This is a genomic window from Pseudomonas triticifolii (assembly GCF_014358015.1).
Taxonomy (GTDB): domain Bacteria; phylum Pseudomonadota; class Gammaproteobacteria; order Pseudomonadales; family Pseudomonadaceae; genus Aquipseudomonas; species Aquipseudomonas triticifolii.
The window spans coordinates 171,565-228,366 of sequence record NZ_JACONV010000004.1 but is presented as its reverse complement, the minus strand read 5'-3'; the positions used below and the strand labels follow the sequence as shown (position 1 = coordinate 228,366).

The 56,802-nt window shown below is 58.4% G+C and carries 55 protein-coding genes (2 of these 55 cut by a window edge); 32 read left to right on the top strand and 23 right to left on the bottom strand.

Annotated features, from left to right (window positions below; translation table 11 throughout):
* Positions 1-438, top strand: partial view of a glutathione peroxidase gene (locus H8S56_RS09955; RefSeq protein ID WP_187518527.1) — the 3' portion only. 114 nt of this gene lie to the left of the window's left edge; 438 of the gene's 552 nt are visible here — the last part of the coding sequence; its start codon lies beyond the left edge, outside the window; its stop codon occupies positions 436-438.
* A gap of 126 nt (positions 439-564) precedes the next feature.
* Here the strand turns inward: H8S56_RS09955 and H8S56_RS09950 are convergent, their stop codons facing one another.
* The 4 genes from H8S56_RS09950 to H8S56_RS09935 all read right to left on the bottom strand — a co-directional run bounded on the left by H8S56_RS09950 (position 565) and on the right by H8S56_RS09935 (position 3,761).
* Entirely contained in the window at positions 565-1,839 is a 1,275-nt protein-coding gene (locus tag H8S56_RS09950; protein ID WP_032622931.1) for an OmpP1/FadL family transporter, read from the bottom strand.
* A gap of 160 nt (positions 1,840-1,999) precedes the next feature.
* On the bottom strand, positions 2,000-2,479 hold the full coding sequence (locus H8S56_RS09945) for a hypothetical protein (protein ID WP_024688972.1): 480 nt from the start codon (positions 2,477-2,479) through the stop codon (positions 2,000-2,002).
* A gap of 269 nt (positions 2,480-2,748) precedes the next feature.
* Positions 2,749-2,973, bottom strand: a complete 225-nt coding sequence (locus H8S56_RS09940) for a hypothetical protein (RefSeq protein WP_024688973.1) — start codon at positions 2,971-2,973, stop codon at positions 2,749-2,751.
* A gap of 482 nt (positions 2,974-3,455) precedes the next feature.
* Positions 3,456-3,761 (bottom strand): hypothetical protein, encoded by a 306-nt coding sequence (locus tag H8S56_RS09935; protein WP_024688974.1) that lies wholly within the window; start codon positions 3,759-3,761, stop codon positions 3,456-3,458.
* A gap of 818 nt (positions 3,762-4,579) precedes the next feature.
* On the opposite strand from H8S56_RS09935, the gene rmuC reads away from it, so the two are divergent.
* Both rmuC and H8S56_RS24630 read left to right on the top strand, forming a co-directional pair.
* On the top strand, positions 4,580-5,923 hold the full coding sequence (rmuC, locus tag H8S56_RS09930) for a DNA recombination protein RmuC (protein WP_187518562.1): 1,344 nt from the start codon (positions 4,580-4,582) through the stop codon (positions 5,921-5,923).
* Between the two features lie 174 nt (positions 5,924-6,097).
* Positions 6,098-6,220 carry a PA1414 family protein gene (locus H8S56_RS24630; RefSeq protein WP_122697649.1) on the top strand — a complete coding sequence of 41 codons (123 nt, stop codon included), beginning with the start codon at positions 6,098-6,100 and terminating at the stop codon, positions 6,218-6,220.
* 86 nt (positions 6,221-6,306) lie between these two features.
* On the opposite strand, the gene H8S56_RS09925 is transcribed toward H8S56_RS24630, so the two are convergent.
* Positions 6,307-6,621, bottom strand: coding sequence for a hypothetical protein (locus tag H8S56_RS09925; protein ID WP_187518526.1), 315 nt, complete (start codon positions 6,619-6,621; stop codon positions 6,307-6,309).
* 208 nt (positions 6,622-6,829) lie between these two features.
* Between H8S56_RS09925 and H8S56_RS09920 the strand changes: the two genes are divergently transcribed.
* A complete protein-coding gene (locus H8S56_RS09920) occupies positions 6,830-7,435 on the top strand; it encodes a tRNA-uridine aminocarboxypropyltransferase (RefSeq protein WP_024688978.1) in 606 nt (201 codons plus the stop codon).
* Between the two features lie 96 nt (positions 7,436-7,531).
* Complete coding sequence (locus tag H8S56_RS09915) at positions 7,532-8,491, top strand: DMT family transporter (RefSeq protein ID WP_187518525.1); 960 nt, start codon at positions 7,532-7,534, stop codon at positions 8,489-8,491.
* Positions 8,492-8,497: 6 nt separating this feature from the next.
* On the opposite strand, the gene H8S56_RS09910 is transcribed toward H8S56_RS09915, so the two are convergent.
* Both H8S56_RS09910 and H8S56_RS09905 read right to left on the bottom strand, forming a co-directional pair.
* The gene (locus H8S56_RS09910; RefSeq protein WP_187518524.1) at positions 8,498-9,112 is read right to left on the bottom strand and encodes an NAD(P)H-dependent oxidoreductase; all 615 of its coding nucleotides are present in this window, start codon (positions 9,110-9,112) and stop codon (positions 8,498-8,500) included.
* The gene (locus H8S56_RS09905) at positions 9,105-10,499 is read right to left on the bottom strand and encodes a class II fumarate hydratase (RefSeq protein ID WP_024688981.1); all 1,395 of its coding nucleotides are present in this window, start codon (positions 10,497-10,499) and stop codon (positions 9,105-9,107) included. The genes H8S56_RS09910 and H8S56_RS09905 overlap by 8 nt, the downstream gene beginning before the upstream one ends.
* Positions 10,500-10,667: 168 nt before the next feature.
* On the opposite strand from H8S56_RS09905, the gene H8S56_RS09900 reads away from it, so the two are divergent.
* From H8S56_RS09900 to H8S56_RS09870, 7 genes are all read left to right on the top strand, one after another.
* On the top strand, positions 10,668-11,195 hold the full coding sequence (locus H8S56_RS09900) for a DUF2059 domain-containing protein (protein WP_024688982.1): 528 nt from the start codon (positions 10,668-10,670) through the stop codon (positions 11,193-11,195).
* Positions 11,196-11,207: 12 nt separating this feature from the next.
* A complete protein-coding gene (locus H8S56_RS09895; protein ID WP_024688983.1) occupies positions 11,208-11,501 on the top strand; it encodes a BolA family protein in 294 nt (97 codons plus the stop codon).
* A gap of 186 nt (positions 11,502-11,687) precedes the next feature.
* Positions 11,688-12,641: an oxygen-dependent tRNA uridine(34) hydroxylase TrhO gene (gene trhO / locus H8S56_RS09890; protein WP_024688984.1), complete on the top strand. Its 954-nt coding sequence runs from the start codon at positions 11,688-11,690 to the stop codon at positions 12,639-12,641.
* A gap of 3 nt (positions 12,642-12,644) precedes the next feature.
* Positions 12,645-13,277, top strand: a complete 633-nt coding sequence (locus tag H8S56_RS09885) for a DsbA family protein (RefSeq protein ID WP_187518523.1) — start codon at positions 12,645-12,647, stop codon at positions 13,275-13,277.
* A 16-nt stretch (positions 13,278-13,293) separates the two neighbouring features.
* The gene (locus H8S56_RS09880; RefSeq protein WP_187518561.1) at positions 13,294-15,096 is read left to right on the top strand and encodes an ABC transporter ATP-binding protein; all 1,803 of its coding nucleotides are present in this window, start codon (positions 13,294-13,296) and stop codon (positions 15,094-15,096) included.
* Positions 15,097-15,220: 124 nt separating this feature from the next.
* Positions 15,221-17,683: an EAL domain-containing protein gene (locus H8S56_RS09875; RefSeq protein ID WP_187518522.1), complete on the top strand. Its 2,463-nt coding sequence runs from the start codon at positions 15,221-15,223 to the stop codon at positions 17,681-17,683.
* A 29-nt stretch (positions 17,684-17,712) separates the two neighbouring features.
* Entirely contained in the window at positions 17,713-18,498 is a 786-nt protein-coding gene (locus H8S56_RS09870) for a TenA family transcriptional regulator (RefSeq protein WP_024688988.1), read from the top strand.
* Positions 18,499-18,525: 27 nt separating this feature from the next.
* Here the strand turns inward: H8S56_RS09870 and H8S56_RS09865 are convergent, their stop codons facing one another.
* The 5 genes from H8S56_RS09865 to H8S56_RS09845 all read right to left on the bottom strand — a co-directional run bounded on the left by H8S56_RS09865 (position 18,526) and on the right by H8S56_RS09845 (position 23,344).
* Complete coding sequence (locus H8S56_RS09865) at positions 18,526-19,452, bottom strand: GGDEF domain-containing protein (RefSeq protein WP_024688989.1); 927 nt, start codon at positions 19,450-19,452, stop codon at positions 18,526-18,528.
* Positions 19,453-19,766: 314 nt separating this feature from the next.
* Positions 19,767-20,507 carry a YciK family oxidoreductase gene (locus H8S56_RS09860; RefSeq protein ID WP_187518521.1) on the bottom strand — a complete coding sequence of 247 codons (741 nt, stop codon included), beginning with the start codon at positions 20,505-20,507 and terminating at the stop codon, positions 19,767-19,769.
* 27 nt (positions 20,508-20,534) lie between these two features.
* The gene (mupP, locus tag H8S56_RS09855) at positions 20,535-21,206 is read right to left on the bottom strand and encodes an N-acetylmuramic acid 6-phosphate phosphatase MupP (RefSeq protein ID WP_024688991.1); all 672 of its coding nucleotides are present in this window, start codon (positions 21,204-21,206) and stop codon (positions 20,535-20,537) included.
* Between the two features lie 3 nt (positions 21,207-21,209).
* Entirely contained in the window at positions 21,210-21,908 is a 699-nt protein-coding gene (ubiG, locus tag H8S56_RS09850) for a bifunctional 2-polyprenyl-6-hydroxyphenol methylase/3-demethylubiquinol 3-O-methyltransferase UbiG (protein ID WP_024688992.1), read from the bottom strand.
* A gap of 83 nt (positions 21,909-21,991) precedes the next feature.
* Complete coding sequence (locus H8S56_RS09845; protein WP_024688993.1) at positions 21,992-23,344, bottom strand: TRZ/ATZ family hydrolase; 1,353 nt, start codon at positions 23,342-23,344, stop codon at positions 21,992-21,994.
* A gap of 118 nt (positions 23,345-23,462) precedes the next feature.
* Here H8S56_RS09845 and mtnA point away from each other — a divergent pair, with 118 nt between their 5' ends.
* From mtnA to H8S56_RS09775, 14 genes are all read left to right on the top strand, one after another.
* Positions 23,463-24,539 carry an S-methyl-5-thioribose-1-phosphate isomerase gene (mtnA, locus tag H8S56_RS09840; protein WP_024696397.1) on the top strand — a complete coding sequence of 359 codons (1,077 nt, stop codon included), beginning with the start codon at positions 23,463-23,465 and terminating at the stop codon, positions 24,537-24,539.
* Between the two features lie 303 nt (positions 24,540-24,842).
* Positions 24,843-27,626 (top strand): DNA gyrase subunit A, encoded by a 2,784-nt coding sequence (gene gyrA, locus H8S56_RS09835; protein WP_187518520.1) that lies wholly within the window; start codon positions 24,843-24,845, stop codon positions 27,624-27,626.
* A gap of 199 nt (positions 27,627-27,825) precedes the next feature.
* A complete protein-coding gene (serC, locus tag H8S56_RS09830; RefSeq protein WP_024688996.1) occupies positions 27,826-28,911 on the top strand; it encodes a 3-phosphoserine/phosphohydroxythreonine transaminase in 1,086 nt (361 codons plus the stop codon).
* Positions 28,911-30,005 carry a prephenate dehydratase gene (gene pheA, locus H8S56_RS09825; RefSeq protein ID WP_024688997.1) on the top strand — a complete coding sequence of 365 codons (1,095 nt, stop codon included), beginning with the start codon at positions 28,911-28,913 and terminating at the stop codon, positions 30,003-30,005. The genes serC and pheA overlap by 1 nt, the downstream gene beginning before the upstream one ends.
* A gap of 102 nt (positions 30,006-30,107) precedes the next feature.
* Positions 30,108-31,676: a prephenate dehydrogenase/arogenate dehydrogenase family protein gene (locus H8S56_RS09820; protein ID WP_408003792.1), complete on the top strand. Its 1,569-nt coding sequence runs from the start codon at positions 30,108-30,110 to the stop codon at positions 31,674-31,676.
* Positions 31,673-32,362 carry a (d)CMP kinase gene (gene cmk / locus H8S56_RS09815; RefSeq protein WP_024688999.1) on the top strand — a complete coding sequence of 230 codons (690 nt, stop codon included), beginning with the start codon at positions 31,673-31,675 and terminating at the stop codon, positions 32,360-32,362. Before H8S56_RS09820 ends, cmk begins: the two co-directional genes overlap by 4 nt.
* A 122-nt stretch (positions 32,363-32,484) precedes the next feature.
* On the top strand, positions 32,485-34,170 hold the full coding sequence (gene rpsA, locus H8S56_RS09810) for a 30S ribosomal protein S1 (protein WP_024689000.1): 1,686 nt from the start codon (positions 32,485-32,487) through the stop codon (positions 34,168-34,170).
* Positions 34,171-34,465: 295 nt separating this feature from the next.
* Positions 34,466-34,762 carry an integration host factor subunit beta gene (gene ihfB / locus H8S56_RS09805; RefSeq protein WP_003369729.1) on the top strand — a complete coding sequence of 99 codons (297 nt, stop codon included), beginning with the start codon at positions 34,466-34,468 and terminating at the stop codon, positions 34,760-34,762.
* A 24-nt stretch (positions 34,763-34,786) separates the two neighbouring features.
* Positions 34,787-35,038: a lipopolysaccharide assembly protein LapA domain-containing protein gene (locus H8S56_RS09800; protein WP_187518518.1), complete on the top strand. Its 252-nt coding sequence runs from the start codon at positions 34,787-34,789 to the stop codon at positions 35,036-35,038.
* Between the two features lie 403 nt (positions 35,039-35,441).
* Entirely contained in the window at positions 35,442-36,884 is a 1,443-nt protein-coding gene (locus tag H8S56_RS09795) for an MBL fold metallo-hydrolase (RefSeq protein WP_187518517.1), read from the top strand.
* 196 nt (positions 36,885-37,080) lie between these two features.
* The gene (locus H8S56_RS09790; protein WP_187518516.1) at positions 37,081-38,058 is read left to right on the top strand and encodes a UDP-glucose 4-epimerase family protein; all 978 of its coding nucleotides are present in this window, start codon (positions 37,081-37,083) and stop codon (positions 38,056-38,058) included.
* Positions 38,051-39,067 carry an MraY family glycosyltransferase gene (locus tag H8S56_RS09785; RefSeq protein WP_187518515.1) on the top strand — a complete coding sequence of 339 codons (1,017 nt, stop codon included), beginning with the start codon at positions 38,051-38,053 and terminating at the stop codon, positions 39,065-39,067. The genes H8S56_RS09790 and H8S56_RS09785 overlap by 8 nt, the downstream gene beginning before the upstream one ends.
* 98 nt (positions 39,068-39,165) lie before the next feature.
* Complete coding sequence (locus H8S56_RS09780; RefSeq protein ID WP_187518514.1) at positions 39,166-41,160, top strand: polysaccharide biosynthesis protein; 1,995 nt, start codon at positions 39,166-39,168, stop codon at positions 41,158-41,160.
* Positions 41,161-41,323: 163 nt separating this feature from the next.
* Positions 41,324-41,653 (top strand): ComEA family DNA-binding protein, encoded by a 330-nt coding sequence (locus tag H8S56_RS09775; protein WP_187518513.1) that lies wholly within the window; start codon positions 41,324-41,326, stop codon positions 41,651-41,653.
* 92 nt (positions 41,654-41,745) lie between these two features.
* On the opposite strand, the gene H8S56_RS09770 is transcribed toward H8S56_RS09775, so the two are convergent.
* On the bottom strand, positions 41,746-42,330 hold the full coding sequence (locus H8S56_RS09770; RefSeq protein WP_024689007.1) for a TetR/AcrR family transcriptional regulator: 585 nt from the start codon (positions 42,328-42,330) through the stop codon (positions 41,746-41,748).
* Between the two features lie 336 nt (positions 42,331-42,666).
* Between H8S56_RS09770 and H8S56_RS09765 the strand changes: the two genes are divergently transcribed.
* Entirely contained in the window at positions 42,667-43,959 is a 1,293-nt protein-coding gene (locus H8S56_RS09765) for a serine/threonine transporter (RefSeq protein WP_187518512.1), read from the top strand.
* Between the two features lie 55 nt (positions 43,960-44,014).
* Here H8S56_RS09765 and H8S56_RS09760 read toward each other — a convergent pair whose 3' ends face one another.
* From H8S56_RS09760 to H8S56_RS09745, 4 genes are all read right to left on the bottom strand, one after another.
* On the bottom strand, positions 44,015-44,554 hold the full coding sequence (locus H8S56_RS09760) for a PaaI family thioesterase (RefSeq protein WP_024696387.1): 540 nt from the start codon (positions 44,552-44,554) through the stop codon (positions 44,015-44,017).
* 237 nt (positions 44,555-44,791) lie between these two features.
* Complete coding sequence (locus H8S56_RS09755; RefSeq protein WP_024689010.1) at positions 44,792-44,998, bottom strand: hypothetical protein; 207 nt, start codon at positions 44,996-44,998, stop codon at positions 44,792-44,794.
* A 122-nt stretch (positions 44,999-45,120) separates the two neighbouring features.
* Positions 45,121-45,603: a GreA/GreB family elongation factor gene (locus H8S56_RS09750; RefSeq protein ID WP_024689011.1), complete on the bottom strand. Its 483-nt coding sequence runs from the start codon at positions 45,601-45,603 to the stop codon at positions 45,121-45,123.
* A 3-nt stretch (positions 45,604-45,606) separates the two neighbouring features.
* On the bottom strand, positions 45,607-45,993 hold the full coding sequence (locus tag H8S56_RS09745) for a hypothetical protein (RefSeq protein ID WP_187518511.1): 387 nt from the start codon (positions 45,991-45,993) through the stop codon (positions 45,607-45,609).
* Positions 45,994-46,166: 173 nt separating this feature from the next.
* Between H8S56_RS09745 and earP the strand changes: the two genes are divergently transcribed.
* Complete coding sequence (earP, locus tag H8S56_RS09740) at positions 46,167-47,300, top strand: elongation factor P maturation arginine rhamnosyltransferase EarP (protein ID WP_187518510.1); 1,134 nt, start codon at positions 46,167-46,169, stop codon at positions 47,298-47,300.
* 99 nt (positions 47,301-47,399) lie between these two features.
* Positions 47,400-47,969, top strand: a complete 570-nt coding sequence (locus H8S56_RS09735; RefSeq protein WP_005616505.1) for an elongation factor P — start codon at positions 47,400-47,402, stop codon at positions 47,967-47,969.
* A 78-nt stretch (positions 47,970-48,047) separates the two neighbouring features.
* Here H8S56_RS09735 and H8S56_RS09730 read toward each other — a convergent pair whose 3' ends face one another.
* From H8S56_RS09730 to H8S56_RS09715, 4 genes are all read right to left on the bottom strand, one after another.
* Entirely contained in the window at positions 48,048-49,067 is a 1,020-nt protein-coding gene (locus H8S56_RS09730) for an alpha/beta hydrolase (protein WP_187518509.1), read from the bottom strand.
* 24 nt (positions 49,068-49,091) lie between these two features.
* Positions 49,092-49,520: an organic hydroperoxide resistance protein gene (locus H8S56_RS09725; protein ID WP_187518560.1), complete on the bottom strand. Its 429-nt coding sequence runs from the start codon at positions 49,518-49,520 to the stop codon at positions 49,092-49,094.
* A gap of 215 nt (positions 49,521-49,735) precedes the next feature.
* Complete coding sequence (locus H8S56_RS09720; protein ID WP_187518508.1) at positions 49,736-51,829, bottom strand: TonB-dependent receptor; 2,094 nt, start codon at positions 51,827-51,829, stop codon at positions 49,736-49,738.
* 143 nt (positions 51,830-51,972) lie between these two features.
* On the bottom strand, positions 51,973-52,446 hold the full coding sequence (locus H8S56_RS09715; RefSeq protein ID WP_024689017.1) for a MarR family winged helix-turn-helix transcriptional regulator: 474 nt from the start codon (positions 52,444-52,446) through the stop codon (positions 51,973-51,975).
* A gap of 203 nt (positions 52,447-52,649) precedes the next feature.
* Between H8S56_RS09715 and H8S56_RS09710 the strand changes: the two genes are divergently transcribed.
* Positions 52,650-53,396, top strand: a complete 747-nt coding sequence (locus H8S56_RS09710) for a sulfite exporter TauE/SafE family protein (RefSeq protein ID WP_187518507.1) — start codon at positions 52,650-52,652, stop codon at positions 53,394-53,396.
* On the opposite strand, the gene H8S56_RS09705 is transcribed toward H8S56_RS09710, so the two are convergent.
* Entirely contained in the window at positions 53,386-54,240 is an 855-nt protein-coding gene (locus tag H8S56_RS09705; protein WP_024689019.1) for a LysR substrate-binding domain-containing protein, read from the bottom strand. The genes H8S56_RS09710 and H8S56_RS09705 overlap by 11 nt on opposite strands.
* Positions 54,241-54,335: 95 nt before the next feature.
* Here H8S56_RS09705 and H8S56_RS09700 point away from each other — a divergent pair, with 95 nt between their 5' ends.
* Together H8S56_RS09700 and H8S56_RS09695 are read left to right on the top strand one after the other, a co-directional pair.
* On the top strand, positions 54,336-54,569 hold the full coding sequence (locus H8S56_RS09700) for a DUF1127 domain-containing protein (RefSeq protein WP_024689020.1): 234 nt from the start codon (positions 54,336-54,338) through the stop codon (positions 54,567-54,569).
* A 56-nt stretch (positions 54,570-54,625) separates the two neighbouring features.
* A complete protein-coding gene (locus tag H8S56_RS09695; RefSeq protein WP_187518506.1) occupies positions 54,626-55,831 on the top strand; it encodes a winged helix-turn-helix domain-containing protein in 1,206 nt (401 codons plus the stop codon).
* Between the two features lie 10 nt (positions 55,832-55,841).
* On the opposite strand, the gene H8S56_RS09690 is transcribed toward H8S56_RS09695, so the two are convergent.
* A protein-coding gene (locus H8S56_RS09690) for a class II 3-deoxy-7-phosphoheptulonate synthase (protein ID WP_024689022.1) crosses the window boundary here: on the bottom strand, positions 55,842-56,802 show its 3' portion. Its footprint extends 386 nt past the window's final position; only the last 961 of its 1,347 coding nucleotides appear in the window; its start codon lies off the right edge, out of view; it ends in the stop codon at positions 55,842-55,844.

Below are 56,802 nucleotides of genomic sequence, written 5' to 3'. Positions count from 1 at the left end.
GAAAACATCGACCTGTGCCAGCGTTATGCGGGCAAGCCGATGGTGGTGGTCAATACCGCGAGCTTTTGCGGCTTCGCCCCACAATTCAAAGGTCTTGAAGAGCTGAGCCAGCGTTATAAGGGGCAGGGACTGGAAGTGTTGGGCGTGCCGTCCAATGACTTCAAGCAGGAGGCCAAGGACGGAGAAGAAACCGCCAAGGTCTGCTACGTCAATTACGGCGTAACCTTCACCATGACCGAGCCACAGGCCGTGCGAGGCGAGGACGCTACCCACCTGTTCAAGGTGCTCGCCGAGCAGAGCAGCGCCCCGCGCTGGAACTTCTATAAGTACGTGGTGGATCGTCAGGGCAACGTGGTCGCCAACTTCTCCAGCATGACCAAGCCGGATGATCCTGATTTGATAGCAGCAATCGAGAAAGCAATTGCGTCCAAGCCCTGAGGCTTTGCGTGGTAATGCCTCTCAGGGCGCTCCGTGTATGCTTTGCCAGCGTTTACGCAAGACAACAAAAAGCCCGCCATCCTTGAGGATGTGCGGGCTTTTTCTCAGCCGGTTGTCAGTCGTCCATCAGAAGCGATAGGTGACCGAAGTACCGAGGCCATGCGCAGTGTTACGGAAGTCAGCGCTGTACGAGCCTTTGGTAGCGCTGCTGTTGCGGATCTTGGCTTCATCTTCACGCAGATACGAGTAGGCCACGTCGATGGTCAGGTCGTCGGTCGGGCTCCAGCCAGCGCCGAAGCTGACAATCTTGCGGTCGCCGGTCGGGATGCGTGGAGAGCGGTTGACGTTGTTGGTTGGCGACTGATCCACGGAGAAGCCCGTGCGCAGTGTCCATTCCTTGTTGACCTTGTACGAAGCACCGATGGCGTGCGCCCAGGTGTCGTGCCAGTCCTGCTCTTCGGAGATGCGACCGATCGGACCAGCCGAGCCGCCCAATTGTGCGGGAACGCCATCGTTATTGACGGTGATGTCGGTCAGACGGCTCCAGCGAGTCCAGGTGCTGCCAGCGTAGACCGTCCAGTTCTCGTCGATCTGTTGGGTGATGGAGAAGTCCACCGACTCAGGCGTGGAGATGTCCAGCGAGGCGTCGTACTTCTGGCCGCCGAACGGACCAAAGCCCGAGCCTTCGATCTTGGTCTTGCCCTTGAGCTTGTAGTCGACCTTGGAGTGATAGGTCAGGCCCAGGCGTGTGGTATCGGTTGCCTGAACCAGGATGCCGGCATTGAAGCCCAGAGCGGTGTCGTCGCCTTCGATCTTGACCTTGCCGTCGTTACGGCCCGGTGTCGCGGCGTTAAGAGTAGAAGAGGTCAGCTCACCGTCGATGCGGTTGATGGTCGGGCCGAAACCGATGGACACCTTGTCATTGAAGGCGTAGCTGACGGTCGGCTGGAAGGTCACGACCTGCACGTGACTCTTGTCGCCCCAGTAGCGACCGGCGAAGCCGCTTTCATAGTCGGTCACCAGACCGAACGGTGCATAAACGCCCAGGCCGAATGCCCAGTGATCATCAATTGGCTTGACGTAGTAGCCCATGGGTACGCCCACCAAGGGCACCATGTCGCCGTCGTTGCTGCCGCCGAAGGTGCCGCGACCGTTGTCGATATCGGTCTTGGCGATCACCGCTGCTGCGCCGAAGCTGATTTCTTCGCGTTTCAGGCGGGACATGCCGGCAGGGTTGCCAAAAACAGTGCTTGCGTCATCGGCAGAAGAAGAGCGGCCGGCAAAACCGGTGCCCATGCCGCTGATGCTTTGTTCATTGAGTGCGAAGCCGGCAGCGAATAGCTGAGAAGAGGCGAGGCCGATAGCCAGACCCAGTGTTGTCCTGTTCATTACTTTTGTCATTGTTTTCATTATTAGAGCTCCTTCGTGATCACCGGTCGGAAATTACCAACATTTTCGACGGCGCGCTATAGGCGGAGAAGCCCGATTTAGAGCTATTCTTGTAGGACAATCCTTAAATTATGCGGCGAAATGCCACGAACTCCGGATTCGAAGGTTTTACTCATGCCGGTAAATAAAGGGGCGCGACGCTGGCGTTCCAGCAAGCGACAAAATCCCGCAATCGACCATGGGGCTGAAAAACTTTTTTCCAGATTCTGGCCATGGCGATGGGGTCGTCTTCTCTGGGTAGCGAGGTGTTTTGCGCTTCGATCATCATCCAGGCAATGGCGGTGGAATAGCGCAGGTTGACAGTCAGTTCCAGATGCGGACCGCTGAGAAAGGCATGTTGACTGGCCAGGCCACGAACGCGACTGGCCAGATCTGGGTCCCGTGCCAGGTAGTCGTCCCATAGTTGCCGATGCCTGGGCTCGGGGATGCGGTACAGGCCGTGTCCGCGGCGGCTGTCGAGTTCTGCACCCAGGGCGGACTGGCTGGCTGCAATGCCTAGCAGCAATGATTCGGCGCGGTGGCTGCGACGATCAAGATAAATAAGAGTAGGGCGGATGACGTGACGGCATAATTCTATGGCTGCGATACCCATAATACTGTCGGCGCTCATGAAAGGTGACCGACGGTCCCTGATCAGTAGAGCGTGCAGACAGGGGCTACCGGGAGCGGCCTTGGGTCGCCTGAGTTGAAGTGTAGTGTCAGATTTACGGTGTAAAGGTCTGTTTTTAAATTGTTTGCGGCTCTGCCGACCAGTGGATAGATCGGTTAGTGATTAACTCACCCGCCTGGTCCAGAAATCCCAGACAATAAAAAACCTCGCCTGTGGGGGCGAGGTCCGGGTCGTGCAGCGAGGCGTTCGTCTCAGGCGGTAAGGGCCTGGCGGGTCCGCTCGATCACAGCCTGCAGCGGTTCGGCGCTGGCGTACTGATCGGGGTACAGGCGTTCGCTGTGACGGGCGATGCCATGCTCGTTGACGATGGTGAAGCTGAAGCAGCCTTTGCGGGCGGCCATGATCAGGCAATTCAGTGGTGCGAACGCGTTGGTCAGCGTATGAATGGCGTGTTGGGTCTGGTTATGGTGAGTCATGTTAGGTGTTTCCTGAATCAACACGGAACAATACCGTGCAAAAATAAAGATTCCAGTAAACGCGGGCCGGCATTGGGTCGTAAGGCCTGGCTGGGCGAAGAACCTGACTGGAACAAGACAGTCAGTTGAAGCGCGCTTGATCGTATGGCGCTCTGGCTGGCTGGTAGGTACTTAGGAGGGCAGGCAACACAACAGGAGCAAAGGTTCGACGCTCCGGGTGAAGATCCTGATCAATTGCAGGCTGGTTGAAGCAGAACATGATAGCCGTAACTGCACTGCCGCCAAGGTGGCTCACATGTGCGAAAGGGTCATGCCTGGAAACCATCGAGGTGGTCGATCCCTTGTAGCCAGCATTCTCTTTCTTTGGAAAGAGCTAACACTGGGGGACTTGTCGACCGGAATTGATTTTCAGCTTGGTACTAACGGCGGCTATACTATTCGAGGTTTGGATGGATTGCAAGCGGGTCAAGGAAATAATCCCCTTACCAGTGCCCGACGATACGATAGAGCAGCACCGTGGCAGAAGCGACCATCGAACAGCCGAGCAGGTAGGCCGCGATGGTCAGGCGTAACGGTTTGCGCTTTTCTATTGCTCGCATGATGTCGCCGACGTCGTTGATACGACCTTTGCTCAGGTCGCTGCAGATGATCAACGCGACAGCGATCGCCGATAACAGCACGGTATAGGCGAAAACGCCACCGTCTGGAGGCGGCAAAACGATGCTCGCGCCAACGGCAATGGCACAGACAGCCATCAGCAGCACGAAGAACTTCACTACTTCTCTCATCGTGTCCCTTAGCGTTCCGAGAAAGTGTTCCGAGAAAAAGTGCGTGGCAGCAAAGACCGTGATGATAATTCGCGGCCTGTGCTTCAGGCAGGGCTTGGACAGCGCCACACGCATTATGTCCCGGGCAGGACGTTATGCCACGCAACGAGCGCAATGAGCGGGTATGAAAGGGCGTTGTTGCACGGTGAGAAGCACGCTGAAAGCTGCATGTTCATTGAGAATGCAGTGCAGTTGATGCTTATCTGCAACGTTTTTTCAGACCCTTTGAAATCGGTGGTTTTTGAGTTGTGCACATTAGCGCCGTAAGCTGCTACATCACTGTCACATGCTTCGCTAAGGGCTTGATTTATGATGGTGAATTATTAAGTCAATGAAAAACATCGTTTTTTTTAACTGGTGAAAAAATCGTCAGTTTGAGCGCAAGCCCCATTCTGTCTACGTTTGCGCGGGTTAAAGGGGGGTTGTCCACTGAGTTATCCACAGCTTCTGTGGATTGTCCGATTGAAACAGGCTGTGAATTGAACGTGTGCCCGCCATCGAAAGCGAGTAGAATCTCGTCCCCCGATTCGCCCCCGCGCTGTCTATAAAGCCCGTTCGCGGCGCTGCCGTTGATGCACTCTCTATTTTTGTGAAGGCTTTACGCATAATGCGGCTGGCATTCATTCGGCCTGCATGGAGTCGTTATGGCATTTGACTTGAACAGCCTGTTGATAGGGCTCGGTGCTGCAGGGTTGCCGCTGCTGGCCTGGGTCTGGCATCTGCACGGTCAACTGACGCGCCGTGATGCCGAGACAGCGCTTCTGGATGAGCGTCTGAGCATGGCGCAAATGGCCCAGGACGGTCTCAATGCCCAACTGGACGCCGCCCGCGACGAGATCAGTGACCTTGGTCAGGCCAATGCTGCCAAGCAGGCGGATCTGGCGGCCTTGCGCCGAGAGGTCGAGTTGTTGCGTCAGGAATGTGATAACGCTCGCGACGCCGCTCAGGGCTGGGTTCAGGAGCGCGCGGCGAAAGAGAGCGAGTTGCGCCGTCTCGACGCGCAATGCGCGGCCCTTGGTGCGGAGTTGCGCGAGCAACAGGACAGTCACCAGCAGCGTTTGAACGATCTTCAGGGCTCGCGAGATGAGTTGCGCGCCCAGTTCGCGGAGCTGGCCGGCAAGATTTTCGATGAGCGTGAACAGCGCTTTGCCGAGACCAGTCAACAGCAGTTGGGGCAATTACTCACGCCCTTGAAGGACCGGATCCAGTCGTTCGAGAAGCGCGTCGAAGAAAGCTACCAGAACGAGGCCCGCGAGCGTTTCTCCCTGGCCAAGGAGCTGGAGCGCCTGCAGCAGCTCAATCTGCGTCTGAGCGACGAGGCCACCAACCTGACGCGGGCGCTCAAGGGCCAGAAGACTCAAGGCAACTGGGGCGAGTTGATTCTGGAGCGGGTGCTGGAGCACGCAGGGCTGGAAAAGGGCCGTGAATACCAGACCCAGGTCAGCCTCAAGGGACCCGACGGGGAGCGCTTTCAGCCAGACGTGCTGATTATGCTGCCGGGCGATAAACAGGTCGTGGTCGACGCCAAGGTCAGTCTCACGGCTTATCAGCAGTATGTCTCGGCGGATGATGACGTGATCGGTCAGGCGGCGCTGAAACAGCATGTCCTGTCGCTGCGGAACCACGTCAAAGGGCTTTCGGGCAAGGATTACAAGCGGCTTGAAGGGCTGCACAGCCTGGATTTCGTGCTGCTTTTCGTGCCTATCGAGGCCGCTTTTTCCGCGGCGCTTCAGGCCGAACCGAACCTCTTTCAGGAAGCCTTCGACCGAAACATCGTGATCGTCAGCCCTACGACGCTTCTGGCGACCTTGCGCGTGATCGACAGTCTATGGAAGCAGGAGCGCCAGAGTCAGAACGCGCGGGAAATCGCCGAGCGCGCCGGCTGGCTGTACGACAAGTTCGTACTGTTCATCCAGGATCTGGACGAAGTAGGCAGCCGCCTTCAGCAACTGGATAAAGCCTATTCGGCGGCGCGCAACAAGCTGACTGACGGGCGTGGCAATCTGGTCAGTCGCAGTGAACAGCTCAAGCTGCTGGGCGCCCGTGCCAGCAAGAGCCTGCCGCCGGATCTGCTGGAGCGCGCGATGACCGATGAGGAAGGATTGGTGCGGTTGCCGGAATGAGTGGGCAAGTGGCCGTCCGTCGCAAAGACTAGATGGAAATCTCCGCAGATGTCACATTGCCCATATCGGGAAAATTGTTTTCCGTAATGCTCGGCGAACCAATGACAAGCTTCTATGATCTCTATTGAGTGATCAGCACAGGTTGGTTGCCGTGTTTTCCCTTAAGGGGGCTTTATGAACAGCAAACTGCAAGAATGGCTCCATGATCTGGGTGTTGCGCTGGGTCTGATCGAGCGTCCGAAGCTACAGCCAATACCGGTTCGTACTGAAGACCCACGTCGTCGTCCGCGCCGCTAAGCCCGACCCGCATGCGCTGTCGCAAGGGCAGTGCAAAAACGCCATGGCATCGGGGCGCACCAGCGTCCCGACATAAGGGTGTTCTGTCACTGTCGCCGACGGGCGCGACGGTGCCTGGTTTCCCGCTCCTCCTTTTCTTGTAACGATTCCTGGTGCATCAACACAATCAGGTCCACCACCATCGGCAGCGATACATGCTGAGGTCGGTTGAGCGCGCGTTGGCGAATGAACTCGGGAAACTCGAAATTGAATTCGTGCCCCAACTGGCTGAACAGCTCATCCACATCTGCGTCGTCCAGCACCAGGTCCCTGAACGTGGCTTCATCGCGGATTTCGGCCTTGTCCACCAGAATGATGCCTAGCGCATCCAGCACCCTTTGTTTGATCCCCTCGCGATTCATGAGAGCCCCTGATGTTGATCGTGTGATCCAGCAGGGGGACTTCATGTCACCAGCCCTGTGCATTGAGGCTAGCTGAAATCCAAAGTGCGGCCGCCAATTGCGTCGGCGCAACGAGGCCGAGTTGTTTAAACTGCCGCGTTACGCGACAGGCGGCAGGCATTGCCATCCGATGTCGTGCCAGCGCCTTCAGAAAGAGTAGTGAAAACAGATGCCCCGCGCCCGATGTGAACGTTGCCTGCGCCCTGACGCTCATTGCCTGTGCGCCTTGATTCCGCAGCTGGACAGTCGAACCCGTGTGCTGATATTGCAGCACACGAGCGAGGCGGGACATGCACTGAACACCGCACGCCTTGCGGCGCTCGGGCTGACCCATGCGCAAATGAAGGTCGGGGAAGTATTCGATGACCTGGAGGCTTTGCTCAGGCCGCCCGGTTATCAGGCCCGTCTGCTGTTTCCGGGCGAAGGGGCTCAACCATTGGAGTGTCAGCCTGCCGACGCGCCACCCATCCTGTTGGTGGTGCCCGATGGCACGTGGCGCAAGGCGCGCAAGTTACTGCACCTGAACCCGCTGCTGGCTGCTTTACCGAGGGTAACGCTTGGCGATGTTCCGGCTTCGCGTTATCGCTTGCGTAAAGCGCCAGGACCGGATGCGTTGTCGACGCTTGAGGCGATCGTCCATGCCTTGCAGACGCTGGAAGCACCTGCGACTTTCGAGGCGCTGCTCAAACCATTCGATGCGTTGATAGAGGGTCAGATTCAGGCCATGGGCAGCGAGACCTATCGGCGCAACCATGGCTCGCGTGAACATGATTAAAACACTTCGTGGCCATAACGCTGTGCATCTGTAACTGTCGCTTTGCGGATCAGCGCCTAGAATGAAGGGCTCGTCCTGACTTTTTCGGAACCTCTGATGCACATCTCTTCTGGCCGCTGGGTGTATGGCCTTTGTCTTGCGTTGTTGACTGCGCTGCTCTGGGGCATTTTGCCCGTCAAACTCAAACAGGTGCTGCAGGCCATGGACCCGGTGACGGTGACCTGGTTCAGGTTGCTGGTGTCCGGTTCCGTGCTGTTTATCTGGCTGGCCTCGGTCAAGCGCCTGCCCAGCTTCAAGCTGCTGGGGCGTCGGGGCAAGGTTCTGGTGCTAATGGCTGTGCTCGGGTTGGTGGGTAATTACATGCTGTACCTGGTCGGTCTGCGCATGTTGAGCCCCGGTACGACACAGCTGTTGATTCAGATCGGCCCGATTCTGATGCTGATCAGCAGCATCTTTCTGTTCAAGGAGCGTTTCAGTATCGGGCAGGGCATCGGTCTTGCGATATTGCTGGTCGGTTTCGGGCTGTTCTTCAATCAGCGGCTGGTCGAGTTGCTCACCTCGTTGGGTGATTACACCCTGGGTGTGCTGATCGTGCTGATGGCGTCAGTGGTCTGGACTTTCTACGGGTTAAGCCAGAAACAATTGCTGACGGTGTGGAATTCGTTGCAGGTCATGATGGTGATCTACCTGTTCTGCGCGCTCTTGATCACGCCGTGGGCGCATCCTGCCAAGGCCTTGCAACTGAGCCCGCTGCAAGGCTGGCTGTTGCTCGCATGCTGTCTGAACACGCTGGTGGCGTATGGTGCTTTCGCCGAAGCGCTGGCGCACTGGGAGGCGTCTCGTGTGAGTGCGACACTGGCGCTGACGCCCTTGATCACGTTGGGCACGGTGGCAATTGCCGCCTGGTTGTGGCCAGCCTACGTGCAGGCCGAAGAGATCAATGCGCTGGGCTATGGCGGTGCATTGTTGGTGGTACTGGGGTCAGCACTGACGGCCCTGGGGCCGTCACTGGTTGCGGGGCTCAGGGCGAGAAGGGCCAGGCTGGCGCAGGCTTGAAGCGATTCAGCGCTTGCCCAGAGCGAGCGCCTGATGAAGCCATTGTTGTCGCTGCTCCTCGGTCGAGGTGCGCACCGGCGCGAACTCCGTCAGGCGCTGGGTTTTGATCCCGCAGAACGCGAGAATCGTGCGAATCATCTGCCGATGTGCCGGCGCACCGTAGATCCAGTGGAAGTAGCGAGGCGGGGTGTCCATGGTCACCAGCAACTCTGCCGTGCGGCCTCTGAGCAGTTCATTGGAGGGATGTCGACGTCCGTGAGCCTTGAAGGCGAAACCGGGCATCAGGACCCGGTCGAAAAAACCGGTCAGCAGTGCGGGCAGCCCACCCCACCAGACCGGATAAACGAACACCAGATGCTCGGCCCAGTGAATCTGCCGCTGAGCACCGAGCAGGTCGGGTTCGAGCGCCTGACTTTGTTCGTAGCCATGGTGCAGGATAGGATTGAAATCCAGTTCCCCCAGCTTCAAGACCCTTACCACATGGCCTTCGTTGCGCGCGCCCTGTGAGTAGGCTTCGCCGAGGGCGTGGCACAAGCTGACGGTCTTGGGCGTGCCATAGACCATCAGGATGCGTTTGCCGCTGCCTTCCAGCGGCGTGGCGCCACTTTTGGCGTCAGCCATTGCTGCCTGCCTCGAGCATCTTGTCCGGGCGTACCCAGGCGTCGAACTCTTCATCGGTCAGGAAACCCAGCGCGAGCGCAGCTTCACGCAGTGTCAGGCCTTCGGTGTAGGCCTTCTTGGCAATCTGGGCCGACTTGTCGTAGCCAATGTGCGGGTTCAGTGCGGTCACCAGCATCAGGCCGCGCTCCAGGTGTTCCGCCATTTTTTCCGCATCAGCTTCCATGCCGGCGATGCAGTGCTCATTGAAGTTACTGCAGCCGTCAGCCAGCAAGCGGATTGATTGCAGGATGTTATGGATGATCACCGGCTTATAAACATTGAGCTGCAAATGGCCCTGGCTCGCAGCAAAGCCAATGGTCACGTCGTTACCCATCACCTGACACGCCAGCATCGACAGCGCCTCGCACTGCGTCGGGTTGACTTTGCCTGGCATGATCGAGCTGCCGGGCTCATTGGCGGGCAGGCGCACTTCGGCCAGCCCCGCGCGAGGTCCGGAACCGAGCAGACGCAGGTCGTTGGCGATTTTCATCAGCGCCACAGCCAGCGTCTTTAACGCACCGGACAGCGCAGTGAGTGGCTCGTGACCGGCCAGCGCCGCGAATTTGTTGGGTGCGGTGACGAAGGGCAGCCCGGACAAGGCAGCCAGCTCGGCAGCCACGGCTTCGGCGAAGCCCTTGGGCGAATTCAGCCCGGTGCCCACGGCGGTGCCGCCCTGAGCCAGCTCATACACCGCTGGCAGCGTGGCGCGGATGGCTTTTTCCGCGTAGTCCAGTTGAGCGACAAAACCCGACAGTTCCTGGCCGAAAGTAATCGGCGTGGCGTCCATCATGTGCGTGCGGCCAGTCTTGACCAGCTTCATGTGGCGCGCCGATTGCTCGGCGAGCCCTGTGGACAGCTCGGCAATCGCCGGCAACAGCTTTTCTTTCACCGCCTGCGCCGTGGCGATGTGCATGGCCGTCGGGAAGCAGTCATTGGAGCTTTGCGAGCGGTTGACGTGATCGTTAGGGTGTACCGGCAATTTGCCGCCCCGGCCTTGGCCTGCCAGTTCATTGGCGCGCCCGGCAATCACTTCATTGACGTTCATGTTGCTCTGCGTGCCACTGCCGGTCTGCCAGACCACCAGCGGGAACTGGGCGTCGTGCTGACCGTCCAGCACTTCGTCGGCGGCCTGTTCGATCAGGCGGGCGACATCGGCGGGCAGATCGCCGTTGCGATTATTGACGCGGGCAGCGGCTTTCTTGATCAGCGTCAGTGCGTGCAACACCGGCAGCGGCATACGCTGATCGCCGATGGCGAAGTTGATCAGTGAGCGTTGGGTCTGGGCGCCCCAGTAAGCGTCTTCAGGGACTTCGATCGGGCCAATGCTATCGGTTTCTGTGCGGCTCACTGTGCTTACTCCTTTAAGTGCATTGCAGGTTAGGTGTCCAGATGGAGGCAGGGTTCCCGAGCATCGCTTTTTAACCGCTCGGTGAACCGGGGGTTGAGCCAAAAGGCTACATAAGCGCAGAATGGTCGGCCCTGGGGTAAAGCCTCGTTTGCTAGATAAGGAAACTCGATGACCCGTCTTCGTGCCATCTGTACAGCGGTAGCTCTGGTCTGCGCCAGTGGTCAGGTCCTTGCCGACACCGCCAGTCACAATGCGAGTGCCGAAACGTTCCTGAAGCTTGCCAACGCCGATCGCCTGGGCGCTCCGGTCTATGCACAAGTACAGCAGATGTTTGCCCAGCGCTTCGCCGAAACCAAGGCTCCAGCCTCGAAAAAGGCCCTGCTTGAAACGTATCAGGCCAAAGCCAACACCGCGCTGGACCAGGCCATCGGCTGGAACAAGCTGAAACCTGAAATGGTCAAGCTCTACACCGCCAACTTCACCGAAAGCGAGCTCAAGGATCTGGTTGCGTTCTATCAGTCCCCACTGGGCAAGAAAGTGATGACCAAGATGCCTGAACTGGCCCAGCAATCGGCCCAGTTGACCCAAGGCAAGCTGGAAAGCGCCGTGCCGGTCGTCAACAAGCTGCTCGCCGACATGACCGCCGAACTGGAACCTGCCAAGGCAGCTGCTCCGGCCCCGGCCAAGAAGCCTTAAGCGAATCCCCTCATGACCATGCAGACACGTATCGAGTCGGCGCTGGCGCTGCTGCAGCCGCACCACTTGCAAGTGCTCGACGAGAGCCACATGCACAGTCGCGGTGAGCAGACCCACTACAAGGCCATTCTGGTCAGTGACCAGTTTCAGGGCCTTAACTCGGTCAAGCGTCACCAGAAGGTGTACGCCACGCTGGGTGCCCTGATGGGCGAGTTCCACGCCCTGGCCCTGCACACCTATACTCCAGAGGAGTGGGCGAAGACAGGTTCAGCGCCAGCCTCGCCGACGTGCGCTGGCGGTCATTGACTGCTAGCGTGCCTGGGTTGTCGGGTGGTTGATTCAAATCAGCATTGATTCAAATCAACGCCCCGACATACCTGCACAACCCCGGTTTTGCTAGAATCCGCACCGCGCCGCCTGGCCGGTGCGTTTTTTCGTTCAGCATTCAATGTCCGGTAGGCCCTTTGCGAGGGTCGCCACCTGGAGAGATACATGACTCAACAGTCGATCAATCAGCCGATCGTCGTGGCTGCGCTATACAAATTCGTCACCCTCAGCGATTACGTCGCGTTCCGTGAGCCGCTGCTGCAGGCCATGGTCGACAACGGCATCAAAGGCACCTTGCTGATCGCCGAAGAAGGCATCAATGGTACGGTTTCCGGCAGCCGCGAAGGCATCGATGGCCTTATGGTCTGGTTGCGCAGCGACCCGCGTCTGGTCGATATCGACCACAAGGAATCCTATTGCGACGAGCAGCCGTTCTATCGCACCAAGGTCAAACTCAAGAAAGAGATCGTGACCCTGGGCGTTGAAGGCGTCGATCCCAACAAGGCCGTCGGCACGTATGTCGAGCCCAAGGATTGGAACGACCTGATCGCCGATCCCGAAGTGCTGCTGATCGACACACGCAACGACTACGAGGTCTCGATCGGTACTTTCGAAGGCGCGATCGACCCAAAGACCACGTCGTTCCGCGAATTTCCCGATTACATAAAAGAGCACTTCGATCCGGCCGTACACAAGAAGGTCGCGATGTTCTGCACCGGTGGCATTCGTTGCGAAAAGGCTTCCAGCTACATGCTGGGCGAGGGCTTTGAAGAGGTGTATCACCTCAAAGGTGGCATTCTCAAATACCTCGAAGAAGTGCCCCAGGAGCAAAGCCAGTGGCGCGGGGACTGTTTTGTCTTCGACAATCGTGTCACCGTACGCCACGACCTCACCGAAGGCGATTACGATCAGTGCCATGCCTGTCGTACACCGATCAGTGCCGAAGACCGCGCCAGCGAGCACTACTCGCCGGGTGTGAGTTGCCCGCACTGCTGGGATTCGTTGAGCGAGAAAACCCGCCGCAGTGCCATTGATCGGCAAAAGCAGATCGAACTGGCCAAGGCGCGTAACCAGCCCCACCCCATCGGTCGTAACTACCGTTTGCCATCCGAGGCCTGAGCCATGTCCGCCCGCCTGATCTATGTCATGGACCCTATGTGTTCGTGGTGCTGGGGCTTTGCTCCGGTTGCCGATGCGCTGGTGCAACAGGCTCAGGTGGCGGGGGTGTCGCTGCATCTGGTGATGGGCGGGTTGCGTTCAGAGTCCACGCCGCTGGAAGCTTCCAAGCGACGCTACATTCTTGAGCACTGGCAGGCGGTCGAGGAGGCCACCGGCCAGACGTTCCAGCGTGAGGGCGCCTTGCCGGAAGGCTTCGTTTATGACACCACGCCCGCCTGCCTGGCAGTGACATCGGCACGGTCTCTGGACCCGCAGCGAGCCTGGGAACTGGTCAAGCTGATTCAGCAGGCGTTTTATGCTCAGGGTCGTGATGTGACGCGACCTTCCATTCTGGCTGAACTGGCCGAGCAGGCCGGGCTTTCGCGTCAGCAGTTTGCCGACGCATTCGACAGTGTCGACCAGCAGACGGCCACGGCAGCCGATTTTGCCTGGTCACAGGATCTGGGCATCGCGGGTTTTCCGACCTTGCTGGCCGAGCGCAACGGCCAACTGGCCCTGCTGACCAACGGTTATCAACCCTTGAGTGCGCTGTCGCCATTGCTCGGCCGTTGGCTGGAGCGTGCGGCCAGTGCGTGACGACTCCACCGACGACCTGTCAGCTGCCAACGATGCACGCAACGACCGCTTGAGCTGGGCCGAAATTCGTCGGCTGGCACTGCGTCATAAAAAGGCCTTGTGGATCGCCAATGGTGTCGCCGTCATGGCGACGCTGTGCAGTGTGCCCATCCCCTTGCTGCTGCCCTTGCTGGTAGACGAAGTCTTGCTGGGACGCGGCGACGCGGCGTTGAAGGTCATGGATCACCTGTTGCCGGACAGCCTGCAGAAAGCGGCGGGCTACATTGGCCTGATGCTGCTGTTGACGCTGTTGCTGCGAGCCGGAGCCTTGCTGTTCAGCGTCCTTCAGGCGCGGCTGTTCGCCCGGCTGTCAAAGGACATCGTGTATCGCATCCGCCTGCGTCTGATTGAGCGTCTCAAGCGTATTTCCCTGCGCGAGTACGAAAGCCTGGGCAGTGGTACGGTCACCACCCACCTGGTCACCGATCTGGACACGCTGGACAAGTTCGTCGGCGAAACCCTCAGCCGTCTTCTGGTCTCCACGCTGACCCTGGCTGGCACGGCCGGCATCCTGATGTGGATGCACTGGAAGCTGGCGCTGCTGATCATGCTGTTCAACCCGTTGGTGATCTTTGCCACGGTCAGGCTGGGCAAGCGGGTCAAGCACCTGAAGAAACTGGAAAACGACAGCACCTCGCGTTTCACTCAGGCCCTGAGCGAGACCCTGGACGCGATACAGGAAGTGCGCGCGGGCAACCGTCAGGGTTTTTTTCTCGGTCGGCTGGGCGTCAAAGCAAAAGAAGTGCGTGACTATGCCGTCAACTCACAGTGGAAGAGTGACGCTTCAGGACGTGCCAGTGGGCTGTTGTTTCAGTTCGGAATCGACATCTTTCGTGCAGCGGCGATGCTCACGGTGCTGTTCTCCGACCTGTCCATCGGCCAGATGCTGGCGGTGTTCAGTTACCTGTGGTTCATGATGGCTCCGGTGGAGCAGTTGCTCAATCTGCAGTACGCCTACTACGCGGCGGGCGGTGCCCTGACGCGCATCAACGAGCTGCTTGCCCGGGGCGACGAACCTCAATACACCGGCAGTGCTGACCCTTTCGCCGAGCAGGAAACGGTCGGTATCGAGGTGCGGGGCCTGAGTTTCGGTTATGGCGACGAACTGGTGCTGGATCAAATGAACCTTTCGATCGCGCCGGGCGAGAAGGTTGCCATTGTGGGCGCCAGTGGCGGGGGCAAGAGCACGCTGGTGCAACTGTTGTTGGGCCTGTATACCGCTCAGAACGGAACCATCCGTTTTGGCGGGGTGGCTCAGCAGGACATCGGTCTTGAACGGATTCGTGAAAACATTGCGGTCGTTCTGCAACATCCGGCACTGTTCAACGATACCGTTCGCGCCAACCTGACCATGGGCCGCGAATGCACCGATGAAGCCTGCTGGCGGGCGCTGGAAGTGGCGCAGCTGGAGTCCGTGGTTAGGGAGCTGCCCGCCGGACTGGACAGCGTCGTCGGACGCTCCGGGGTGCGTTTGTCCGGTGGGCAGCGGCAGCGAATGGCGATTGCGCGAATGGTGCTCTCCGATCCCAAGGTCGTCATCCTCGACGAAGCGACCTCGGCACTCGATGCCGCGACCGAGTACAACCTCCATCTGGCGCTGACGCGCTTCCTGCGCAGTCGGACCACACTGATCATTGCGCATCGTCTGTCCGCCGTTAAACAGGCCGACCGGGTGCTGGTATTCGATGGTGGGCGTATCGCCGAAGAGGGTGGCCATCAGCAGTTGATCGAAGAAGGCGGTCTCTACGCCAAGCTGTATGGCTATCTGCAACAGAGCTGAGCCACGATCCCGCGCCTTTGCGGCAAAGATGTTTCAAAATTGAAAAAATCATGTGCCATCACGGATGGATTTAGCCTAGGCTCTGCTCAGGACGATCTTTTCAGGCATGTGGTGACGCGAACCCATGAAGCAACCATGGACCTTTCCCAAGCCCCGCCTGACAGGCATCGTGTGGCCTTTCATCGCGGTTGCGCTGTTTCAGGCGCTGCTGGGATGCGTCAGCCTCTACACCCTGTCTGCGGTGCGCAGCTATGTCGTCGGCGAGAGCCTTTGGTCCAAGGGGCAGAAGGATGCCATTCATTATCTGGGTCTCTACGCCAACTGGCACGACGAACGTGACTATCTGAAATACCAGCAGGCCATTGCGGTTCCGCAGGGCGGACATGCGCTGCGCGAAGCACTGGACAGGCCTGTTCCATCGCTTTCCGATGCCAGAGCTGGAATCATTCAGGGCGGCAACCACCCGGACGATGCCTCGGGCATTATCTGGATGTACCTCAACTTTCACGATTTCAGTTTCATGAAAACCGCCATCCGGTTCTGGGCCGTCGGGGATGACTATCTCGTCCAGCTCGACAGTCTGGCCGGGCAGATTCATACGCGGATTCGTGAAGGCGAGGTGAGGCCTGCCGAGGTGGAGCAATGGCGGGCGCAGATCAATGCCATCAACGAAGGCGTGGCACCTGCCGCCAAAGCGTTCAGTGATGCGCTTGGGGAGGGTTCCAGGTTCATTCTGAGACTGCTGATAGGGATCAACCTGGTGACCGCGGTGGTGCTGATCCTTCTGGCATTTCTGAGGGTGCGCAAACTGATCGCCCAGCGTCGCCTGTTTGCCGATGCTCTCCAGCTCGAGCGAGAGCGGGCGCAGATTACCCTGGAGTCGATTGGCGACGGGGTCATCACCACCGACGTGAACGGCGCCATTGTCTACATGAACCCAGCCGCCGAAGGCCTGACGCACTGGAAAAACGGCCAGGCCATCGGACTGCCGCTGGCGGCGCTGTTCAACCTGCTGGACGAGAACGATCAGCGTGACAGCTCGACCCTGATCGATCACATCCTGGGTGGCAAACTCAAGGGTGGTAGCGCCAACTGCAAGCTGATACAGCGGCTTGATGGCAGTACGGTTTCGGTTGCGCTGGTGGGATCACCGATCTACTCCGAAGGTGTCGTCAGCGGCGCGGTGCTGGTGCTTCACGACATGACGCAGGAGCGCCAGTACATCGCCAACCTTTCCTGGCAGGCGGCTCATGACGCACTGACCGGGCTGCTCAACCGCGGTGAGTTCGAACGTCGTCTCCAGCAGGTGTTGAACAAGGGTGATATGGGCTGCGCGAGTCATTGCCTGCTGTTCCTGGATCTCGACCAATTCAAGCTGGTCAACGACACCAGCGGTCACGCAGCGGGCGACGAGCTGTTGCGGCACATTTGTCGGGCGCTGCCTCAGGGTTTGCGCGACGGCGACACCCTGGCCCGGTTAGGGGGCGACGAATTCGGTGTGCTGTTGACCGATTGTCCCGCCAATAAGGCCCACGAAATTGCCGAAATACTGCGCCAGATTGTGCAGGACCTGCATTTCATGTGGAAAGGTCGACCTTTCGTCACCACTGTCAGCATCGGCGTGGTGCATCTGGGTGATGCTCCGGCTACGCTGGAAGCCAGCCTTTGCGCGGCAGACATGGCGTGCTACATGGCCAAGGAAAAGGGCCGCAACCGGGTTCAGGTCTACCGCCTCGACGATACGACGCTGTCGATGCGCTCAGGGGAGATGGCCTGGATTCAGCGATTGCACATTGCCATGGATGAAAACCGTTTTTGCCTGTTTGCGCAGGAAATCTCATCGATTCAGCCCAACGGCGACAGTGTGAGGCATATCGAGATTCTGCTTCGTCTGCGTGACGAGTCCGGGCGCATGGTCGCGCCCGACAGCTTCATCCCTGCTGCCGAGCGCTACGGATTAATGACTACACTTGACCGGTGGGTCGTGCATAACGTGTTTCAGGTTATCGCCCGCTGCATGAGCGAGGAACGGCATCAGGCACCGCAGGCGCTATGTGCGATCAATCTGTCCGGGTCGAGCATCGGTGACGATGCCTTTCTCGATTACTTGAAACTGCAGTTCAGAACGTTCGGTGTTGCGCCTGACATGATCTGCTTTGAAATCACTGAAACCAGCGCCATTGCCGATCTGGGCAACGCCATTCGATTCATCAATGAATTGAAAGCCCTCGGCTGTCTGTTTTCGCTGGACGACTTTTGTACAGGTATGTCGTCCTTTGCCTACCTCAAGCACCTGCCGGTCGACTTCCTGAAGATCGATGGCAGTTTCATCAAGGACATGCTCGATAACCCGATCAACCAGGCCATGGTCGAGGTCATCAACAACATCGGGCATGTGATGGGCAAGCGCACGATCGCCGAGTTTGTGGAAACCCCTCAGATTGAGTCCGTACTGAAGGAAATGGGCGTGGATTTTGCTCAGGGGTACCTGATAGGTCGTCCGATGCTATTCACGTGTGAAAGCCTCTACGCACCCCCGCTTCGACCCGCACCTTCAATGCTCCACACACCGGGAACATTCAGTTAAATCGTATAGCCACTACAAGGAGCCACACAGTGATCGACACTTTCAACAGAACCGGTCCGCTCATGGAAGCCAGCAGTTATCCGGCCTGGGCCCAAAAGCTGATCAAGGACTGCGCCCCGGCCAAGGCCCGCGTTGTTGAGCACGAGCTGTACCAGAAAATGCGTGATGCAACCTTGAGCCCTAAAATCATGCGCCACTACCTGATCGGTGGCTGGCCCGTGGTTGAGCAGTTTGCGGTGTACATGGCCAAGAACCTCACCAAGACCCGCTTTGGTCGTCATCCTGGCGAAGACATGGCGCGCCGCTGGCTGATGCGTAACATCCGCGTGGAACTCAATCATGCCGACTATTGGGTCAACTGGTGCGCTGCCCACGACGTGACACTTGAAAACCTGCATGACCAGCAGGTTTCGCCGGAGCTGCATGCCCTGAGTCACTGGTGCTGGCAGACCAGTTCTTCTGACTCACTGGCAGTTGCCATGGCCGCTACCAACTACGCCATCGAGGGGGCAACGGGTGAGTGGTCGGCTGTGGTGTGTTCGACCGGCGCCTATGCCGAAGCGTTTCCTGAAGAGACGCGCAAGAAAGCCATGAAATGGCTCAAGATGCATGCTCAATATGATGATGCGCACCCTTGGGAGGCACTGGAGATTATTTGCACATTGGTCGGTAATGAGGCCAGCGTGCAGTTGCAGGCCGAGTTGCGTCAGGCAGTTACCAAGAGTTATGACTACATGTACCTGTTTCTGGAGCGCTGTATGCAACTGGAGAAGGTCAAGCCGGCGCGTGAGCGTGCGACGGCCGTGGAGGCCTGAGCACGCCGTCAGGGTCTGTACCCGCCGTCAGCTGGCGATTGCCAGGCGGTTGCGACCCTGGCGTTTTGCAACATAGAGGGCGTCGTCTGCCCGTCGTAACAGGCTGTCGGCGGTTTCCGCCGACAGCAGTGTCGAGCAGCCCAGGCTCATGCTCATCGCCAGCTCGGGACCTGCCTGATGAAATTCCAGGTCCAGAACGGCCTGGCGCAGGCGCTCACCCACTAATGCAGCGCCGTCGCCGTCAGTGTTGGAAAGGATCACGACGAACTCTTCCCCGCCATAGCGAAATATCCGGTCTACGTTACGCAACTGTGCCTTGAGCGTGACGGCAATGGTCCTGAGCACTTCGTCGCCCATTTGATGGCCGTAACGGTCATTCACTTTCTTGAAGTGATCGATATCGAGCATCAGCACGGACAACGGTTGCTTGTGGCGACGTGCGATGTCCACTTCGCGAGGCAGGTTCTGATCCATCGATATGCGATTGCCGGTACTGGTCAGCGGATCGCGCAAGGCGCTTTGCGTGGCGATTCGATACAGCAGCGCATTGAGCAATGGATACAACAGGCAGGCGAGCAGGCTTTCGAGGTCACTCATCTGCTGCGCGTCGAATGGCTCGGCTGTCTGGAACTCCAGTTGCCCGATGTCTTCACCCTCATGACGCAGATGAAAATGAGTGATAAACGACGCGTCCTCACCCAGCCTCAGGTGCAGGTCGCTTTCTGTATGCCGATACACAACACCGCTCAGTGGCAGCAGGCGCTGAATGCCCTGGAAGAACAGCGTCAGTATGCGTTCTGCTTCAAGGCTGGTCTGCAGTTGCAGGCCTAGCTGTTTGATCAGCTCAGGGAGGGTAACAGGCGGCAGTACGGCATTGGGACGATGTTGAAAACCGAGGCGCTGCAACCTGGCGGTATCGAAATCGATTGCATGGGTCTGGGTAAGAGAAATCATCTCTTCGCTCCTCAGCACGTATGACTGGCTTGGCAGGGTTAGAGCGAAAGTCGTGCCATTCGGTTCATTTATCGGCCGGGATATTTAAAATCAGGGAGTTAGCGCATTGAGCAGACAGCCGTTGATTTTTGGTACGGCGATTTCTTGACGTGGCCGTAGCAGTCTTTAGAAGGCGGCTGGCTGGCGATGCGGCTCCGGCGGCGACGCGTCAGTGGCTGAACTGACGCGATCACCTGCAAACCGCCTCCCATGGTTGCGTACCTGCTGGGAGGCAGTGCAATGCAAATGGCGCCTTATCGGCTGCTTGATGAGCCTTACTGCGCGTTCAACGCCTGTCCATTGACGTCGTTGCTGTCCGGGCCCATCAGGTACAGATACACCGGCATGATTTCTTCCGGCGTAGGGTTGTTCAGCGGGTTTTCCGCCGGGTAGGCCTGGGCGCGCATGCTGGTGCGGGTGCCGCCGGGGTTGATGCTGTTGGCGCGTACGGCAGTGACGCCTTCCAGCTCGTCGGCCAGGGTCTGCATCAGGCCTTCGGTGGCGAACTTCGACACGCCATAGGCGCCCCAATGGGCACGGCCCTTACGGCCGACGCTGCTGGAGGTGAACACCACCGACGCGTTTTCTGCACGCTTGAGCAGGGGTAGCAGCGCCTGAGTGAGCATGAACGTCGCATTGACATTGATGAGCATCACACGTGCGAATTCCTCACTGGAAAGCTGTTCAAACGGTGTGCGTGGGCCGATGATCGAGGCGTTATGCAGCAAGCCGTGGAGATGGCCGAACTCGGTTTCGATCATCATCGCCAGTTCTGCATACTGTTGTGGCAGGGCAGTTTCAAGATCGAACGGGATGACCACAGGCTGCGGCTGATCGCACGCTTCGATCTCGTCGTAGACCTGCGTGAGGTTGGCTTCTGTCTTGCCCAGCAGCAGGACTGTGGCGCCGTGTGCTGCGTAGGTTTTGGCAGCGGCAGCGCCGATGCCCCGGCCGGCGCCGGTTACCAGAATCACCCGGTCCTTGAGCAGGTCCGGGCGAGCGCAATAGTCAAACATGAAAGACCTCGAACGATTGTGTGCGGCTCAGCAACTGCACAGGGCGCTATCCAGCACCTTGCGCAGTTCCAGCGGGTGATCGACCACGACGTCAGCGCCCCAGTGATCGGGATTGTCGTTAGGGTGGATATAACCGTAGCGCACGGCGGCGGTTCGGGTGCCTGCATCGCGACCGGATTCGATGTCGCGTAGATCGTCGCCGACGAACAGGACGGTGGCCGGGTCCAGTTCCAGCTTCTTGCACGCCAGGATCAGCGGCTCAGGATGCGGCTTGCTGTGCGTGACGTGATCCGGGCAGATCAGCAGCGCCGAACGCTCGGCCAGACCGAGCTGCTGCATGATCGGTTCGGCAAACCGTACCGGCTTGTTGGTGACCACGCCCCAGATCAGTCCGGCCTTCTCGATATCGGCCAGCAACTCGGCCATGCCGTCGAACAGCTTGCTGTGTACGGCGCAGTCGCGTTGATAGCGCTCCAGAAACTCCAGACGCAGGGTCTCGAATTCCGGCTCATTCGGTGACATCGCGAAGGTCGCGGCGACCATGGCTTTGGCACCGCCTGATATTTCATCGCGAATCAGCTTGTCCGACACTGCCGGCAAACCGCGATCAGCCAGCATCGCCTGGGAAATGGCGATGAAGTCCGGTGCGGTGTCGAGCAGCGTGCCGTCCATGTCGAATAAAACCGCTCTCAAACGCATGCCTTAGGCCTCCCGAAGGGTCTGGATCATGTAGTTGACGTCGACATCCGAGGCCAGCTTGTAGTGCTTGGTCAGCGGGTTGTAGGTCAGGCCGGTGATGTCCTTGACCTGCAGGCCGGCATCGCGGCTCCAGGCACCCAGTTCGGAAGGGCGGATGAATTTCTTGAAGTCGTGCGTGCCGCGCGGCAGGAGGCCCAGGATGTACTCGGCACCGACGACGGCGAACAGGTAGGCCTTCGGGTTGCGGTTGATGGTCGAGAAGAACACCTGGCCGCCTGGCTTGACCATGCGGTAGCAGGCGCGAATCACCGAGGATGGGTCCGGCACGTGCTCGAGCATTTCCAGGCAGGTCACCACGTCGAATTGCTCGGGCATTTCCTCGGCCATGTCTTCGGCGGTGATCTGCCGATACTCCACGCTGACACCCGACTCCAGCTGGTGCAACTGGGCAACGGCCAATGGCGCTTCGCCCATGTCGATACCGGTCACGGTTGCGCCACGCAGCGCCATGGCTTCACTAAGAATGCCGCCGCCGCAGCCGACGTCGAGGACCTTCTTGCCCGCCAGATTGACGCGTTCGTCGATCCAGTTGACGCGCAGCGGATTGATATCGTGCAGCGGCTTGAATTCGCTCTCGCGGTCCCACCAGCGATGGGCCAGGGCCTCGAATTTGGCGATTTCTGCGCGGTCGACGTTGCTCATGGGGTATCCCTCTTGAACTCAAAATTCGGTTTTCATCTGTCGGGCTATAGATAACCAGACAGTCTTCTGTTCGGTTTGATCGGTCAGTGCGCTTCTTCGCTGTGCCCGCACGTTTGCCCGCTGATGCGCCGACCCCAGGCCATGGCCGTGTCGCACAGCGCCTGTTCGTCCATCCGGGTCAGGCGGCGATCTTCCAGCAGGGGTTTGCCGGCGACCCAGACGTGGCTCACGCAGTCGCGGCCTGTTGCATATATAAGCTGGGAAACCGGATCGTAGATGGGTTGCTGGGCCAGGCCGGACAGGTCGAACGCGACCATGTCGGCGGCTTTGCCCAGTTCCAGCGAGCCGGTTTCAGCCTGGATGCCCAGCGCCCTTGCGCCATTGAGCGTCGCCATGCGCAGGGCCCGGTGGGCATCCAGCGCGGTCGCCGAACCGGCAACAGCCTTGGCGAGCAGGGCGGCGGTGCGGGTTTCTCCCAGCAGGTCCAGATCGTTGTTGCTGGCTGCGCCGTCGGTGCCGACGGCCACATTGACGCCGGCCTGCCACAGGCGCTCGACCGGGCAGAAACCGCTGGCCAGCTTCAGGTTGGACTCGGGGCAGTGAATGATGTGGGTATTGCTCTCGACCAGCAGGGCCAGGTCGTCATCGCTAATCTGGGTCATGTGCACGGCCTGAAAACGCGGTCCAAGCATGCCCAGGCGATGCAGGCGCGCCAGCGGTCGTTCCTGATGCTGCTCGACGGCTTGCGCCACCTCGAATGCCGTCTCGTGGACATGCATCTGGATGGTGGCGTCGAGTTCATCGGCGATGACCCGCACCTTCTCCAGGTTCTCGTCACCCACGGTATAAGGCGCGTGTGGGCCGAAGGCGATCTTGATGCGCGGATGGTGAGCGAGGTCGTTGAACAGCTCTATCCCGGCGTGCAGCGCTTCGTCGGTGTTGCGTGCACCGGGAATCGGAAAGTCCAGCACCGGCACGGTGATCTGGGCGCGCATGCCACTGACATGCACCCGCTCAGCGGCGACCTTGGGATAAAAATACATGTCGGAGAAACAGGTGATGCCGCCCTTGAGCTGCTCGGCGATGGCCAGGTCGGTGCCATCACGCACGAACTCTTCATCCACCCATTTGCCTTCGGCAGGCCAGATGTGGTCCTGCAGCCAGGTCATCAACGGCAGATCGTCTGCCAGCCCGCGAAACAGGGTCATGGCGGCGTGACCGTGGGCATTGATCAGGCCGGGGGCAAGAAGCGTGTGTGGAAGCTCCTGCACCTGTGCGGCGCTCAGCTTCAGCGCCTCGGCCTTGGGTCCGATATAGACGATAAGGCCGTCGCGAATGCCGATGCCGTGCTCCTTGAGCACCACGCCTGCAGGCTCGACCGGTACCAGCCAGGTGGGCAGGAGCAAAAGGTCGAGCGGTGCTGTGGCGTTCGGCATGACAAGGTTTCCAGAGCTTATTACGGTGACGACGAAGTATACCCGAGCGTCTTGGCGGGCGGCTCGCTATAATCAGCCGCTTTTGATTCTGGCTTTGGATTTCAAGATGGAGTGGGCGATGCGCGATCGACTGTTGGCTGCGGAGAAGGTAAAGGCCATCGATTGGCGAGATGACGCTCTGTACCTGCTGGATCAGCGGGTGCTGCCGTTCGAGGAAACCTGGCACGCCTTCACCACGGCGGCGGGCGTGGCCGAGGCCATTCGTTCGATGGTGGTGCGCGGTGCGCCGGCCATCGGTATCAGTGCTGCATATGGCGTTGTGCTGGGTGCCCGCGCACGGATTGCTGCTGGCGGTGACTGGCGCAAGGCGCTGGAAGAGGATTTCGCTCAGCTTGCAGATTCTCGCCCGACGGCGGTCAACCTGTTCTGGGCCCTGAACCGGATGCGTGACCGCCTGCAGCGCATCAAGACGACTGACGATCCGCTGGTGATCCTGCAAGCCGAAGCCGTGGCCATTCACCTCAGCGACCGCGAAGCCAACCTGACCATGGCGCAGCTCGGTGCCGACCTGATCCGCAAGCATCAGGGCAACCTGCAGACCGTGTTGACCCACTGCAATACGGGCGCGCTGGCCACTGGTGGTTTTGGCACGGCATTGGGTGTGATTCGCGCCGCGCATCTGGAAGGCATGATTGAGCGGGTCTACGCCGACGAAACCCGGCCCTGGCTGCAGGGTTCCCGGCTGACCGCCTGGGAGCTGGCCAACGAGGGCATTCCCGTGACCTTGAACGCGGACTCCGCTGCGGCCCACCTGATGCGCACCAAGGGCATCACCTGGGTCATCGTCGGCGCCGACCGCATAACGGCCAATGGCGACGTGGCGAACAAGATCGGTACGTATCAACTGGCGGTCGCTGCCATGCACCACGGCGTGCGGTTCATGGTGGTCGCGCCGAGTTCGACTATCGATATGGAAATGGCCAGTGGCGAAGACATCGTCATTGAGGAGCGCGACGGTCGTGAGCTGCTCGAAGTCGGCGGCCAGCGGGTCGGTGCCGACATCGATGCCTTCAATCCGGTGTTCGATGTGACGCCTGCGGACCTGATTGATGCCATCGTGACCGAGAAGGGTATTGTCGAGCGTCCCGACACCGCCAAAATGGCCCAGTTGATGAGCCGCAAACATCTTCACTGAAGTTTCATGCTCGCTTGGGGTTCGTGATGTGTCGCGGCTGAACGGGCCTGTAAGCGCCTCTCAGGCGTCCTGCGCGCGCATGGCTCGTTTTCAGCGCTTGCAAAGGATGTGAGCGCCTCGGCGATTGTGGTAACATCCGGCGGTTTCCAGAGGCGCTATTTGTAGCTGCCCACACTGCGCAGATCCAGGGCTTAACTCATTGATTTGTCGTAAGTCGTTGCCCCGCACCTGCTGGCAACGACAAGCTTCGTTTACCCCGAATGGGTTTGCGAGGTTTCACCAGAAAAAGGAATCAGGCTTCTCATGGGCGAACTGGCCAAAGAAATCCTCCCGGTCAATATCGAAGACGAGCTGAAACAGTCCTACCTCGACTACGCAATGAGCGTTATCGTCGGTCGAGCACTGCCCGATGCGCGCGACGGCTTGAAGCCCGTGCACCGGCGCGTGTTGTTCGCGATGAGCGAACTGGGTAATGACTGGAACAAGCCGTACAAGAAATCCGCCCGTGTGGTTGGTGACGTGATCGGTAAGTATCACCCGCACGGCGACACGGCTGTGTACGACACCATCGTTCGTATGGCTCAGCCATTCTCGCTGCGTTACCTGCTGGTCGACGGCCAGGGCAACTTCGGTTCGGTCGACGGCGACAACGCGGCAGCCATGCGTTACACCGAAGTGCGCATGACCAAGCTGGCTCACGAACTGCTGGCCGACCTGCACAAGGAAACCGTGGACTGGGTGCCGAACTACGACGGCACCGAAATGATCCCCGCGGTCATGCCGACCCGTATTCCCAACCTGCTGGTCAACGGTTCAAGCGGTATCGCCGTGGGCATGGCGACCAACATTCCGCCGCACAACCTGGGCGAAGTCATCGACGGTTGCCTGGCGCTGATCGACAACCCCGAGTTGACGGTCGACGAATTGATGCAGTACATCCCGGGCCCTGACTTCCCGACGGCCGCGATCATCAACGGTCGCGCCGGTATCATCGAAGCCTATCGCACCGGCCGTGGCCGCATTTACATGCGTGCCCGCTCGATCGTCGAAGACATCGACAAGGTCGGTGGTCGTCAGCAGATCGTCATCACCGAACTGCCTTACCAACTGAACAAGGCACGTCTGATCGAAAAGATCGCCGAGCTGGTAAAAGAGAAGAAGCTTGAAGGCATCACCGAGCTGCGCGACGAGTCCGACAAGGACGGTATGCGCGTGGTTATCGAGCTGCGTCGTGGCGAAGTGCCTGAGGTCATCCTCAACAACCTTTATGCCCAGACCCAACTGCAGAGCGTGTTCGGCATCAACATCGTTGCGCTGATCGACGGCCGTCCGCGGATCCTGAACCTCAAGGACCTGCTGGAAGCGTTTGTTCGTCACCGTCGTGAAGTCGTCACCCGCCGCACCGTATTCGAACTGCGCAAGGCCCGCGAGCGCGGCCATATCCTTGAAGGTCAGGCGGTTGCGCTGTCCAACATCGATCCGGTCATCGCCCTCATCAAGGCTTCGCCGACACCTGCAGAAGCCAAGGAAGCGCTGATCAGCACGCCTTGGGAATCGAGCGCCGTGGTCGAGATGGTCGAGCGCGCCGGGGCCGACTCGTGCCGCCCTGAGAACCTCGATCCTCAGTATGGTCTGCGCGACGGCAAGTATTTCCTGTCGCCGGAACAGGCTCAGGCCATCCTGGAACTGCGTCTGCACCGTCTGACCGGTCTGGAGCACGAGAAGCTGCTGGGCGAGTATCAGGAAATCCTGACTCAGATCGGCGAGCTGATCCGCATCCTGAACAGCGCCGTCCGCCTGATGGAAGTCATCCGTGAAGAGCTGGAATTGATTCGCTCCGAATACGGCGATGCCCGTCGCACCGAGATCCTCGATGCACGTCTGGACCTGACCCTGGGTGACCTGATCACCGAAGAAGAGCGCGTCGTGACCATTTCCCATGGTGGCTATGCCAAGACCCAGCCTCTGGCGGTCTATCAGGCGCAGCGCCGTGGCGGCAAAGGCAAGTCGGCGACCGGCATCAAGGATGAGGACTACATCGCTCACCTGCTGGTTGCCAACAGCCATACCACGCTGTTGATGTTTTCCAGCAAGGGCAAGGTCTACTGGCTCAAGACCTACGAGATTCCGGAAGCGTCCCGCGCTGCCCGTGGTCGTCCGCTGGTCAACCTGCTGCCGCTGAGCGACGGCGAATACATCACCACCATGTTGCCGGTCGATCTGGAAGCCATGCGCAAGCGGGCTGACGAAGAAGGCGAAGCCCTCGAAGGCGAGCTGGACGACGCCCAGAACAGCGACGAGACCGAAGACGAGCGCAAGGCACGCATCAAGGCTGCCGACAAGAAGAAGGCACCGTTCATCTTCATGTCCACGGCCAACGGTACGGTCAAGAAGACTCCGTTGGTGGCATTCAGCCGTCAGCGTAGCTCGGGTCTGATCGCGCTGGAACTGGACGAAGGCGATATCCTGATCTCCGCTGCCATCACCGATGGTGAGCAGGAAATCATGCTGTTCTCCGACGGCGGCAAGGTCACGCGCTTCAAGGAGTCCGACGTTCGTGCCATGGGCCGTACCGCTCGCGGTGTTCGCGGCATGCGTCTGCCGGAAGGCCAGAAGCTGATTTCCATGCTGATCCCGGAAGAGGGCAGCCAGATTCTGACGGCCTCCGAGCGCGGCTACGGCAAGCGTACGGCCATTTCCGAGTTCCCTGAGTACAAGCGTGGCGGTCAGGGCGTAATTGCCATGGTCAGCAACGAGCGTAACGGTCGTCTGGTCGGTGCGGTTCAAGTGCTCGATGGTGAGGAAATCATGTTGATCTCCGACCAGGGCACCTTGGTGCGGACCCGCGTCGGCGAGGTCTCCAGTCTGGGTCGTAACACTCAGGGCGTCACCCTGATCAAGCTGGCCAGCGACGAGAAACTGGTCGGTCTGGAGCGCGTTCAGGAGCCATCTGAAGTTGAAGGCGAAGAGCTGCTTGAAGGCGAAGAGGGCGTAGAGGCTCTGATCGCTGACGCCTCTGAACCTGGCGAAGCCGGTGACGAGCTGCAAATCGACGCTGCACCGGATGACGATGAATCGCAGGACTAATAAGCTGTAACGTAAATCAGGTAAGGGCTGGCTCGTCTGTGGGTGCATATGCATTTCAGGCAAGTCCAGCCCTTGCGACATTCGGCCGGCGCTACGGACGATTCAGCATTTGCGCGCAAGCTGCCGGGCGTCGAGACGTCTCAGGCATGTTTCGGCAAGACAGTGCGTACAGACCCAAACGTATTTGACGAGAGTGGATATGAGCAAGCGAGCCTTTAACTTCTGCGCAGGTCCTGCTGCGCTTCCTGAAGCTGTTCTGCTGCGTGCCCAGGCCGAACTCCTGGACTGGCACGGCAAGGGCCTGTCGGTCATGGAAATGAGCCATCGCAGCGATGAGTTCGTCTCCATCGCCACCAAGGCCGAACAGGATCTGCGCGACCTGCTGTCCATTCCCTCCAATTACAAAGTGCTGTTCCTGCAGGGCGGTGCCAGTCAGCAGTTCGCGCAGATTGCGTTGAACCTGTTGCCTGAAAACGGCAAGGCTGACTACATCGATACGGGCATCTGGTCGCAGAAGGCGATTGAAGAGGCGTCGCGTTATGGCACGGTCAACGTCGCGGCCAGCGCCAAGCCTTACGATTACTTTGCCATTCCCGGTCAGAACGAATGGAAGCTGTCCAAAGATGCCGCCTATGTGCACTACGCGCCGAATGAAACCATCGGCGGTCTGGAATTCAACTGGATTCCGGAAACCGGTGATGTGCCGCTGGTCGCTGACATGTCCTCCGACATCCTGTCGCGTCCTGTGGACATCTCTCGTTTCGGCATGATCTACGCCGGTGCCCAGAAGAACATTGGCCCGAGCGGCGTGGTCGTGGTGATCATCCGCGAAGACCTGCTGGGTCGCGCCCGCTCGCTGTGCCCGACCATGCTCAACTACAAGGTCGCGGCCGATAACGGCTCGATGTACAACACGCCGCCGACGCTGGCCTGGTACCTGTCGGGTCTGGTCTTCGAGTGGCTCAAGGAGCAGGGCGGCGTCGAAGCCATTGGCAAGCTCAATGACATCAAGCAGCGCACGCTGTACGACTTCATTGATGCCAGTGAGCTGTACAGCAACCCGATCAACAAACCTGACCGCTCCTGGATGAACGTGCCGTTCCGTCTGGCCGATGATCGTCTGGACAAGCCATTCCTGGCCGGTGCCGACGCCGCCGGTCTGCTCAACCTCAAGGGCCATCGTTCGGTCGGTGGCATGCGCGCGTCCATCTATAACGCAGTGGACATCAATGCGGTCAACGCGCTGGTGGCCTACATGAAAGACTTCGAGAAGGAGCACGGCTGATGTCCGAACAGGAACTCAAGGCGCTGCGCGTCCGTATAGACAGCCTGGACGAAAAGGTTCTGGAACTGATCAGCGAGCGTGCTCGCTGTGCGCAGGAAGTCGCTCGGGTCAAGATGTCCTCCCTGGCGGAAGGTGAAGCGCCTGTGTTCTATCGCCCTGAGCGTGAGGCTGCAGTGCTCAAACGTGTCATGGCGCGCAATCGCGGTCCCCTGAGCAACGAAGAGATGGCGCGTCTGTTTCGCGAAATCATGTCGTCCTGTCTGGCGCTTGAGCAGCCGTTGAAAGTCGCCTACCTGGGGCCGGAAGGCACCTTTACCCAGGCCGCGGCCATGAAGCACTTCGGTCATGCGGTCATCAGTCTGCCCATGGCGGCTATCGATGAAGTGTTTCGCGAAGTGGTGGCCGGTGCCGTGAACTTTGGTGTCGTGCCGGTGGAAAACTCCACCGAAGGCGCAGTCAACCATACGCTCGACAGCTTTCTCGAACACGACATGGTCATTTGTGGCGAAGTCGAATTGCGCATTCACCACCACCTGCTGGTTGGCGAAAGCACCAAGACTGAAAGTATCTCGCGCATTTATTCCCACGCGCAGTCGTTGGCTCAGTGCCGTAAATGGCTGGATGCGCATTATCCGAACGTGGAGCGCGTCGCTGTTGCCAGCAACGCTGAAGCCGCCAAGCGCGTCAAGGGTGAATGGAATTCTGCCGCCATTGCCGGTGACATGGCCGCCGGTCTTTATGGTCTGACGCGTCTGGCTGAGAAGATTGAAGACCGTCCGGACAACTCCACACGTTTTCTCATCATCGGCAATCAGGAAGTCCCGCCGACCGGCGACGACAAGACCTCGATTATCGTATCAATGAGCAACAAGCCGGGGGCTCTGCATGAATTGCTGGTGCCTTTCCACGAGAACGGCCTGGATTTGACACGTATCGAGACCCGTCCGTCGCGCAGCGGAAAGTGGACGTACGTGTTTTTCATCGATTTCGTAGGGCATCACCAGGATCCGCTGGTCAAGGCGGTGCTCGAACAGATCAGTCATGAAGCCGTTGCCTTGAAGGTGCTGGGTTCTTACCCAAAAGCGGTTCTTTGAAGGGGCGTTGCATGAGCAGTCATTTTTTCGTCCTGACAGCCTGCGAAGGCTTGAAGGGTTTTGCGCGTGATTGAGATCATCTCAAAGCAAGCGACCGGCCCGATCGTTGGACGCCTGGTGGTTGTGGGTCTCGGTCTGATTGGTGGCTCCTTCGCCAAAGGGGTGCGTGAGAGCGGCCTGTGTCGTGAGGTGGTCGGTGTCGACCTTGATCCTCAATCGCGCAAGCTGGCAGTTGAGTTGGGCGTTGTAGATCGCTGCGAAGAGGATCTGGCGGCGGCTTGCTGCGGCGCCGATGTGATTCAGTTGGCGGTCCCGATTCTGGCGATGGAAAAGCTGTTGGCATTGCTGGCGCCTCTTGAACTGGGTAACGCGGTGCTGACTGATGTCGGCAGTGCCAAGGGTAATGTGGTTCGCGCGGCGTGCCAGGCGTTTGGCGGCATGCCGTCGCGCTTCGTTCCGGGGCATCCGATTGCAGGCTCGGAACAGAGCGGCGTCGAAGCCTCCAATGCTGCGCTGTTTCGCAGGCACAAGGTCATTTTGACGCCCTTGGCCGAAACTGACCCGGACGCCGTGGCGCTGGTTGATCGGTTGTGGTCGGTGCTGGGCGCCGATGTCGAGCACATGCAGGTCGAGCGCCACGATGAAGTGCTGGCCGCAACCAGCCACTTGCCGCACCTGCTGGCGTTCGGTCTGGTGGACTCGTTGGCAAAACGTAACGAGAATCTGGAAATATTCAGGTACGCCGCGGGTGGTTTCCGTGATTTCACGCGCATTGCCGGCAGTGATCCGGTGATGTGGCATGACATCTTTCTCGCCAATCGCGAGGCGGTATTGCGCACGCTCGACACGTTTCGCAGCGACCTCGATGCCCTGCGTGATGCGGTGGATGCGGGCGACGGTCCTCAGTTGCTGAAGGTGTTCACCCGTGCCCGCGCTGCGCGCGAACATTTCGGTCGCATCCTGGCGCTCAGGGCGCACGTCGAGCCCAGGGCTGCGGATGCGTCCAATGTCCAGTCGGTGGTCGGTGGCAACGTCAGTCATCGCATTGGCGGACCTGTCGATATCGCTTCGGCGGCACTGTTCATGGTGGCGGCATCTATCAGCGCAGATTCAGATTTGCTGCTCGAAGGCGTCAGCATGGACGCGGCGTGCGTGGGTGTGATCGATATTCTGCGTCTGATGGGCGGCGATATCGTCTTGCATGCCGCTCGCGAAGAAGAAAGCGGGCCGGTTGCAGATGTGCAGGTACGCAGCGCGCGACTCAAGGGCGTCGACATCCCCGAAGCGCTCGTTCCACTGGCCATTGATGAATTTCCGGTGCTTTGTATTGCTGCAGCCTGCGCGCAAGGGCGTACCATTCTGCGCGGGGCTCAGGAATTGCGCGGCACCGAGCTCGAAGTTGTCCGGTTGGTAGCTGATGGCTTGCTGGCACTGGGTATCGAGGTAGAAGTTGCACCGGACGGCATCATCGTCGAAGGCGGTGTGCTGAGTGGCGGCGACATCGAAGTGCGTGGCAATCAGCGGATTGCCATGGCGTTCGGTGTGGCGTCATTGCGGGCGTCTGCCCCGGTTCATGTTCACGATCACGCGCATTTTGCTCCATCGTTTTCCAATTTTCTGGCGCTGTGCGCTCAAGTCGGCCTGCATGTAGCGCAAGAGGACATAAAGTGAAAATCAAAGCACCTGTTATCACCATCGACGGACCCAGCGGTTCCGGGAAGGGTACCGTGGCCGGATTGTTGGCCAGAAAGCTGGGCTGGTGCCTGCTCGATTCGGGCGCGCTTTATCGCCTGCTGGCGTTCGCAGCTCGCAATCATGGCGTCGATCTGACCAATGAAGAGGCGCTCAAGCTCCTCGCTGCGCACCTTGACGTGCAGTTTGAGGCGTCTGCGGCAGGGCAGGGCCAGCGCATTATTCTTGAAGGCGAAGACGTGACTCACGCCATTCGCAACGAACAGGTTGGCAGCGGCGCCTCGCAAGTGGCTTCGCTGCCGGCGGTACGTGATGCGCTGTTGCAGCGTCAGCGCGCTTTTCAGGAAGAGCCGGGCCTTGTGGCCGATGGTCGCGACATGGGAACCGTTGTTTTTCCTGACGCACCCTTGAAGATATTTCTGACGGCCAGTGCCGAGGAACGTGCGCGCCGTCGTTACTTGCAGTTGAAGGCCAAGGGTGATGATGTTAGTCTGTCGAGTCTGCTAGATGAGATAAGTGCACGCGACGAGCGTGATACCCAGCGAGCGGTAGCCCCGCTCAAGCCGGCGCACGACGCCATACAGCTGGATTCCACTGAATTGTCCATCGAGCAGGTGCTGGAACGCATCCTGAGTGAAGTCGCCCTGCGCGATATCGCCGGATGATCAAGGAGTTGTGCAGGAGACCAGACCCCGTCCTGCAAGCTTCCTTTTATATGAACGAAACCCACGTTGTCTGGAGCGTGGCAGATGGGCGTATTCTTCGCCCTTGATCAACAGGAATTAAAATGAGCGAAAGCTTTGCAGAACTTTTTGAAGAAAGCCTAAAAACCCTGAACCTTCAGCCGGGCGCAATCATTACCGGTATCGTTGTCGACATCGACGGCGATTGGGTAACTGTACACGCTGGCCTGAAGTCCGAGGGCGTCATCCCGCTCGAGCAGTTCTATAACGACGCTGGCGAGCTGACCATCAAGGTCGGTGACGAAGTGCACGTTGCGCTCGACGCGGTCGAAGACGGCTTTGGCGAAACCAAGCTGTCCCGCGAAAAAGCCAAGCGCGCCGAGTGCTGGATTGTTCTGGAAGCAGCTTTCGCAGCTGAAGAAGTGGTCAAGGGCGTTATCAACGGTAAGGTTAAAGGCGGCTTCACTGTCGACGTTAACGGCATCCGTGCGTTCCTGCCTGGTTCTCTGGTTGACGTTCGCCCTGTGCGCGACACGACTCACCTGGAAGGCAAAGAGCTCGAGTTCAAGGTCATCAAGCTGGACCAGAAGCGCAACAACGTTGTCGTTTCCCGTCGCAGTGTCCTGGAAGCCGAGAACAGTGCCGAGCGCGAAGCTCTGCTCGAGTCCCTGCAGGAAGGTCAACAAGTCAAAGGTATCGTCAAGAACCTCACCGATTACGGCGCATTCGTCGATCTGGGTGGCGTCGATGGCCTGCTGCACATCACCGACATGGCCTGGAAGCGTATCAAGCATCCATCGGAAATCGTCAACGTTGGCGATGAGATTGATGTAAAGGTCCTGAAGTACGATCGCGAGCGCAATCGTGTTTCCCTGGGCCTGAAGCAACTGGGCGAAGACCCATGGGTTGCTATCAAGGCTCGTTACCCGGAAAGCACTCGCGTCACCGCGCGTGTTACCAACCTGACCGACTACGGCTGCTTCGCAGAGCTGGAAGAAGGCGTGGAAGGCCTGGTACACGTTTCCGAAATGGACTGGACCAACAAGAACATCCACCCATCGAAAGTCGTTCAGGTTGGCGATGAAGTGGAAGTCATGGTTCTGGACATCGACGAAGAGCGTCGTCGTATCTCCCTTGGTATCAAGCAGTGCAAATCTAACCCGTGGGAAGATTTCTCGGGTCAGTTCAACAAGGGCGACAAGATCTCCGGCACCATCAAGTCGATCACCGATTTCGGTATCTTCATTGGTCTGGACGGCGGCATCGACGGTCTGGTTCACCTGTCCGACATCTCCTGGAACGAAGTGGGCGAAGAAGCCGTACGTCGTTTCAAGAAGGGCGACGAGCTTGACACCGTGATCCTGTCTGTTGATCCAGAGCGTGAGCGTATCTCCCTGGGTATCAAGCAGCTGGAAAGCGATCCGTTCTCCGAGTACGTCACTGTCAATGACAAAGGCGCAATCGTCCGCGGTATCGTTAAAGAAGTTGACGCCAAAGGCGCCATCATCACTCTGGCCGACGACATCGAAGCGACCCTCAAAGCCTCCGAAATCAGCCGTGACCGCGTTGAAGACGCGCGTAACGTTCTGAAAGAAGGCGAAGAGATCGAAGCCAAGATCATCAGCGTTGACCGCAAGAGCCGCGTAATCAGCTTGTCCATCAAGTCGAAAGACGTTGAAGACGAGAAAGAAGCGATTCAGAGCCTGCGTAGCAAGCCTGAAACTGCTGAAAGCACTGGTCCTACCACCATTGGTGACCTGCTGCGCGCGCAGATGGAAAAACAGAACTAAGTTCTGCTTGACCATAAAAAGGGCGACTTCGGTCGCCCTTTTTTACGTCTTTTTTTTGAGCCTTTCCAGCCCACGGCTGAACCCGGAAAACGCCTCTAGCGGCCTCTCAGGCCACGTCCTTCTTGCCTTCTCGTCAATCCCCTTGTCTGCCTGTCAGGTTGTCATGCACTCGTCATGCGTTCATGAGCCATTGACACCGCTTCACATAAGTCAAGAGATGGGCTGTTCAAATTCATCCGACCATGCTAAAACCTTCGGAGCGCTGACCTAGCTGCTTGAAAAAGAAGGGAAAAATATGACGAAGTCGGAGTTGATCGAACGAATTGTCACCCATCAAGGGCTGCTCTCATCCAAGGATGTCGAGTTGGCTATCAAGACCATGCTTGAACAGATGTCGCAGTGCCTCGCAACGGGCGACCGTATCGAAATTCGTGGGTTTGGCAGCTTCTCTCTGCATTACCGCGCACCGCGCGTAGGCCGTAATCCCAAAACAGGCCAGTCTGTCAGCCTGGACGGTAAATTCGTTCCCCACTTCAAGCCGGGCAAGGAGCTGAGGGATCGGGTGAATGAAGATGAAGAAGAGGGCCTCTGAGGTCGCCAAACAAAGGATCATCTGATGCGTATTTTTAAACGAGTCGTTGTCATCGCCATTGTGCTGTTTGTCGTGTTGGCGACCACAGTCTTTGTGCTTGAAAACCAGCAAACCGTCGCGCTGGTCTTCTTTGGCTGGTCAGCGCCGGCGCTCCCCTTTGCTGTACCTGTCGTCCTTGCGCTTCTGGTGGGGATGCTGATCGGTCCGTTTCTGGCGTGGCTTGCCAGTTTCCGTAAAAAACGTACGCCATACACCCGATCCATCAAGACCGAATAAACAGGCGTCGCCGGATGCAGGTCCGGCTGCCTGAAGTGCCTCTTCTCCTGCGTACCCTCGCTACCTTCAAAACGTTTTCTGTTCGTTTCAGCGCGCTCTGACGGTTTCAATCCGGAGGGTTAAGCACGCGTGTGCTCATTCAAACGTGCTGATATTGTTGTAAGAATATTCAACTTATAAGGTTTGATATTTCCTCGGTGTTGTAGGAAGTTTATATGTAACGATGGGTGGTGTAGTGTTTGTAAGGCTCATCTGTATTTAGCCTGATTAACGCTGGTTTTTATTGGGCTTTGATCCTTTATGTCAAGACTTGAAAGCCCGGTATTCAAGTGCAGAATACCCCGGCTTATTGCGTGAGTGCGCACTGGGCACCGCGTCTGGTCTTTACATTAAAGGTAGTTGAATGTCTTATCCGCAACTCATACACCATGGTGCCGTCGAGACCGTAACAGGCTCCTGCCATCAGCTCTGCATGGACGCTTTAAACAGTCTGTTGATTGATTGTGGGTCCACACAAGTCAAGGAGCGCGATGGCGTTGAGGCGTTTGGGTTTTCCCCGGCGGACATCAATGCGCTATTAATCACTCATGTGCACAACGATCATGTGGGGCGTATTCCTGAGTTGCTGGCCAGTGGGTACAAGGGGCCGATACTGTGCAGCGAACCCAGTGCCCACTTGTTGCCGCTGGTTATGGAAGACATTCTGAAGCTGGAGTCCGGTCATGACGCGGCACGGGTTGATCGTCAACTGGAAGCCATTGGCAAGCGCATCATCGCATTGCCTTTCAATACCTGGTTCGATCTGGTGACCACAGAGTCGTTGCACTGCAAGGTGCGTCTGCAGCGCGCCGGTCATATCCTCGGGTCGGCATACATTGAATGTGACCTGACCTATCCGCTGGAGAGCCGCTCGCAGCGCGTGGTGTTTTCAGGCGACCTTGGCGCATCCCATACCCCGATGCTGCCTGCTCCCGAATCGCCCGAGTGCGCCGATATCCTGGTGCTGGAAAGTACCTACGGCGATCGTCTTCACGAGGATCGAAGCACCCGGCAGCAGCGTCTCGAAGCGCTCATCGATAAGGCGCTGGAAGATAACGGTACGGTGCTGATTCCTGCGTTCAGTATCGGGCGCACTCAAGAGTTGCTATATGAGCTGGAGGATATCCTTCGTCGCAAGTCGTTGTCAGGTGGTGGCCGGGTCAACAGCACTGTCGATCCACTGAGCGGCGAGGCGGCAGCCGTGGACTGGCCGCAATTGCCGATCATCCTCGATTCGCCACTGGCCAGCAGATTTACCAAGGTGTACCAGTCGTTCGCCGATTATTGGGATGAAGATGCCCGGGAGCGTCTGGGTCAAGGCAGAGCGCCTCTGAGCTTTTCCCAACTGGTCACGATCGATACACACAGCCAGCACCTGCAGACAATCAACTATCTGGCCAGCACCGCACGCCCGGCTATCGTTATTGCCGGCAACGGCATGTGCGCAGGAGGCCGTATCGTCAACTACCTCAAGGCCATGCTGGGTGACACCCGCCATAACGTTCTGTTTGTCGGTTATCAGGCCAAGGGTACGCCAGGTGCTGCGATTCAGGCGCATGGTTCGCAGGGCGGGTACGTTGAACTCGATCGACAGCGTTTTGATATCCGTGCAGGTGTCTCAACGGTAAATGGATATTCGGCACACGCCGATCAGGCAGGTCTGGTGGGGTTTGTGACGGGTATGCAGCAATGGCCTGCCCAGATACGTCTGGTTCATGGTGACGCAACCGCAAAGAGATCACTTGGCCATTTGCTGCAACGCAAATATTCGCTGGAAAAACGCCCGTTAAAACTGCTTATTCCTTGAGTGCGCAATGATAAGGCGAGCCTGTATCGGTTCATGTAACTTACCCATCTGTTCAAGGCGCGTAGTCCGAAGCTGGCGGTTATAAATGCCCTCTTTGCTGTTTACCGCCGCGAGGACTCGAAGACCAGACTGTCATCACGGTTGCTAAATTGCCTCATCCAAGTAATATTCACACGCTTTGAACAGGCGTTGTGACATGGCTGATGAGGCTGCGTGGGTTGCGATAACAGGTGCAACGGGCTTCATTGGCGGTGCGGTCGTTCGTCATCTGATCGAACACACTGCCGCGCACGTGCGAGTAGCAGTTCGGGGAACGTATAAACCCTGCAGCGACCGTATCGACACGATAACGATTGGGTCGCTCGCCCCGGATAATCAATGGGCTTCATTTGTGGCGGGGGCTGATGCCGTCATTCATTGTGCTGCCCGGGTTCATGTGTTGAACGATTCGGCCGCAGCGTCCGACCAGGAATACTTTCGTACCAACGTGGCTGCAACGCTCAATCTTGCCGAGCAGGCAGCGGCAGCAGGCGTCAGGCGTTTCATTTTTCTCAGTTCGATCAAGGTCAACGGCGAGTCAACCGTTTCGGGCCGCCCATTCCGCGCTGACGACGTCTGTCATCCCGACGATCCTTACGGCGTGTCCAAACATCAGGCTGAACAGGGTCTGCGTGAGCTGGCTACGCGTACCGGGATGGAGGTAGTGATTATTCGCCCGGTTCTGGTCTACGGGCCAGGCGTGAAGGCCAATTTCCTGAACATGATGCGCTGGCTGGCCAAGGGCGTGCCGTTGCCGCTGGGGGCAATCAATAATCGTCGAAGCCTGGTCTCGCTGGGCAATCTGGTGGATCTCATCGCGACCTGCATCAGTCATCCTGCTGCTGCCGATCAGACGTTTCTGGTCAGCGATGGGCACGATGTTTCCACCACGCAGCTCTTGAGGCAGATGGGCAGTGCGCTGGGCAAGCCTGTACGTTTGGTGCCTGTTCCGACGAAGGCTTTGCACGTTGCCGCTGCCGTGCTCGGAAAAAAGGGCTTTTCCGAGCGCCTGTGCGGCTCTCTTCAGGTCGATATCGACAAAACCTGTACCCTGCTCGATTGGGTTCCTCCCCTCAAGTTCGAAGACGCGATGAAAGAAACTGCCCGGTACTATCTGGAACACCCCCATGCTTGAGTGGCTATCGATCGCGACCATTGTTTTTCTTTCGCTGTTTTTGACGGGCCTGCTTCGCAGGTATGCGCTGTCCAGAAGTCTTATGGACGTGCCTAATGCCCGTAGCTCACATTCCGTTCCGACCCCAAGGGGCGGTGGCGTTTCGATCGTAATAGCGTTTGTAGTGGCCTTGGTTGCCTTGTCGCAGATAGGCCTGATATCCATGAATGCGTTGATCGCTCTGATTGGAGCAGGTGGTCTGGTGGCGATTATCGGTTTCATGGACGATCATGGTCACATTGCTGCGCGCTGGCGCCTGCTGGGGCACTTCGCGGCAGCTGTCTGGGCAATACTGTGGTCGGGTGGACTGGCACCGATCAGTCTGATGGGCATGACCGTCGATCTGGGCGTGGTTGGCCATGTTCTGGCTGTCTTCTACCTGGTCTGGATGCTCAATCTGTATAACTTCATGGATGGCATTGACGGGATCGCGAGTGTCGAGGCAGTTACCGTGTGTGGCGGCATCAGCCTTGTCTACGCCTTGGGCGGCTTTAATGAATTGTTATGGGGGCCATTGCTCCTGGCTGCGTCGGTCGTCGGATTTCTGTACTGGAATTTCCCGCCAGCACGGATATTCATGGGCGACGCCGGCAGCGGATTTCTCGGCATCGTGCTCGGAATACTTTCTGTTCAGGGTTCCTGGTCGGCGCCTCAGCTATTCTGGGTCTGGTTGATTCTGCTGGGCGTGTTTGTGGTCGATGCGACCGTGACACTGCTGCGTCGTCTCTTTCGTGGCGACAAGGTCTATGAGGCTCATCGCAGCCACGCCTATCAGTTCGCGTCACGCCGCTACGGCAGGCATCTTCCCGTAACGCTGGCGGTTGGTCTTATCAACGTCGTCTGGCTGCTCCCCATTGCCCTGTGGGTGGCGTTGATGGGGGGAGACGGCATGACCTGGGTCACTGTGGCTTATGCGCCGCTGGTGATAATTGCATTGCGATTCAACGCCGGTCAGCCCGAGCGCAGTTAACGAAATGTACTATGAGTTGTCCTATACCGTGAAACGCTACACAGAGACCGAATTTCGGTGCTGATCCATAGCCAGGGCAGAGGAGCTATCACGAATTGATGAGCAGGTTACGCGATGTTCTGCTGGCGTTGCCACGCCGCAAAAAGCGAATAATCCAGGTTGCTGCTGACGTTCTGCTGGTGTGGCTCGCCCTGTGGATGTCCTTTATCGTTCGTCTCGGGATCGATGATCTGATCAACCCGCTGGAAAAGCACACCTGGCTTTTCATCAGCGCCCCGCTTGCCGCCATTCCGCTATTCATCCGCTTCGGCATGTACCGTGCGGTCATGCGCTACTTCGGTAATGACGCGCTCATCGCGATCATCAAGGCGGTCACGCTTTCTTCCCTGATTCTCGGCTGCATGGTTTACGTCTATAGCAACCATCAGCAATTGGTACCCCGTTCGGTCATCTTCAATTACTGGTGGCTGAGCATGGTCATGATCGGCGGTCTGCGCCTGGCCATGCGGCAATACTTTCTGGGTGACTGGTTTTCGGCGGCGCAGCATGTCCCGTTCGCCAAAAGGGACAACGGTTTGCAAAAGGTCGCCATTTACGGCGCGGGTGCTGCGGGCAACCAACTGGTCGCGGCACTGCGGATGGGACGATTGATGCACCCGGTCGCCTTTATCGACGATGACGAGTCCATCTCAAACCGGGTCATCTCCGGGCTTCAGGTCTACAAACCAAAACACATACAACGCATGATCGATGTCACGGGCGCGCAGGAAATTCTGTTGGCAATCCCGTCTTCATCCCGAGGACGACGTCGCGAAATATTGGGGTTCCTCGAGGGCTTCCCGTTGCACGTGCGAAGCGTACCGGGGTTCATGGATCTGGCTGCCGGTCGGGTCAAGGTGGATGACCTGCAGGAAGTGGACATTGCCGACTTGCTGGGAAGAGACTCGGTGCCTGCGCGCGAAAATCTGCTTGAGCATTGCATCAAGGGCAAGACGGTGCTGGTGACAGGCGCAGGTGGCTCGATCGGTTCCGAACTGTGCCGTCAGATTCTGCTGCTGGGTCCTACCAAGCTTTTATTGCTCGACCACAGTGAGTTCAACCTCTACAGCATTCTGTCCGAGCTTGAGCAGCGAGCCGCTCGTGAATCCTTGAGCGTCAAGTTGCTGCCCATTCTGGGGTCGGTGCGCAATCACCCTAAATTGCTGACGATCATGAAGGCCTGGAAGGTTGATACGGTTTACCACGCGGCCGCCTACAAGCATGTACCGATGGTTGAGCACAATATCGCTGAAGGCGTCATCAACAATGTCGTTGGCACCCTTAACACTGCGCAGGCAGCCTTGCAGGCAGGTGTTGCGAACTTCGTGCTGATCTCCACAGACAAGGCGGTGCGCCCCACTAACGTCATGGGCAGCACCAAGCGCCTTGCCGAACTTATATTGCAGGCTCTCAGTCGTGAGACAGCGCCGGTGATTTTTGGCGACAAAGCCAATGTCTATCAGGTTAACAAGACCCGTTTCACCATGGTTCGCTTCGGCAATGTGCTGGGTTCATCGGGGTCGGTGATTCCTCTGTTCCACAAGCAGATCCAGACGGGTGGGCCGCTGACGGTGACCCATCCGAAAATCACCCGTTACTTCATGACCATTCCGGAAGCAGCGCAACTGGTCATTCAGGCTGGCTCCATGGGCCATGGTGGGGACGTTTTTGTCCTGGACATGGGTGAGCCGGTGAAGATCATTGAGCTGGCTGAGAAGATGATCCATCTTTCGGGCCTGAGCATTCGCTCGGAAAAGAATCCGCATGGTGATATTTCCATCGAGTTCACCGGTTTGCGCCCAGGCGAAAAGCTTTATGAGGAACTCCTGATTGGCGACAACGTGGTGGCGACCGAGCACCCAATGATCATGAGTGCCAATGAAGACTATCTGCCGTGGGAAATATTGAAAGGGCGGCTGACCCGCCTGCTGGATGCTGTTGATCAGGACGATTACACCAGTGTCAGGCAGTTACTTCGTGAAACCGTCAGTGGTTATACGCCCGAAGGGGACATAGTTGACTGGATGTATCAGGAGCGCCGCAATGAAACCTAAGAGGATGAAGTGTTTCCTGCTGTAAGTTTTTAGTGTGATAAACCCGTGAACAGGCTGCCCGACATAACTGGCAACGCTCGTCCACTTTTATAACGACGTGCGCTGGTCTAAGTTTCAGTCGCAGCTTCGGAAAGCTGCCTTAAACTTTTATGGAGCGTCAGTTATGCGAACCACTTTTTTCTCCTCCTTGATGTTTGCCTTGTTGACCAGTGCGTCGGTTGCCGTAACAGCGGCGCCCGCCGCACCGAGCAGTGTGCAAGCCCCCATGACTGCGGCGGTACACGCGGCACATGCAGACAGAATAAACCTCAATAAAGCCGATGCAGAAACCCTACAGAAGGAACTGGCTGGTATTGGCAAGAACAAGGCCGATGCTATTGTGGCCTACCGTGAAAGTAACGGAGAGTTCACATCGGTTGATGAATTGATCGAGGTGAAGGGCATCGGAAAATCCATTCTCGAAAAAAATCGAGACAAACTTTCAGTCGAATGATAACGGACGCTTATTAATCAAGAAAAGGCCGACAGGTGTCGGCTTTTTCTTTGTACTTGGCTGATCAATACCGCCCTGGTCGACAGCGTCGGTTATTGAAGCGTTGCTGCACTGTCCTGTTGGCAGGTATGCAACTTCACATGGTCTCGAGTGACCTTCAAAATGTGATCTGACAGTTGCCGGTCATGAACGCTGCGCGACAGCATCAAGGCCCCCACCAGACTCGATAGAATCAGCATGCTTTTGGATTGGGAGTCTTCGCTTTGCAGTGCGTTTTCGAACGTTTCCAGCAAATGAAGCGTGATCTCGTCCGTCAGTTGGCTGGGACGCTCCATCTGACCCAGTTCAGCGCACATGTTCGGTAACGGGCAACCCGTTCCCGGCTCGTCACGATGGGGACTGGACAGGTAGAGGTCGATGAATTCGCTTAGCGCATTCTGTCCGGCAAACAACTCGCGGGTGAGCACCTTGGCGTCATCCACAGACTGTCTTAACGCCTGCTCGACAAGATCATCTTTTGACTTGAAGTGAGCATAGAAACCGCCGTGGGTCAGACCCAGCGATTTCATCAAGGGTTGCAGACCCGTTGCTCCAATGCCATCCCGGCGAAAACGTACGGATGCTTCCTTGACAATCCGCTGATGAGTTTGGGCTTTACGATCAAGCGCGTAACGCATGCTCGATTCTCCAGGAAGTGGCCGAAGTATTACAACGCCTTTATACATGGATAGATGAAACGATGCAGCATAGGTTTGACGCGCTCCGATTCCTGCGTTTCCGTGCAAAACCTACAGACGGTATGGCTGCAAGGGGACTCTGACGTCCTTTTCTGATGTTCGGAAATGAGCAGGTTCTGTCCGTTGTGGTTCAGAACCTACAGGTTTGTCAGACAAAATCGTTGATTTCTCAGCGTAATCCCGGACAATCCGGCCCCTTGTTTTCCGGGGGAACGCGGACTGCCCGTTTTTTGATGCGTTTCCCTTTTGATTAACCGGCCACGGAGAGTCGACCGGATGAATGATCAGGCAAATGGCGTCGTAGAACGTCTGGATGCAACCTCAGCGCGCGCTGCCGCGTGGAATCGTAGTGACACGACCTGGATGCTGGGCCTGTTTGGCACCGCGATTGGCGCAGGCACTCTGTTTCTGCCGATCAACGCTGGCATCGGCGGTTTCTGGCCCTTGCTGGCCTTGTCCATACTGGCCTTTCCCATGACGTTCTATGCGCATCGCGGGCTTACGCGTTTCGTGTTGTCCGGGCGAGAAGGGGCCGATATCACAGAAGTGGTCGAGCAACACTTCGGCAAGGGCGCAGGCACACTGATCACCCTGCTTTATTTCTTCGCTATCTTTCCGATCCTGTTGATTTACAGCGTGGCGCTTACCAACACGGTGGGTAGCTTCCTTGAGCACCAATTGCAGGTGCAGCCACCGCCACGCGTTGTGCTGGCGTTCGTGTTGATCGTGGGGCTTCTGGCCGTGGTGCGGTGTGGCGAGCTGTTCATCGTCAAGGCGATGAGCCTGATGGTTTACCCCTTCATCACTGCGCTGCTGTTCCTGAGCGTGTTTCTTATTCCGCACTGGAATGGCGGCATTCTGAGCACTGCAACGACACTGCCTGAGCCTTCGGCGTTCCTGCCGACACTGTGGCTGGCTATTCCGGTGATGGTGTTCTCGTTCAACCATACCCCGATCATTTCAGCGTTCGCCGTCGACCAGAAACGTCAGTACGGCGAAAACGCCGAGGCGCGCAGCTCACAGATTCTGGCCCGCGCCCATGTCCTGATGGTCGTTCTGGTGCTGTTTTTCGTATTCAGTTGCGTGTTGACGTTGTCGCCTGCGCAACTGGCCGAGGCCAAGGCACAGAACCTGTCGATCCTGTCTTATCTGGCCAATCATTTCAGTAACCCGACCATCGCATTCGTCGCGCCGCTGATAGCATTTGTGGCCGTCTCGAAGTCGTTCCTGGGCCATTACATCGGTGCCAGCGAGGGGCTGAAAGGTCTGATCGTCAAAACCGGTCGCCGTCCGGCCCCTAAAATGCTCGACCGCATAACCGCTGCGTTCATGCTGGTGGTGTGCTGGATTGTGGCGACGCTCAACCCCAGCATCCTGGGCATGATTGAAACCCTGGGTGGCCCGATCATTTCGGCATTGCTGTTCCTTATGCCGATGTACGCCATTCGCAAGGTACCCGCCATGCACAAGTACTCGGGCAAGCTGTCCAACGTCTTCGTGGTCATTGCCGGGCTGGTCGCCATCACTGCACTGGCGTATCCGGCCATCGAGTGGGTTTTGCAAGGCTGACAACGTGAGGGCGCAGTACCAATCGGTCCTGCGTCCCTCAAACGACTGAGATTTCTTACAGGCTCATGGTAAGAATCATGCAAGTGGTGCTCGCAGTGGCATACAGACGATCATCCACGTCATACAACCGACCTTCAGCGACGGCCGTAGACCGGCCCACATGGACAACCTTGCCTTCTGCGCGAATGGGGCCAACCTTGTCGGTCAGGGCGCGGATGTAACTGACGCGCAAATCCAGTGTGGTGTATCCCTGACCTTTCTTGAGCCGGGTATGGATCGCACAGCCCATGCACGAATCCAGCAGCGTAGCTGCATAACCGCCGTGGACAGTGCCCAGCGAGTTGTAATGTCGGCTGTCCGGCGTGCCCTGAAAGATGAATTGCCCCTCACTGAAGACAAGCGGAATAAAGCCCATCAATGCGCCCAGTGCCGGGCTGGGTAAATCGCCGCGACCTATGCTGTTGAAGAAATCGACAGGCTCCAGCAGGGCTACCTCTGCTAGCCCCGTGTCGCCGGGCGGACCAAGGGTGGCGCGCACGGTTTTCTCCTCTGCCATCCACAGTTCGATCTTTTCTTCACGAGAGAGATTCTGCATGACGCGGTACTCCATATCGACGACGGGCGGATTAATTGATTACGATCGTAATCAATTAATGATGATAATCGCAATTAAAATTGCCGCGCGCACTCACTGCTTGCCTGAGGTTGCCGGGCAGGCAGGTCGGTAGGAAAAGAGGGAAAGTGCATCGTGCACAGCACATCGCTATCAGGGCCCTGTTGCAGAGGCCCCGAGCGTATTTCTTGCAGGATGTTCAGCCCGGATGCCGGACCATCACTCTAGCGGTTCAGGATACAAGGGCCTGGACAGGTGCATGATGCTTGCGTAGTCGTACACATACTGACGGCCTGCATGGCTGGTCGAACGCAGTTGGTCGATCAGCAGTCGCTCTTTTTTGTTCAGGTATCTCAACGCCGGATCTTGACTGGACTTCAGGCGATCACGTTCATGGGCGTCAGGGAATGCTATGACGTTCGTCATGAAAAATCTCCTTGGGTGTTAGTCCTTGCTTGCTGTGATGTAGCCCCGATTATTGCGGTTGTAGCGACAGCCCCACCTTACCCAGAAAAACTTGGCCCGATCAACCCTTCAGATGCAGTGATTCATAAGGTTTGAGTGATCTCGAAGGATTGTCGGACGCCGTTGATGACAATCTGTACGACATCGTCTTCGAATTTTCCCAGCAGGTTTTGCCCCAGCGGCGCGCGAGCCGTTATGACGGTAATCAGACGGTCGTCTGCATGAATCTTCAATCCCGCTGCGTCAGGCCCCAGGAACAGGTACTGCACCTGACCCGCTTCACCTTCGAGGGTGATCAGATCACCGACCTGAATGCCCGAGGATTCATCGAACGCCTTGATTGACCAGTTACGGTAGAGCGCCAGCGATTGACGGATTTCATCGACACGCCGCGCCTGGCCTGCGGCGAGATAGGAGGCTTCAAGACCCAGCGTGTCGTACTTGTTTTCAGCGATGTTTTCTTCGTGCGTGGCGGCTTCATAGGCGGTCTGTGCGGCGCGTTGCGCAATGTCCAGATCCACCGCCAGTCTATCGGTGATGCGTTGCAGCACGTCCTGCTTGTTCATGGCTCATCCGCAATATTCGTTGATGCTGGCGCGGCTTTTCTCGCTCGGCGCGGTGCGGTCCTGCTGCATCCAGAAGTCGCATTTGGCGCGGCTGAAATTACGCTGCTGTAGCTCCTGCGTCTGTTCGCGGGCTTGTCTGGCTTCGCTTTCGCGCAGGCTCTGCTCGTATTTTCTGAACATCGCCGTTTCGGGTTCAGCCTGCGGTGCAGGCGGCGCTGTCAGTTGAGTAGCGGCCTTTTCCAGCGCCACGGTCTGCGCAGGAGGCAGGCTTTTGTATAGCAGCCAGCCGGTCAGGACTACCACCATGGCTCCCAGCCAGATACCCAGGGCGATGCACAGAATCAACTTCAGGGATACGTACAGTTCGCGACGGCGGATGTGAGACGGCATGGCGGAGTTCCTTGCGAAGGGGCGCAATGCGATTGTGCCATGCCTGGCGCGTGAGGATGACAATTGCACGCGCGGCTTCTGCCGCTCCAGAGGCACCCAAGGCTCAAGGCTGGTGGGGAAGGGGCGTTCTGAACGACAATTGATGTTTTACCGACAGCCCTCAGGGAGCCCGGATGAAAGCCTCTTGGGACATTTTTTGTAATGTGGTCGATAACTATGGGGATGTGGGCGTCACGTGGCGCCTGGCGCGTCAACTCGTCGCCGAGCACGGCCTGAATATCCGTCTGTGGATCGACGATCTGTCGGCATTCGCCCGTCTGTGTCCGCAAGCGGATCCCCAGGCCGCACAGCAGTGGCAGGAAGGTGTCAGTGTGTGTCACTGGCCCGCAGACTGGGTCGACACTGACATCCCCGACGCAGTGATCGAGGCGTTCGCCTGCCGGCTTCCTGCGCGCTACACCGACGCCATGTTGCAGTGCTCACCAAGGCCGGTGTGGCTCAACCTCGACTACCTGAGCGCAGAGGACTGGGTGACCGGCTGCCATGGCCTGCCGTCCCTGCAGTCGAGTGGTTTGAAGAAATTCTTTTTCTTCCCCGGCTTTCGGGACGCTACGGGAGGATTGCTGCGTGAGCAGGGCCTGATCGAGCGACGCGAGGCTTTTCAGCACGACGCGGCGGCGCAGCAAGCTTTTCTGCAGACGCTGGGTGTCGAGCCGATAGCGGGAGCACGTCTGATTTCGCTGTTTGCCTACGAGAACCCTGCGCTTGGCAGTTGGCTCGATGCCCTTGCCCGCGACAGTCGTGCCACGCAGTTGCTGGTGCCGGATGGGCGCATCCTGGCCGACGTGCAGCGTTGGCTCGACATGGCTGAACTGACGGTGGGCAGCATTGAGCGGCGGGGCGCTTTGACGGTTCAGATACTGCCGTTCGTCAGGCAGGAGGCGTATGACCGCTTGCTGTGGAGCTGCGATTTCAATGTGGTACGAGGCGAGGACTCGTTTGTCAGGGCCCAATGGGCGGGCCGGCCGATGCTCTGGCACATCTATCAGCAGGAAGGCGATGCGCATCTGCCCAAGCTTGACGCGTTTCTGGAACTCTACCTGGCAGGCCTGTCGGCAGAGGCTGCGTCGGCCTTGAACGCGTTCTGGCAAAGCTGGAACGCCAGCCTGCCGCTGGACGCGAGCTGGCAGGCGATGATGACTCACTGGGTGGAGATCCAGAGCCATGCCGAGTACTGGTGCGAAGAACAGGCCGCTCGCAAGGATCTCGCCGCAGCGCTGGTGCAGTTTTATGGAAATTCGCTATGATACGCGGCCTTGATATAAGGCTCTGTACGAAAAGTGCCCCCCAAGGCTATTTCTCGTACAGAGCCTTTGGTTAATCTCATCCAAATTCGGATATATGCAATGAAAACTGGTAAAGAGCTGAAACCCGGTACCGTGATCCGTCTGGAAAACGACCCTTGGCTGGTTCAGAAGGCTGAATTCACCAAGTCCGGTCGTAACAGCGCAATCATGAAGACCAAGCTGAAGAACCTGCTGACCGGTTACAAGACCGAGATCGTTTACAGCGCTGACGACAAACTGGACGACGTGATCCTCGACCGTAAGGAAGCGACTCTGTCCTTCATCAGCGGCGACACTTACACGTTCATGGACACCTCCGATTACACCATGTACGAACTGAACGCCGAAGACATCGAAAGCGTTCTGCCTTTCGTTGAAGAAGGCATGACCGACGTGTGCGAAGCCGTGTTCTTCGAAGAGCGTCTGGTTTCCGTAGAGCTGCCGACCACTATCGTGCGTCAGGTTGACTACACCGAAGGTTCGGCTCGTGGCGACACTTCCGGCAAGGTCATGAAGCCTGCCAAACTGAAGAACGGCACTGAGCTGAGCGTGGCTGACTTCATCGAAATCGGCGACATGATCGAGATCGATACCCGTGAAGGCGGTTCCTACAAAGGCCGTGCCAAATAAGCATGGTTTTGTAACCCCGTTACGCAAGAAACCCGCAGCGATGCGGGTTTCTTTTTGCCTGCGATTCGGCAGATGGCGTTACTTCAAGTGTGCTTTCAGCTCTTCGGACGCTTGCAGCATGGCGGAGCGCACCGCTGGCACCTGACTGACCACGTTGAGCAAGCCGTAGTCGTGGATCATGCCGTTGTAACGCACAGCCGTGACGGGTACACCAGCTTGATCCAGCTTACGGGCATAGGCTTCACCTTCATCGCGCAACACATCAGCGCTGGCGGTCTGGACCAGCGCAGGCGGCAAGCCTTTCAACTGTTCAGTTGTGGCACGCAACGGTGAGGCGTAGATCTCGTTACGCTGCGCCGCCTCGGTGGTGTAATTGTCCCAAAACCACTTCATCATGTTGCGGGTCAGGAAGTGGCCTTCGGCGTACTGGTCGTAGGATGCAGTGTTGAAATTGGCGTCCGTCACAGGCCACAGCAGCACTTGGTAGCGCAGCGCCGGGGTGCCTTTTTCCTTGGCCATCAGCGCAACCACTGTCGCCATGTTGCCGCCGACGCTGTTGCCAGCCACGGCCAGACGCTTGCCGTCGACGTTGATTTCCTTGCCATGCTCAGCCACCCAGCGAGTGGCCGCGTAAGCCTGATTGATCGCAGTCGGGTAATGCGCTTCAGGCGAAGGCGTGTAATTGACGAACACCGCAACGGCCCCAGAGCCTGCAACCAGATCCCGAACCAGACGCTCGTGAGTCTGGAAATCTCCCAGGACCCAGCCGCCGCCGTGGAAGAACATGAAAACCGGCAACGTCCCTTTGACGCCTGCGGGACGCACGATATTCAGGCTGATGGACTGGCCGTCGACCTTGATCGTTTTCTCGCTGACATCGGCCTTGGGCAGGGTCAGTTTCACACCTGACTGAGCGCCGACCAACACCGCGCGGGCGTCCTTGGGCGACAGCTGCTCGAGGGGCTTGCCGGTGCCCGAGTTCAGTGCATCGAGAAAGGCCTGAGTGTTGTGCTCAACGCCCGAATCGCCTGCGGCAAATGCGCTGCTGACAGACAGGGCGAGCAGCGTACCGGTCACTACTTTGCTGAACGTTTTCATGTTCGATTCCTGTGGCGGGGAGGATCAGACGGTGACGTGCAGGCGCACATCGACGTTGCCACGGGTGGCGTTGGAATACGGGCAGACCTGGTGAGCGGCATCGACCAACTGTTGGGCGTCGGCGTGTTCAAGACCTGGCAGGCTGATGTGCAGGTCGATGTCCAGACCGAAACCGCCGGGGATTTGACCGATGCCGACATGTGCGGTGATCGACGCATCGGCAGGGATACTGCGCTTGCTCTGGCCGGCAACGAATTTCAGTGCGCCGATGAAGCAGGCCGAGTAACCGGCGGCAAACAGTTGCTCAGGGTTGGTGGCTTCACCACCGGCACCGCCCAGCTCTTTTGGGGTGGCGAGTTTTACATCGAGAACCTTGTCGCTGGAAACGGCACGGCCATCACGGCCACCGGTGGAAGTTGCGACTGCGGTGTAGAGAGTGTTCATGGTCTGGATCCCTATAGAGATGAATTTATACGCTAAATACTTGCGCGCTAACTAATCGCAAATCCAATGTATTCCTGGAATACTTTGCGCGCAAGTTAATTTTTGAAAAAAATGTGGAAGTGAGCAAAAAGGGCAGGGGCGAGCAGGCACAGATTGAGCGCGGAGCGTCCTGTGGAGGTGTGCCCACGCGAAGCATGGGCACGATCAGAATGAGGTACTGACACTCAGAAGCTGTAAGTCCCGGTCACCACCAGATTGCGCGGATCGCCGACGCGAATCTGTCCGGCGCTGGTCGCCGAGCTGTAGTAGGTGCGATCAGTCAGGTTGTTGAGCGCCGCGCGTACGTCCCAGTCCTTCTGGCGAAAGCCTGCCAGCGCATCCCAGCGACCATACCCGGGCAGCACCGTGGTGTTCTGGTTGTCGGCGTAGCGCTCGCCTGACAGGGTCAGTCCGGTCTCTGCGTACCACCCCATTTCCGGCTTCCAGGTCAGGAACACACTGCCGTTGCGTCGCGCCACGTTACTGACGCGATTGCCCTCAAGGCCGTTGTCGTCTTCCACGATCGTTGCGTCCTGCAGACCAATGCCGCCGCGCAGGTACCAATGGCTGGCCAACTGACCGGTGGCCGTCAGTTCGATACCGCGTGAACGCTGCAGGCCAGTCAGCAAGGTGATGGTCGGGTTGACCGGGTCGGTGGTGCGGCGGTTGTACAGCTCCAGTTCATAGACAGCGAGCGTGGTGCTCAGGCGTTCGTTCAACCAGTCGCTTTTGACCCCGATTTCCTTCTGCCGGGTCATCTCCGGGCTCAGGTCATTGGCATTGCCCGATGCGCCCGGTGTGATGCCGATCAAGCCACCACCGACCGGCGAGAACGTCTTGGTCCAGGACGCATAGAACGAGTGGTCCTGCACGGGCGTCCACACCACGCCTACGCGCGGGCTGGTGCTGTTGCTGTCGCGCTGATCCTTGATGCCGCGAAGCTGATTGGTGGTCTCCACTTCGAAGCGGTCGTAACGCAGCCCGCCCAGTACTTGCCATTGATCGTTCAGGCGCAGTTGGTCCTGCACGTAAAGCCCGCGGCTTTCGACCTCGGTGTGGTTATCACTGGAGACGATCATCCGGCCCGTGTGACTCTGGTTGCGATCCGGCTTGAACAGATCCAGCGCCGGAACGGCCTGGAATCCTGCGCCTGATGTCGCTGCGGTATACAGCGTCGGGTCGCGGCGCTGGCTGCCTGTTTCCAGGCCGGTCAAGAGCCGATGCTCCAGGCCGAACGTTTCGACCAGACCTTCCAGCTCCAGATTGTTGAAGACGTTGCGGGTCGTGAGATCCTGCTGCCAGTGCTGGCGGGTCACACGCCGTGTGGTCGGGTCGTAGCCGGTCAGGTAGGTGTTGTCGAAATCGCTGTCGAGCTTGAACACGCCCAGCGTCTGGCGCAGCTGCCAGTTGTCGTTGAGTTCATAGGTCAGTTTCGAGCGTAGCGACTGTGACCGGTCGTCGATGTAATCCCGGTCGTCGCCATAGGTGGTGCCGCGATGCACATCGGCAGGGCGTCCACCGACGCCCGGAATCCCGCGATCCGGCGTGCGGTCGTAGCGGCTGTACTCATACTGCACCAGCCAGTTCAGCGCAGGCGTCAGTTGCCAACTGATCGAAGGCGCGAACAGTTGTCGGCTGCTGGAGACATCGTCGCGAAAGCTGTTGCTGTCCTGATTGCCCATGTTCAGACGCAGGCTGACGTTTTCGCTGGGGTCGGTGCTCAGGTCGGCATACAGGCTGCGCAGGTCCTCGCTGCCGCCCTGGGCTTCAAGCGTGGAGCGCCTGCCTGCCTGAGGCAACTTGCTGACCCGATTGACGATGCCGCCTTGGCTACCACGGCCATAGAGCACGGCTGCCGGACCTTTCAACACCTCAATCCGCTCAATGTTATGCAGGTCGCGTACGTACTGGCTGTCGTCGCGAATGCCATCCAGATAGAAATCATTGCTGGCGTCGAAACCCCGGATTCTCAGACCGTCGAAGCGCGTGTCCGCCGCACTGCTGACATTGGGGAGGCCGCTGAGCGCTGTACCCAGATCGTTGGTGCCGTAATCCAGAACGCTTGAGGTCTTCACGGTGTCGATGGCCTGCGGCACATAGCGCGCGGGGGTTGAAGTGCGCGTCGCCGTGCTGACCTCCTTGACCTTGGGGTCATCGATCAGGGTATCGGCGTCGATCGAGAGTTCAGGCAGTGTGGTGGAGGCGGCGCAGGCGTAGCCCGCTGCAAGCATTACGGAAAAACCGAGTGAGACAGGTTTGAGGCGAATAGGGGCAGGCATGAAGACGCGCATCCAAAGGGCTGTGATTTTTAGGATGCGAATGGTAATGCTTGCTATTTGCTTGTACTAAGTATTCCTGTTTCCAATATGCCACTAATTGTTTCTTAATATTTCATTATTGTTACAGTTCAATCGCGTGCCCGTCACAAGCTGTCATGCAAATGTTCACGCAGATCCAGCAGTTTGCCTTGCAGCTCGCGAAGCTGATCCATGTTCAAGCCACTGGCGGACAGAATGCAGCCCGGCACCGTCGTGGCTTTTTGCTGCAAGGCGCGGCCCTGTTCAGTGAGATGCAGCAGTACGACGCGTTCGTCTTCCTTGCTGCGTGTGCGGCTGATGAAACCTTCGCCCTCCAGACGCTTGAGCAGCGGCGTCAACGAACCCGGATCAGTCAACAGACGTGTACTCACATCTCCGACGGTCAGCCCGTCCTGTTCCCACAACACCATCATCGCCAGGTATTGCGGATAGGTCAGCCCCAGCGCCTGAAGCAAGGGTTTGTACACCTTGGTCATCATCAGCGAGGTGGAATACAGGGCAAAACACAATTGATTGTCGAGCAGCAGCGAGTCGCAATCGGCGGAGGTGTTGGGGGGCAGGTTGTCGTCGGCGTCCATGGGCATTCCTCATGCGCGGTGAAGGAGGGGCTTAATTTAGTGTTGCGATCTTTAATGCGCCAGACAATTTCATTGGTGCATTGTCTGGCCGGTCGCCGGTTCAGAACGGTGGTGCACAAAAAAAGCCGCTTTGTCGACGTTGATCGTTTGCCTCACGCGCAAGACTGCGTAGCATTTGGCCATTGATTGGTTGGGGATGTGGCGTGATCGAAGTTGTGATGTTCGTACTGTTGGGGGCGGCAATGGGCACGCTGGGCGGGCTCTTTGGAATCGGCGGTGGTCTGGTGGCGATTCCCGCGCTCGGTGTGCTGTTCGGGTTGGACCAGCAATTGGCACAGGGCACGGCATTGTTGATGGTGTTGCCCAACGTGCTGCTGGCGTTGTGGCGTTACAACCAGCGCAACCGGATTCTGCTGCGCAACGCGCTGATGCTCATTGTGCCCAGTTTCCTGTTCGCCTGGCTGACGTCATTGCTCGCGGTTCGCCTCGATCCTCAGGGCATGCGGTTGGCATTCGTCGGTTTTCTGGTCGTGCTGACCGTGTTCAATCTGGCGCAGATGTTCTGGCGCAAGGGGCAGGCCAGTTCGCAACTGCGCCATGAAAAATGGCTGTGGCTGCTGGGCGTGGGTTCCGGCGTAACAGGCGGTCTGTTCGGTGTAGGCGGCGGGGTGATCGCTACGCCGATCCTGACCAGTGTATTTGGTGCCACCCAAGTGGTGGCGCAGGGCCTGGCGTTGTCGTTGGCGGCGCCCAGTACCGGTATCACGTTGGTGACCTACGCACTGCATGACCATGTGAACTGGTCCATGGGCATACCGCTGGCTGTTGGCGGGCTGGCCAGTATCAGTTGGGGCGTGAAGCTCGCACATTCGTTGCCTGAACGCACGTTGCGCTCGATGTTTTGTGTGTTTCTGGTGCTCTGCGCGGTGATCCTGGCGCTTAAAGTCTGAAACCCTCGGCAATGTAATCGGCCATGCATTCGGTGATGGGTGAGGGGTTGTCGGGGTTTCGCAGCAACACCACGCTGGCGGTGGGCAGTTGCGGCAGGTTTTCCGCTTCGCCGAGGATGCGCAGATCCTGCGTGACCAGACTCTGCAACTGCGCGGTCACGGCCAGGCCTGCGCCGACCACCGCCATGATTGCCGCCATGCTGGCGCTGCTGTAGGCGATCCGGTACTCACGTTCGAGCGTGTCGAGGGCATTGCAGGCCCATTCCCGACAAAAACAGCGAGTGTTGAACATCGCCAACGGCATGGGCGTCTGCTCATGGGGCGCATGACCGTTGGCCTCGACCCAGACCAGTTGCTCTCGCCTCAGCAACTGGCCGATCTCATTGCCGGGCTTGCGGGTGACGATGGTCAGGTCCAGGTCATTGCGCTGCAAAAGCACATCCGACGGTTCGCAATGCACTTCGACCTGAACCAGTGGATAGGCTTGCGAGAACTGCGACAGGATGCCAGGCAGAAAGCGCATTACGTAATCGTCCGGCGAGCCGATCTTCACCACGCCCACCATGTGGGGTTCGCGCAACGTGTTGAACACCTCGCTGTGCAGCTTGAGGATGCGCCGTGCGTAGCCCAGCAGTACCTGTCCTTCTGCTGTGAGGCTCAAGGTACGGCCGTCCTTGCGAAACAGCGAGCGCTGGACGATATCTTCTTCCAGTCGCTTCATCTGCATGCTGACCGCAGATTGGGTGCGGTTGACCACTTCACCCGCACGCGTGAAACCACCGTGATCGGCGATGGCGACAAAGGTGCGCAGCAGTTCGGTGTCTATGCTGGGGTAGGTGGCCAATGCATCAATCTCCCAGATGGCTCGCATAAGAAACATTCGTTGGATTGATCTTAAACCCGGCGCGAGACTTTAGTCATCCCCACATGAAGGGCAAGATGATGAAAGGTCAAAAAGGGTATGTACTGATCGCCAGATCATCCTTGCGGTTGCCGCTTGGCAAAGCGCTGCGGTGGCTCAAAGCGCACGTGGCACGCTGGCACGAGTTGCACCGTCAACGTCGCCTGCTCGCACAGATGAGCGATGGGGCACTGAAGGATCTGGGCCTGAGCCGCGCCGATGTTCTGCAGGAGACCGAGCGTCCGTTCTGGGACGACCCCATGAGGCGCTGACAGAGCGCTCTATAATCGGCTAGCGTAACGGGCTCGAAACGGGAGCGTTAAAGCCCATGGAGTTATCCCTCAAACAAGCACGTCGTCTGGCACTGGCCGCTCAGGGATTCTCTGGGCGCCAGCCGCCAGCTACTGTCAAGGCCAGCCATGTCACGCAGATGATCAGCCGACTGGGCGTATTGCAGATCGACTCGGTCAATGCACTGGTGCGCTCGCACTACCTGCCGCTGTTCTCGCGGTTGGGTCATTATTCGCCAACGCTGCTGGATCAGGCTGCGTGGAGTCAGGGTCGACACCGGCGCCTGTTTGAATACTGGGGGCACGAAGCTTCCTTGCTGCCCATCGAACTGTACCCATTGATGCGCTGGCGCATGCGCCGCGCCGCGCAGGGTGAGGGCATCTATCAAGGGTTGGCCAGGTTTGGTCGTGAGCAGCAACCCGTTATCGCAAGCGTATTGCAAGCTGTTCGCGAGCGGGGCGCGCTGGGCGCGGGCAGTCTGAGCACCCGTCAGGCAAAAGCCGGACCCTGGTGGGACTGGAGTGCGGAGAAACAGGCGCTGGAATGGCTGTTTGCAGCGGGCGAAGTGACGGTGGCGGGGCGTCGTGGCTTCGAGCGTCTGTATGACCTGCCCGAGCGCGTGCTGCCGACGACCCTCCTTGGTCAGCCCGAAGTCAGTGAGGCAGATGCCCAGCGCGGTCTGCTGCTGCATGCCGCCGGTGCGTTGGGTGTCGGCACGGAGAAGGACCTGCGCGATTATTTCCGTCAGGACCCGCAGCCCAGCCGCATCCTGCTGGCAGAACTGGTCGAGGCCGGGGAGCTTGAGGAGGTTCAGGTTCAAGGCTGGAAGCAAAAAGCCTTCTGCCTGCCGGGCTGCAAGGTGCCCCGCAAGGTCTCTGCGAGCGCGCTATTGTCGCCGTTCGACTCGCTCATCTGGGAGCGCGCGCGAACCGAGCGGCTGTTCGACTTTCGCTACCGGCTGGAGATTTACACGCCGCAGGACAAGCGCGTCTATGGCTATTACGTGCTGCCGTTTTTGCACAACGAGCGCATCGCCGCACGGGTCGATTTGCGTGCCGAGCGTGCAGCCGGACGCCTGGCGGTGCATGCCGTGCATGAAGAACAGACGGGACTGGACGATGAGGGTATGCAAGCCCTGGCAGGCACTCTGCGCCAACTGGCCGTTTGGCTCGGGTTGGCGCAGATTCAGGTCAATTGCCAGCGTGACAGCGGGGCGCGGCTTGGCAATGCGCTACAGCGCTGAAACGAGTGGCTTAGCGGCGCACCTGTTTCAGCGTTTCAGCAATCAGAAACGCCAGTTCCAGCGATTGATCGGCATTCATCCTCGGGTCGCAATGGGTGTGGTAGCGATCCGATAGGCCATCTTCAGTGATGGGGCGCGCGCCGCCGATGCATTCGGTGACGTTCTGCCCGGTCATCTCGATATGGATGCCTCCCGCGTAGGTGCCTTCGGCCTGGTGCACCTGAAAGAACTGTTTGACCTCGCCCAGGATCTGCGCGAAGTCGCGGGTCTTGTACCCGCTGCTGGCCTTGATGGTGTTGCCATGCATGGGGTCCGAGCTCCACAGCACTTTGCGACCTTCACGCTCGACCGCGCGAATCAGCTGTGGCAGGTGATCGCCGACCTTGTTGGCGCCCATGCGCGCAATCAGGTTCAGACGGCCTGGATCGTTGTCCGGGTTGAGGATGTCGATCAAGCGGATCAGGTCATCGGTGTTCATGCTCGGCCCGACCTTGACGCCGATCGGGTTGTTCACACCGCGCAAAAACTCGACATGTGCGCCGTCCAGTTGCCGGGTACGGTCGCCGATCCACAGCATGTGCGCGGAGCAGTCGTAGTAATCGTTGGTCAGGCTGTCGCGCCGCACGAAGGCCTCTTCGTAGTTGAGCAACAGGGCTTCATGGGCGGTAAAAAAGCTGGTTTCGCGCAATTGTGGCGAGGTGTCCATGCCGCAGGCGCGCATGAAGGCAAGCGTCTCGTCGATACGATCGGCGAGCTGACTGTACTTTTCGCCCAGTGCCGAATTGGCGATGAAGTCCAGGTTCCACTGATGCACCTGATGCAGGTCGGCAAAGCCGCCCTGCGCAAAGGCGCGCAGCAGATTGAGCGTGGCGGTGGACTGGTTGTAGGCCTGTATCAGCCGATCAGGGTCGGGAACGCGACTCTTTTCATCGAAGCCGATGCCGTTGACGATGTCGCCACGGTAAGCCGGG

Bases quoted from the DNA above. Each gene is read 5' to 3' on its own strand.
- H8S56_RS09950 (WP_032622931.1), bottom strand. From the start codon at position 1,839: ATGACAAAAGTAATGAACAGGACAACACTGGGTCTGGCTATCGGCCTC.
- H8S56_RS09945 (WP_024688972.1), bottom strand. From the start codon at position 2,479: ATGGGTATCGCAGCCATAGAATTATGCCGTCACGTCATCCGCCCTACT.
- H8S56_RS09940 (WP_024688973.1), bottom strand. From the start codon at position 2,973: ATGACTCACCATAACCAGACCCAACACGCCATTCATACGCTGACCAAC.
- H8S56_RS09935 (WP_024688974.1), bottom strand. From the start codon at position 3,761: ATGAGAGAAGTAGTGAAGTTCTTCGTGCTGCTGATGGCTGTCTGTGCC.
- rmuC (WP_187518562.1), top strand. From the start codon at position 4,580: ATGGCGCAAATGGCCCAGGACGGTCTCAATGCCCAACTGGACGCCGCC.
- H8S56_RS24630 (WP_122697649.1), top strand. From the start codon at position 6,098: ATGAACAGCAAACTGCAAGAATGGCTCCATGATCTGGGTGTTGCGCTG.
- H8S56_RS09925 (WP_187518526.1), bottom strand. From the start codon at position 6,621: ATGAATCGCGAGGGGATCAAACAAAGGGTGCTGGATGCGCTAGGCATC.
- H8S56_RS09920 (WP_024688978.1), top strand. From the start codon at position 6,830: ATGCCCCGCGCCCGATGTGAACGTTGCCTGCGCCCTGACGCTCATTGC.
- H8S56_RS09915 (WP_187518525.1), top strand. From the start codon at position 7,532: ATGCACATCTCTTCTGGCCGCTGGGTGTATGGCCTTTGTCTTGCGTTG.
- H8S56_RS09910 (WP_187518524.1), bottom strand. From the start codon at position 9,112: ATGGCTGACGCCAAAAGTGGCGCCACGCCGCTGGAAGGCAGCGGCAAA.
- H8S56_RS09900 (WP_024688982.1), top strand. From the start codon at position 10,668: ATGACCCGTCTTCGTGCCATCTGTACAGCGGTAGCTCTGGTCTGCGCC.
- H8S56_RS09895 (WP_024688983.1), top strand. From the start codon at position 11,208: ATGACCATGCAGACACGTATCGAGTCGGCGCTGGCGCTGCTGCAGCCG.
- trhO (WP_024688984.1), top strand. From the start codon at position 11,688: ATGACTCAACAGTCGATCAATCAGCCGATCGTCGTGGCTGCGCTATAC.
- H8S56_RS09885 (WP_187518523.1), top strand. From the start codon at position 12,645: ATGTCCGCCCGCCTGATCTATGTCATGGACCCTATGTGTTCGTGGTGC.
- H8S56_RS09875 (WP_187518522.1), top strand. From the start codon at position 15,221: ATGAAGCAACCATGGACCTTTCCCAAGCCCCGCCTGACAGGCATCGTG.
- H8S56_RS09865 (WP_024688989.1), bottom strand. From the start codon at position 19,452: ATGATTTCTCTTACCCAGACCCATGCAATCGATTTCGATACCGCCAGG.
- H8S56_RS09860 (WP_187518521.1), bottom strand. From the start codon at position 20,507: ATGTTTGACTATTGCGCTCGCCCGGACCTGCTCAAGGACCGGGTGATT.
- mupP (WP_024688991.1), bottom strand. From the start codon at position 21,206: ATGCGTTTGAGAGCGGTTTTATTCGACATGGACGGCACGCTGCTCGAC.
- ubiG (WP_024688992.1), bottom strand. From the start codon at position 21,908: ATGAGCAACGTCGACCGCGCAGAAATCGCCAAATTCGAGGCCCTGGCC.
- H8S56_RS09845 (WP_024688993.1), bottom strand. From the start codon at position 23,344: ATGCCGAACGCCACAGCACCGCTCGACCTTTTGCTCCTGCCCACCTGG.
- mtnA (WP_024696397.1), top strand. From the start codon at position 23,463: ATGCGCGATCGACTGTTGGCTGCGGAGAAGGTAAAGGCCATCGATTGG.
- gyrA (WP_187518520.1), top strand. From the start codon at position 24,843: ATGGGCGAACTGGCCAAAGAAATCCTCCCGGTCAATATCGAAGACGAG.
- serC (WP_024688996.1), top strand. From the start codon at position 27,826: ATGAGCAAGCGAGCCTTTAACTTCTGCGCAGGTCCTGCTGCGCTTCCT.
- pheA (WP_024688997.1), top strand. From the start codon at position 28,911: ATGTCCGAACAGGAACTCAAGGCGCTGCGCGTCCGTATAGACAGCCTG.
- rpsA (WP_024689000.1), top strand. From the start codon at position 32,485: ATGAGCGAAAGCTTTGCAGAACTTTTTGAAGAAAGCCTAAAAACCCTG.
- ihfB (WP_003369729.1), top strand. From the start codon at position 34,466: ATGACGAAGTCGGAGTTGATCGAACGAATTGTCACCCATCAAGGGCTG.
- H8S56_RS09800 (WP_187518518.1), top strand. From the start codon at position 34,787: ATGCGTATTTTTAAACGAGTCGTTGTCATCGCCATTGTGCTGTTTGTC.
- H8S56_RS09795 (WP_187518517.1), top strand. From the start codon at position 35,442: ATGTCTTATCCGCAACTCATACACCATGGTGCCGTCGAGACCGTAACA.
- H8S56_RS09790 (WP_187518516.1), top strand. From the start codon at position 37,081: ATGGCTGATGAGGCTGCGTGGGTTGCGATAACAGGTGCAACGGGCTTC.
- H8S56_RS09785 (WP_187518515.1), top strand. From the start codon at position 38,051: ATGCTTGAGTGGCTATCGATCGCGACCATTGTTTTTCTTTCGCTGTTT.
- H8S56_RS09780 (WP_187518514.1), top strand. From the start codon at position 39,166: ATGAGCAGGTTACGCGATGTTCTGCTGGCGTTGCCACGCCGCAAAAAG.
- H8S56_RS09775 (WP_187518513.1), top strand. From the start codon at position 41,324: ATGCGAACCACTTTTTTCTCCTCCTTGATGTTTGCCTTGTTGACCAGT.
- H8S56_RS09770 (WP_024689007.1), bottom strand. From the start codon at position 42,330: ATGCGTTACGCGCTTGATCGTAAAGCCCAAACTCATCAGCGGATTGTC.
- H8S56_RS09765 (WP_187518512.1), top strand. From the start codon at position 42,667: ATGAATGATCAGGCAAATGGCGTCGTAGAACGTCTGGATGCAACCTCA.
- H8S56_RS09760 (WP_024696387.1), bottom strand. From the start codon at position 44,554: ATGCAGAATCTCTCTCGTGAAGAAAAGATCGAACTGTGGATGGCAGAG.
- H8S56_RS09755 (WP_024689010.1), bottom strand. From the start codon at position 44,998: ATGACGAACGTCATAGCATTCCCTGACGCCCATGAACGTGATCGCCTG.
- H8S56_RS09750 (WP_024689011.1), bottom strand. From the start codon at position 45,603: ATGAACAAGCAGGACGTGCTGCAACGCATCACCGATAGACTGGCGGTG.
- H8S56_RS09745 (WP_187518511.1), bottom strand. From the start codon at position 45,993: ATGCCGTCTCACATCCGCCGTCGCGAACTGTACGTATCCCTGAAGTTG.
- earP (WP_187518510.1), top strand. From the start codon at position 46,167: ATGAAAGCCTCTTGGGACATTTTTTGTAATGTGGTCGATAACTATGGG.
- H8S56_RS09735 (WP_005616505.1), top strand. From the start codon at position 47,400: ATGAAAACTGGTAAAGAGCTGAAACCCGGTACCGTGATCCGTCTGGAA.
- H8S56_RS09730 (WP_187518509.1), bottom strand. From the start codon at position 49,067: ATGAAAACGTTCAGCAAAGTAGTGACCGGTACGCTGCTCGCCCTGTCT.
- H8S56_RS09720 (WP_187518508.1), bottom strand. From the start codon at position 51,829: ATGCCTGCCCCTATTCGCCTCAAACCTGTCTCACTCGGTTTTTCCGTA.
- H8S56_RS09715 (WP_024689017.1), bottom strand. From the start codon at position 52,446: ATGGACGCCGACGACAACCTGCCCCCCAACACCTCCGCCGATTGCGAC.
- H8S56_RS09700 (WP_024689020.1), top strand. From the start codon at position 54,336: ATGATGAAAGGTCAAAAAGGGTATGTACTGATCGCCAGATCATCCTTG.
- H8S56_RS09695 (WP_187518506.1), top strand. From the start codon at position 54,626: ATGGAGTTATCCCTCAAACAAGCACGTCGTCTGGCACTGGCCGCTCAG.